The sequence below is a fragment of the Citrobacter sp. 172116965 genome (assembly GCF_013458095.1).
GTDB classification, from domain to species: domain Bacteria; phylum Pseudomonadota; class Gammaproteobacteria; order Enterobacterales; family Enterobacteriaceae; genus Citrobacter; species Citrobacter braakii.
On sequence record NZ_CP046673.1, the window covers coordinates 1,090,171 to 1,147,841 of the forward strand.

Here is a 57,671-nt window from a genome sequence, read left to right on the forward strand (position 1 = left end):
GTGCCGGGCCAAGTTTCCAGCAGGCCAGCAGCAGGGGAAAATTCCACGGCACGATGGCCGCAATGACGCCCACCGGCTCGCGCACAATCAGCGCCAGATCGCTCACCGAGGTGGTGGCCACTTCGCCATAGACTTTATCTATTGCTTCGGCGTACCAACGGATGGCGCGTGCCGCGCCTGGAATATCATCACGCAGGCTATGGCGAATCGGTTTACCGGTGTCGAGCGTTTCCAGTAGCGCCAGCTCCTCGTGATGCTGCTCCATTAAATCGGCGAACTTGTGCAGGACTGCCTTGCGCTCTGCGGGTGATGCTTGCGACCAGTCTCCGCGTTCAAACACGGTGCGGGCTGCGGTGACCGCGCGGTCTACATCCGCTTTTTTGCCGCGGGCGACTTTGGCGAGCGGACGTTGTCCTGCCGGATCCTGCGTAATAAAGGTTTCGTTATCGGCGGCTGCGCAATATTCGCCGTTAATAAATAAACGGGTCTCCGGCGAATAATGGCTGGCTTTTTCACGCCAATATTTAAGATTCTGAAAGTTCATAGCTACTCCTTTTATATCAATAAGATAAAGTTCGTTGCTGATCTTTTCAGGCAAAATCAGGCTGCACGATGCCCCAGGGATGTACCCTGTTAATGCGCGTTATTTAAGAAGGCCTGAGAAACTCAGGCCGCTACTTATTAGAAAGTGGTAGGAGTGTGGGCACTGATGATGCGGCAGATCCCTGCCGAGGTGTTGCTGAAGCTATGTGGTATACCGGTGTTAATGGCATAACTTTGTCCTGCAACAAGATGATACGTTTGACCGTTGATGGTCAGTATCACTTCACCTTCTAGTATTGTCCCAATCTCTTCACCCTGGTGTTTAATTCTCTCCCCGGTTGTCGTACCTGGCTGATAGGTTTCAAACATCATGGCCAGCGTACGATTCGGATTTCCGTTGTGTACCAGCTTCATGGATACTCCCTGACTCCCGATCTCAATCAAATCATCTTGATTGATAACCACCTGCGGTTCGTCAGGCTTTTCCGGTTCCGCGAAGAACTCGGAGAGCGACAGCCCATAAACTTTCAATAGCTTTTGCAGCGTACTGATGGCAGGACTGACTTTATCCTGCTCTATGGTGCTGATGGCGCTATGCGTTAACCCAGACAGTTCGGCGGCACGACGCTGTGAAAGACCCAATTGCTGGCGGATCTCTGACAAACGTTTACCCGGCGCCAGGCCGTCATCGCTCATAATTGCATTTCCTTAACTGTAGTGGTCAGAGTCGCTGTTTTTCAGCGAGGTGGTTCTGACAAGCGGTGATAAAACCTTCAAGTAACAAACGCGACAGGGCGTATTCGCTACTGTTCCATTCCGGGTGCCACTGCACACCAAGCGCGAAAGGATGGTCGTGAACGCTGGCTGCTTCCACTAATCCATCCTGCGAGCGTGCTTCCACGCGCAGTTGCGGGCCAAGGGTTTTTGCGCCCTGACCATGCAAGGAGTTAACCCAAAACGTGCTGCAACCTGGTATTAGCTGAGATAGCAATCCTCCCTGTTGAACCTGGACTTCATGAGATGGCGCATATTGCTGCTCCACCGGGAGTTCCGCATCTTCACGATGTTCCAGGAACTGTGAGTGATCGCACAGGCGACGATACAGAGTCCCGCCAGTGGCGACAACTAATTCCTGTAAGCCCCGGCAGATGGCGAAAATGGGAATGCGCCTTTCGAGCCCGGCGGTAATTAGCGCCATGCTCAGAAGATCACGCCCGGGATCGGCGTCAGACTCATCGCCATTTTCACCATAGAGGTGCGGCTGCACATTGCTTGGGCTTCCTGGCAGGAAGATACCATCCAGTTTCGGTAACAGCGCGTTCAGTAATTCGGGTTCCGCAAGCGCATGGGGAATCGCTATCGGTAATCCACCGGCGTTCAATACTGCATTCAGGTACTTTTCTTGCAGAGTCTGGGTCTCGTGACCCTTAAGCCTGTTCCTACACATCACTACACCAATAACTGGCTTGTCAAATATATTGCCCATGATCGACCTCACGTTTTGGAATAAATTATTGCCAAACGGTTCCTTGTTATGCCATTCCGTTCATTATTTTCTCAATCTAGCAGTGGAATAACCTTCTAGCAAACTTAATTTAACATTTGACAAACAATTTGTTTGCATCCAGAGTCGAAGAGTGGACATTATATTTAACAGTCAAATCACAGAACAGCTTACAGGCCAACGGCGGTGAATCATGGAAACCAATATCGTAGAAGTTGAGAATTTTGTTCAGCATTCTGAAGAGAGACGAAGTAGCGCGTTTGCGCGTGAAGTTAAGCAGTATCTGGAGCGCTATCCCAACACGCAGTTCGTGGATGTGCTGTTAACCGACCTGAATGGTTGCTTTCGTGGTAAACGCATTCCCGTTGCAGGGTTACACAAGTTAGAGAAAGGCTGCTATTTCCCGGCATCCGTTTTCGCGATGGATATTCTTGGCAATGTGGTCGAAGAGGCGGGATTAGGCCAGGAGCTTGGCGAACCGGATCGGACCTGTGTCCCGGTGCCTGGCACGTTAACACCTTCGGCCGCCGATCCGGAATGTATTGCGCAGATGATGCTGACGATGCTGGATGAAGATGGCGCTCCCTTTGACGTTGAGCCGCGGAACGTACTTAACCGACTCTGGCAGAAACTTCGCCAGCGCGGTCTGTTCCCCGTCGTAGCGGTAGAGCTGGAGTTCTATTTACTCGATCGTAAGCGCGATCCCGAAGGTTATCTGCAGCCGCCGTGCGCGCCGGGAACGGACGATCGGAATACGCAAAGTCAGGTTTACTCGGTTGATAACCTGAACCACTTTGCTGATGTGCTGAACGATATCGATGAACTGGCCCGTTTGCAGCTGATCCCGGCTGACGGCGCGGTGGCTGAAGCCTCCCCTGGGCAGTTTGAAATCAACCTCTACCATACCGATAACGTACTCGACGCCTGCGACGACGCGCTGGCGCTGAAACGCCTGGTACGGCTGGTGGCGGAGAAACATAAGATGCATGCCACGTTTATGGCAAAACCTTATGAGGAGCATGCCGGTAGCGGAATGCATATCCACATCAGCATTATGAATAATAAAGGCGAGAACGTGTTAGCCGATGCGAATGGCGATGATTCCGCGTTACTTAAACGTGCGCTTGCCGGGATGATTGATCTGATGCCTGCGTCAATGGCGCTGCTGGCGCCGAATGTGAACTCTTATCGCCGCTTCCAGCCGGGGATGTATGTTCCGACCCAGGCTTCCTGGGGGCACAACAACCGTACGGTGGCGCTGCGCATTCCCTGCGGCGATCGTGATAACCATCGGGTTGAATATCGCGTGGCGGGGGCTGACGCCAACCCGTATCTGGTGATGTCGACCATTCTGGCGGGGATCCTGCATGGTCTGGATAACGAGCTGCCGTTGCAGGAAGAGGTGGAAGGCAACGGCCTGGAGCAGGAAGGGCTACCGTTCCCGATCCGCCAGAGCGATGCGCTGTGGGAGTTCATGCAAAATGACAGTCTGCGTGAGTTGCTCGGGGAGCGTTTTAGCCATGTGTATCACGCCTGTAAACACGATGAACTGATCCAGTTTGAACGCCTGATTACCGACACTGAAATTGAGTGGATGCTGAAAAACGCCTGACAGGAAAGTGGCCCGGCGGCGGAATGTTTGTCGGGCCTGTCGCATTATTTAGTCATTGAAAAAAAGAAGTCGCATCATGCGGTCTGAGCGGAGCCAGCCCGTCAATATTGCAGGATCACCTGCCATTTCCCGGATGTCGCGTAATGGAGCGGCTTGCGACAACGGGTCTTCAGATAACCGACAGAGTTTGTGACGAGGAAATGTGATGATGCCAATGTTTAAAAACCCGCCCCGCGTGAGCATCCATGGCTCCCGCAGTAAGTACGGACCGCATCTGTGCCGTGCAACATTGACGCCTTTCTTTTGGCTTTCCACCCCGACACGACCCAGGTCTGCAGTACCCACGTTTCGAACGCAGATCTGGGCCCGTGGCGGGGAGGAAAGCTATGTCGACTAATTCTTCTGTAGATCTCGCGGCCCAGCCGGGCAAAGCACAGTTGCGTAAATCCCTCAAGCTGTGGCAGGTGGTGGTGATGGGGCTGGCCTATCTCACACCGATGACGGTATTTGACACCTTTGGTATTGTTTCGGGAATCAGCAATGGCCATGTTCCGGCCTCCTATCTGCTGGCCCTGGCGGGCGTGCTGTTTACCGCCATCAGTTACGGAAAGCTGGTACGCCAGTTCCCACAAGCCGGTTCGGCCTACACCTATGCGCAAAAAGCGATCAACCCGCATGTGGGGTTTATGGTCGGCTGGTCGTCACTGCTTGATTACCTGTTCCTGCCGATGATTAACGTCCTGCTGGCGAAAATTTACCTTTCCGCGCTGTTCCCGGGCGTTGCGCCATGGATTTGGGTAGTGATGTTTGTAGCGATCCTCACCGCGGCCAATTTGAAAAGCGTTAATTTGGTGGCGAACTTCAATGCGCTGTTTGTACTGGTGCAGGTCGCGATAATCGTGGTGTTCATTGTTCTCGTGGTGCAGGGGCTGCACAAAGGCGAAGGGGTTGGGACCGTCTGGTCGCTGCAACCGTTTATCAGCCAGAATGCGCATTTGATCCCGATTATCACCGGGGCGACCATCGTCTGCTTCTCGTTTCTCGGTTTTGATGCGGTAACCACGCTCTCTGAAGAGACACCGGATGCCGCGCGTACCATTCCAAAAGCAATTTTCCTTACCGCGCTTTACGGTGGACTGATCTTCATTGCTGCCTCGTTCTTTATGCAGCTGTTTTTTCCAGATATTAGCCGATTTAAAGACCCGGACGCGGCGCTGCCGGAGATTGCGCTGTACGTCGGCGGCAAACTGTTCCAGTCTATTTTCTTGTGTACGACCTTTGTGAATACGTTGGCGTCAGGTCTGGCGTCCCATGCCAGCGTTTCGCGTCTGCTGTACGTGATGGGCCGCGATAACGTCTTCCCAGAGAAGTACTTCGGCTATGTCCATCCGAAATGGCGTACACCCGCGCTGAACGTCATTATGGTCGGGATTGTGGCACTCTCGGCCCTGTTTTTTGACCTGGTAACCGCCACGGCGTTGATTAACTTTGGCGCGCTGGTGGCCTTTACGTTCGTTAATTTGTCCGTGTTTAACCACTTCTGGCGTCGTGAAGGACGTAAGCATACCTGGCAGGAAAAGTTGCACTACCTGGTATTGCCAATGGTCGGCGCCGCCACCGTTGCTGTACTGTGGGTGAACCTGGAGGTGACATCGCTGACGCTGGGACTGGTATGGGCTGGCGTGGGGTTGGTGTATCTCGCCTACCTGACCGGACGTTTCCGCAAGCCGCCGCCGCAGTTTGACGCCGCGAAATCTGAGCAGGCCTGGGAGTGATAGAAACTTCAGGTATTAACAACAGGGCGCGCCGTCAGGGGCAACCACCTTCAGACGTCCGGTGACGGTGTGTCCTGCGGTATTTATTAATGTCGTGAAATGCGTGGGCTATAGTAAAGATGGCCGTTATTTCTCATCATTAATAACCGTGAGCGGGGGATGTGAATGAAGAAGATACTGATGCTGGTCGGCGATTATGTCGAAGATTATGAAACGATGGTGCCTTTTCAGGCATTGCAGATGCTGGGCCATCGTGTTGATGCCGTCTGTCCGGATAAAAGTCAGGGGGACTACGTTCAAACCGCTATTCATGATTTTGATGGGGCGCAGACCTACAGTGAAAAACCGGGTCATCGTTTTACGCTGAATGCAAATTTTGCCGAGGCGCGGGCCACCGATTACGACGCGCTGCTGATCCCCGGCGGACGTGCTCCGGAATATCTCCGGCTGAATCCGGATGTTATTAAGCTGGTGCAAGATTTCAACGCTGCCGGTAAGCCTATCGCCGCGGTCTGTCATGGACCTCAGCTGTTAGCGGCGGCGGGGGTGTTAGAAAACCGGACCTGTAGCGCCTATCCGGCCTGTGCGCCGGAAGTTCGTCTGAGCGGCGGGCATTACGCAGATATCGGCATTGATCAAGCCCACGTGGATGGCAATCTGATTACCGCGCCTGCATGGCCCGCGCATCCGCAATGGCTGGCTAAATTTGTTGAAGTATTAATGAAGTAAGCGATGAAAAAAGTCGGTATATCCTGCCTGGTTATACCGACTGTAGATATTACCTCTGTATGAGTGCGAACACGCCCCAACCAATGTACTCCCGGGTGAAGGCTACGTGGCGTGCTGGTGAACTCCTCAGTTGCTCTCTGACTTCCGGGGCAAATTCATCGTCCGGATTTGCCTCCAGCCAACGGCGCATCGTCAGCCATTTTGCCGCCTCGTATCTGTCCCAACCCTCCTGGTCAGCCAGCACCATTTCAACCACGTCATAACCGAGCAGGTCGAAAGATGAAACGAGCTCTGGCAGAGAAAGAAAATCGGTCACCGAAGTCGCGCCGCAAGCCTGGGCGATGCTCTCCGTTGCAGGCGTCTGACGCCAGTACGGTTCGCCGATGAGCATAATTCCACCTGGTTTGAGACTTTGTTCCAGTTGTCTGACCGTTCCAGCGACGCCGCCGGCAATCCAGGTCGCACCAACGCAGGCGGCAATATCGAATTTTTCTTCGGCGATATAACCTGTTGCATCGGCATGAATAAAACGCACGTGCTCATTGACTCCCAACTCTTTGGCCCGCAGGGTGGCTTGCTCACTGAACAGCCGGCTCATATCGATACCAACGCCGGAAATACCGTGATCGCGTGCCCAGGTGCACAACATCTCACCCGAACCGCTGCCGAGGTCCAGAATGCGTGTTCCCGGTGCCATCCGTAAAACCTGGCCTAACGTGGCGTATTTCTGTGCGGTGAACGGATTATGAATGCGATGTGCGCTTTCGCTGATGGTAAAAATCTTCGGGATATCCATCTCTCTCTCCTTTAGCGATTATCAAGTTGGGCGCGAACGTTGTTCAGGCCGGTCGTATTAATACGGTAGGGCTGACCATTGACGGATTTGATCAGTTTCTTGGTTCTGAGCTTTTTGAACACCTCGAGCGTGCAGTCGCAGAGCAGCAACCCTTCACGGCTATAGCATTCGACGGAAGTGACGCGGCCAGAGGCATCGCGGACGTGAGCAATACGGCCACCTTTGGCGAGAACGTGTAAGGTACGTTGTTCCTGACGGGATAAATTCATACTGGAAAACCTGTTTAATCATCATGTGCAAAACGTGCAAACACACAGCGGTGTCCGCATTCGAATTCGGCGCATTGATAACCAGTCCGGCCTGAAAAGGTCGGGAAGCTGATTATCAGATGATTACATTCTCCAGCATCAAAGCCTCGGGTTGAGTTGAAAGGTATTTACATGCTGAATCATACCTGCAAGAAACAGTAGGGGAACCTCCTTGTAGTCGAAGTGTGATCTGTAACGAAAAATTGTATTTCTTTTATTTAATGACTTTTTAATTCTCGTTATGTAAATCGCATTTATTCATTAAATTAATTTAATGTTTCAGCGTCGTCAGAAACGCTATCGGTAGCCATACAGCATTGCTATTCTTTTTTTATCACCTCATTGATTAGTATGATTTACTCTTTTTGCTGGTAAATTTTGTTCTTTGATAAATGCTCCTTTATCATAATTGTGGTTTTAAATGAAATTTGCAATTTAATGTTTTTAAGAATTTTCTTAATGTGGCTAAGTGTGTATACTCGGTGCTGCAAGAAGCGCTTCTGTTATCATTAAAACTATAAGTATGTCCTTAACACCCGTATTACCTCTGCCCTGAATCTCTTCTCGGGGGAGAGGTTTTTTTTGCCTTCCTATTATTTGGTTTATCGTCATAAATAGAAATTTTAATATTATCGTTATTGATGTTAAACATTATTGTTTACGACGATTTAGCTCTACTGACCCCTACGGCAATATTGAAATAGTATCACCCTGAATCTATTTCATAGTGAATAGTATAATTCTGTCTATGTTTATGTGGGTATTATATAGCTTTCCTTATAACTACCTTTTTTTCAGCGCGATAGAAGTTTTTTGCTTTTGAGGTAATTGTGATTTTGTTCACGGATTTTAGTGCGCGAAGTGGCTATTTGTAGAGAGGTGCAAACGGTTGCATGTTGCTGATACAGTATTCGTTCATTAAAAAAATATCGCGATGGTATGTCTTATGCCAGTACAGAGTACAGGAATCTAAATGATTTCTATTATCTCATAGGTATAGGGATGCCGTTTATGACTTCTGTTAGCTTAACACCATGGGAAATAGCAGTAAAAACAGACAGGGAATATGATTTTATCAATCAGAAAGGAGTTTTTAATCGCAGGTATAATCACTGGCCTTTTTATCTTCCTTTATATAAATCGTTGTCGTAATGCCCATAAAATCAGCGTTCTGGGATGAGCGCTGATTTTATTTGGTTCTCAGATTATTTACTCCACGCTGCATGCAGAACACCTCTCGCAGTACCTCATAAATGATACATTAAAGGATCTCCTGGAATGGATATTGTTGAACGCTTTATTAACTACACGAAAATCAATACCACGACATCAAGGGAAAACGGCGCTAATGGGATAATGCCTTCTTCTCCTGGTCAAATGGAACTGGCAAAACTGCTTGCAGCAGAACTTGAAGCATTAGGAATGGAAAACATTGAGGTCAGGGATACCGCTATAGTGACGGCAACCTTACCTGCAAATACTGATGACACGATCCCGGTGGTCTCTTTTTTTGGTCATCTGGATACCAGTGCGGAACAGACGGCAGACACCAAAGCACAGCGCCTGCATTATCACGGCGGGGATTTATGCCTGAACAAAGAGCTGAATATTTACCTGCGCGAAAGTGAATTTCCGGAACTGAAAAATTATATCGGTGATGACCTGCTGGTGACCGACGGGACCAGTCTGTTGGGCGCTGATGATAAAGCAGCCATCGCCGCGATTATGAATGCTCTTGAGTATCTGGTCGCACACCCGGAAATAAAACATGGGCCGGTAAAAGTGGGTTTTGTCCCGGATGAGGAACAGGGCTTGCGTGGCGCAAAAGCGTTTGATGTTGCCGCGTTTGGTGCTGATTTTGGCTATACCCTGGATTGCTGCGGTATCGGTGAGTTTGTTTACGAGAACTGGAATGCGGGCGATGCGGAAATCATCTTTACCGGCCAGTCCGCACACCCGATGTCGGCCAAAGGTAAGTTAAAGAATTCGCTGCTGATGGCGCATAAGTTTATTGCCATGCTCCCAGGGGGAGAAGCGCCTGAATATACGGAAGGGCGCGAAGGGTATTACTGGGTAAAACAGCTACAGGGTAACAGCGCCCGCACGGTACTTAAGCTGGATATCCGCGATTTCAGTGAAGAAGGTTATAAGGCGCGTATGGCGTTTATTCGCCAGCTTGCCGTCAGCACCTGTGCCCTGTGGGGGGAAAACAGCGTGGTCTGTCATTTAGCCGATCGCTACGCGAATGTGTTGAACAGTTTGCAGGGGGACGCTCACTACCCGATTGATATTGCATTCCGCGCGTATCAGAAATGCGGCATAACGCCCGCACCTGTCGCCATGCGTGGCGGGTATGATGGCGCGGTACTGTCGCAGAAAGGATTGCCGTGCCCGAATATTTTTACCGGTGCTCATAACTTCCATTCAATTTATGAGTATCTGCCGGTGCGTTCTCTGCGGGCCGCCAGTGATGTGGTGGTGGCGGTGATTGAGGAAACTTATACTGAGTTCGCGCAGCGGAGAGCTCAGTCATGATTCAGGTGTTAATCGCACTTCTGGTGATCGTGGTGGTCGCGCGTCTGATTCTGAAAGGTTATCGCGCTGAACCGGTGCTCTTCATTGCGGGCTTAGTCTTGATGATTTGCACCGCGTTAACCGGATGGGGGTCCGTATTACCGAAGGGGGTTGCCAGTACGGGAATTTCCTTTCTCGATCCTTTCGAGGTAATGCGCGATCTCTTCAGCACGCGCGCCGCCGATCTCGGCCTGATGATCATGGCGTTAATGGGATTTGCGCATTACATGGATCATATCGGCGCAAATGAGGCGGTCGTGCGGGTAGTAACGAAACCCTTACGGGCGCTGCGTTCGCCCTATGTGCTCCTCTTTTTCTCCTACCTGCTCGCCAGCCTCCTGCAGTTGGCCATTCCTTCTGCAACCGGGCTTGCCGTGTTGCTGATGGGGACCATGTTCCCCATTATGCTGGGATTAGGGCTCTCAGCGGCCTCGGCTGCTGGGGTCATTGCTACTTCGCTTGGCGTGGCTTACACCCCGACGGCAATCGATGCTATCAGGGGCTCTAAAGCAGTGAATATGGATGTAGTGGAATATGTTGTTTACCACCAGGGACCCGCCGCGCTGGCAACGGTTCTGGTTGTCGGCGTGTGCCATTTTTTCTGGCAGCGGCATTGCGACCGTAAAGCAGGGACGTTACCGCGGGAAATCGGTAGCGCAGAAGTGACTGATTCAGGAAAATCCCCGGCTTTTTACGCGCTGCTCCCCATGCTTCCGATACTGATGGCAGTAGGATCATCCGAAATGTTCGTCAGGGGTATCAACCTGAATATTATAACCATTGTCCTCATTTCAATGACCATCTGTATGCTGATTGAATGGCTGCGGGTGCGTGATTTAAAGTCGGTCTGCGAAGGTTTCAGCCATTTCCTGAAAGGAATGGGCACTGCGTTTACCGGTGTGGTTGGACTGTTGGTTGCGGCAGGGGTTTTTGCTCACGGAATTAAAGTCATCGGTGCGATCGATCAGCTCATTCTGATGGCCGAACACGTGGGATTACCGCCGTTTGCCATGGCGGTAGTATTTGCGCTGGTGACGCTGGCCGCGGCGATCATTATGGGGTCGGGGAATGCGCCATTCCTCGCCTTCGTTGAGCTCATCCCGCAAATTGCCGCCAGTATGGGCGCTAACGCCGTTGCCATGATCCTGCCGATGCAGCAGGCATCGCATATGGGACGGGCCATTTCACCGGTATCCGGCGTCGTGATTGCCGTTTCCAGCGGAGCGAAAATAACCCCATTCGATGTGGTGAAGCGTACCGCCGTACCGCTGATTGTGGGGTTCGTTACTCACACCCTGATCATCGGTATTTTCTATTAACCGTACCAGCGACAAGCCAACTTCCGGTTCATTGAATCCGGAGGTTGGCTTTTTGAATTAGGCGAAATTTAAAAGCGTTAATATTACTGATACCTGTATAAAAAGCCTTGCCTGCTGCTGTGAGGCTGTCTGTCGCTCAGCGGAGGATAAAATGCGATTCCATTAGGATGTTTAATGGCTGTTTAGCGTTGAAATGGGTGTTTGTCTTGGGTGTCTGGTCAAAACTATCAGGATATTTCTTCTAATCAGCAATTTTTGAAGTTTTATGATGATCATATTTTTAACAGTAGGTGGAATTGATAACCTGTGAGTATTATTAGTTTTTATCTTTATCGTATAATTCTTATTATTTATCGCTGAGCCATCCGGGCATCAATGATTAATAAGAGTGATGTGTTAAGTTTGCAATTTTATTACATAGGGATTAATTAATCTGGATCATATTTTGATGTTTTTAGTTGTAGTATTTTTTAAAATGAAATAATGCAAGATTTACATGTAATAATGATTTATTTGGGCAGGTTTAAGTGGTAAGGGATTCAGGAAAAGTTAGTACGTTACGACACCATTATCAGGATGACCTGGAAGCGTTTACCTGGAGTGCATTGGTAGCAATTGGTATCGCAATACGGGACCGTAAGATTCATTCTAAAATGTCAGAGCATCTTTTTATTATGCAATGGCTGGCCATCGCTAAAAAAAGAAAGCTCTTCTCAAGGAATGTAATCAATGAACTTCAATGGCTAATAGATGAAGGGAAGAAAAAAAGCCTCAATGCACAACTTAAATTTAAAATAGAATATCTATACTCGACTTCGAGTGGCGATGTATCGATGCAAAACGACTATTTTAAGTTTACTCATACGATTGAGGTGTTGAGAAATAATGGCTGGGAAAGCTTTCTGCTTACGCCAGAGAAATGGCGAGATCTGCATGAAAAGATTAAGGTAAGAGAAGGTAATTTTATTTTTATGGATGACACTCGGCTGCAGGCGTGTTTTGGCGTGCAGGGTGAGATTGTCAAACCCTTCTGTATCCGGGTATATGGCGATGTTGAGTTTGCAAAGTTAACGTTCATTAAACATAACCTTCCGGCTGAATTTGTAAAACACGTTTCAAATGAGTTTTATCACTTCCATTTTCTTCTGGTAAGTAATGCTTAACTGACGATGTGAACAATGTGCTGTTAATGCAAAGAATAGATTGATCAACTTGTAAATTTATCGGATAGAAACCACGCGCCAAGGACAGCGAATGTTTACTCGAAAGTTAGTGATTGCCAACGAATGGATAAGGTTGTCTGATATTCCAGACAGTGTGTCCATTTCTTTTCGGGGCGTTCTCGAGATAACTGAAAGTACAGGTGTGCCAGACGCCAGCACGCCGTTGTTACGTTTAGAAAATGAAATGGCACCGATCACCGTCGATTCGTTGTCCTGGGTGCGGGTGCCTGTCGATAGTCAGAAAGACATTACCGTTTATATCCATAAATAATATTAATGTTGAATAGTTTTGGCCTTATTTTTGCCAATGTTAGAGGGCTGCTGTTTATCGCAGTATGTCCCCCTGAGTAATTAATTTATTACCTAAGAATGAATACGGAAACTTTCTAATAATTAACCATTTTACAGGTTAAGGTATTGCGTGATGTGTCGATAACAATTAAGTCGTAGGGGATTTTTATTGTTATGGAGATGTTTAAATGTTAAAGAATATGAGAATTAAAACCAGCCTGTTATTATTACTGTTGTTATTTACCTTCATGCAGTTCTTTTCCAATGGATTTGAGTTAGTTGATCTCAAAGGAAATCAAAAAAATACGTTATTACTACATAACATCATTAAGGAGCAGGATACCCTGCATAAGGTCGTTGAGGCTGTTTATAAAGTCAGAAGCGTTCGTGATAATATTCAACAACATAATGCGACCGATGCCCGACAGACAGTGAATCAAATGCAAGATCAGATGGCGTATGCCAGAAAACAGTTCGATATTTTCTGGGGTATTCCTGGATTGACGGCTGACGATCCGCAAATCGGTAAAGTCATCAGAACGGCTTTTGAGCAACAAATGAATGCTGAGCAAAAGTCTATTGATACATTAAATCAGACGCTTTCCAGCAACAGTATTATTAATGCACAAGAAAATGCTAATGCGGAATTGCTCGCGGCTCGCAAAAATTTCGATAACGAAGTGACGAATTATTACAAATCAACAATGCTGATTGGTGAGAAGATCGTTGCACAAACACACGTTCAGTTTAATACCTCGATCCTGAAAGTATCCGTGATCCTGGTCATTACGGTACTTATCTTCTTTATCTGTAATTTCTGGTTGAACCGGACCATCATTCAGCCTTTAAAAATCGTTTCTGAGCATTTTGCGCGGATTGGTAAAGGCGATCTCAGCCATCCTGTTAAGGTGTCGGGTAACAATGAAATCGGCGTACTGTGCTTAAATTTGCATAATATGCAAAAAGGCCTGCGGGAGACTGTCAGCACTATTCGCGATGGCGTTGAGTCTATTAATATCGGTATGCAGGAAATTGCTTCGGGTAATTCCGATTTATCAACCAGAACGGAACAGCAGGCTGCGGCAGTCGTTGAAACGGCGGCCAGTATGGAGCAGATTTCAGTCACAACAAAAAATAATACTGATAAGTCACATCAGGCATCCGTCATGACCAGCGAAAGCACGGAAATGGCATTGCGTGGCGAGCGTTTAATGAGTGATATGGTTGAGAAAATTCACCTGATCAGCCGTAATGCGCAAGGCGTGAACGAAATATCCAATGTTATTGATAGTATTGCTTTTCAAACCAATATCCTGGCATTAAACGCGGCGGTGGAAGCCGCACGCGCTGGTGAGTCCGGGCGTGGGTTTGCCGTTGTGGCGAGTGAAGTTCGAACGCTTGCTCAGCGCAGCGCCTCCTCGGCGAAAGAAATCAGTGAATTGGTTGCCAAAGCGGCAATTAGCGTTAAGGAAGGGGTAGAGATTGCCGAAAACAGTGGCGCCATGATGGCGGATATTGCGAAGGCAATACGCAACATTAATGTCTTAATGGAAGATATCTCCGGAGCCTCGGGGGAACAGAGTCGCGGCATCGAACAGATCCGGGTTGCGGTAACGCAAATGGAGCAAGTGACTCAGCAAAACGCCTCGCTGGTTGAGGAGATAGCCGCCACGACAGGCAGTGTGGAAGAGCAGTCGGCAATGCTATCCCAGGCTGTGGCGGTGTTCCAGGTGGAGGAAAACCAGCCTTCAGCATAATAAATAGAGTACAAACTCGGCGGGTATCGAGGTGCGTTTGACGTGCCCGTTTATGACAGTGAGAAAGGTTGAGCTGCACACGGCTCACAGACCGCAGTTCATCAGGTGTCAATGTTGCCTGATGAGCTGCGTGAGAAAAATATCGGGAATGACGTTCTCCAACGCGATTTGAAATCGCATACGTCATGTTGATAATAATTCTCATTATTATTGTTGTGTTGTACAGGTAATGGTAATGTTGCTTCAGTTATCAACCGTTAATCCCATTTCCTGTGCAGAAGACAGCATGAACAACACCACCGCCCTGAATACGTCCAGACGCGTAGCCCGCACCTTCTCCGTCAGCGAGTTTATGGATTTTGGTGAGCGTTACGGGATCGATTACCGCTTTCCCCTGCTGGCGCAAAAGCCGGATTTGTCGTCTTGCAGCCCCGTTCTGCAGGGGGAGGTTGAGGAGATGACGCTCCCCTGCGGGATGTGTGTCACGCACTCTGATGTGCAGGTGCTACAACCCTACGAAACCACCTCCCGCCACAGCAGTCCTCTGTATATGCTGGTGGTTCTGGAAGGCTGCGTCATCCTGACGCTCAACGGGCAGGAGCATGTGGTGCGTTCCGGGATGGCGTTTAGCTCACGCCTGAGCGAGCATCAGACGATGCGTGCCCGCCATCATGCTGACTGCAAACTGCGCACGTTATCGCTCGGTCTGTATCCCGACGGCGCGTGGCGCACGGGGTTGCTCGAATCGTTGATGCGTGAGTGGGAAAGATGCGAAACGCCGACGCTTATCTGGCAGGTGCCGGGGTTTTTACTCAGCGGCCTGCAGTATGCGCAGCGGAGCACGATCGGCCATGTTTCTCGCCAACTGATGCTGGAAGGGCTGATATTACAACTGTTCGGCCATGGCCTCAGCGTGTGTCAGGTTGAGAGTGGCAAGCGGCTTGCGGCAAGCGGTGAACAGCAGCGGCTGGAGGTCGTTCGTCGTCTTCTGGAGCAGAGTCCCGAGAATGACTACACCCTCAATGCCCTGGCCCAACGCGCGGCGATGAGCCCCAGCAGCCTGCGCAGCAAGTTCCGTGCGGCCTATGGCTGTTCCGTCTTTGACTACCTGCGTGATTGCCGTCTTGAACGCGCGCGCGGCTATTTACTGGAAGGATACAGCGTACAGCAGGCGGCCTGGATGTCGGGTTATCAACATGCTACCAACTTCTCTACCGCATTTCGGCGTCGTTACGGCTTTTCGCCTGGCGATGTGCTCAAACTTTGCTAATCCATTTTTACGTTTTTCGCACGTGCCTTCCCGACAATTTGGCACTGCGCATAGGCAACCTGGCATCCTGCATAGCTATCTCCGTTAGCAAAAAGGTAATAATTCTCACTTACAATTAGACATGCCTTTGGAGATATTCATGTTCGCGAAGACTCGGTTGGCGCTATTGGTGGGATGGGTGACCGGTAGCGTGGCTTTTCCACTGCTGGCGCAGGAAACAACAAAAAACGATACGGTGGTTGTCACCTCGCAAATGCAAAGCGGGGCCACGAAGCTCGCCACGCCGGATCTTGAAACGCCTCAGTCGGTATCGATCATTACCCGTGAACAGTTTGAAGAGCAGGGCGCAACCAGCGTGCGCCAGGCCGTAAGCTATACGCCGGGGGTGTACAGCAATCAGATTGGTGCCTCCAACCGCTTTGACTATATTGTGCTGCGTGGTTTCTCGGATGGTAGCCTGGACAACGTCTATCTCGATGGCCTGAAGATGATGGGGGACACCAACTCACACAGCTCGCTGGTGGTCGATCCGTGGTTCCTCGAAGATATCGAAGTGGTACGCGGCCCGGCTTCCGTACTGTATGGCCGTTCTTCTCCGGGCGGTATTGTCGCGCTGACATCACGTAAGCCGTCGTTTGATGCCGGCGGAGAAGTGAAACTGTTTGCTGGCAACAATAACCAGCGCGGCGCGGCGTTTGACGTCACTGGGGCGCTGGATGATAACGATCGCGTGGCGGCACGACTGAGTGGAATGACGCGTTACGCGGACTCGCAGTTTGGCCCATTGAAGGAAGAACGTTATGCGCTGATGCCCAGCCTGACCTGGCGCATCACCGACCAGACGCGTCTGGATCTGATGGCTTATCTGCACCGTGACCCGGAAGGCGGAAGCCACTCCGGTCTGCCGTATGACGGCACCGTGGTTCCACATTACGGGCAAAAGATCTCCAACACCTTTTACGAAGGCGAGGATGATTACGACAAATACGATCGCCGTGAAAACATGGTGGGCTACAACGTTGAGCACCTGTTTGATAACGGCTGGTCGGTGCGGCAAAAACTGCGCTACCTGCATACCGACGTTGAGCTGAATCAGGTGTATGCGGCGGGCTGGCTGAATGAAACCGAGCTTAACCGCGGCTACTCCGGCTCCGATGAAAAAATGTCAGCGATTACGCTGGATAACCAACTCGACGGCAGCTTTGATACCTGGCAGGTCAACCACCGTGTGCTGGTGGGGATCGACTATCAGGATCGCAGCAACAATACCACCGGTTACTACGGTGCATTCCCGCCGATTGACGCCTTTAACCCGGTATACGGCGCGCAGCCTGATTACATCAACATGTATGCGCGTGAGAAGCACAAGCTGCGCCAGACAGGCTACTATTTGCAGGATCAGATGTCATGGGATCGCTGGCGTATTACGCTCGGCGGTCGCTACGATCAGGTGAGCGTTTCTAACATTGATAAGATCAACGATACCCGCAGCGATCTGGACAAAAACAACTTCAGCACCCGTGCTGCGCTGCTCTATTTGTTCGATAACGGCTTTGCGCCATATGTGAGTTATTCCACCGCCTTTACGCCAACCAGCTTTGCCGATGAGAACGGCAATCTGCTGGATCCGATGAAAGGCAAGCAGTGGGAAGCCGGGCTGAAATATGAGCCGGAAGGACTCAACAGTCAGTTCAGCGCGTCGGTATTCCGTATCAATCAGACGAATATCGCCACCAAAGAAGAGCCGACCGATCCGTACCGCTCGATTGGGGAAATTGAGTCTGAAGGGGTAGAGCTGGAGGCCATTAGCCAATTGACGGAGAGCTTCCGTCTGCAGGCGGCGTATACCTATACCGACATTCGCTATAAGAAAAGCAGCCCGGAAGAGCAGGGTAAGCGTGCAGTGTACGCGCCGCGTAACCAGGCCAGTACCTGGCTGAGCTACGATGTGAAAAGCGGTCCGCTGGATGGCCTGACGCTGGGCTCAGGCGTGCGTTATGTCAACGGTATTGCCAGCGATCGCCTGAATACTCACACTCTGCCGTCCTACACGCTGGTGGATATGGCAATTGGCTACGACTTAACGAATATCGGTATTAAAGGGTTGAGCGCTCAGTTGAACGTCAACAACCTGACCGACAAGCGCTACGTTGCGGCTTGTAATTCGCTCTCATACTGCTACTTCGGCGCCGAGCGCAGCATTGTCGGCAGCGTTTCATGGAAGTTCTGAGTATCGTTTTTTAGCCGGATGGCGGCGCTGGCGTCTTATCAAGCCTACAGATGCGTGCAAATTGTAGGCCTGATAAGCGCAGCGCCATCAGGCTGGGGGATTGCGGTTATTGCGTAAAACCGTTTTGCATACAAATCTGCGCGCTGGTTCTCAGGGTAAAGGCGACTTTGTCTGGGTACTGGCTGTAATAGTTATGCTCTTCTTCCAACCCTTTCGCCTGCGCCAGACGTACCGTTTCCAGCGAGCAGGTACGGTAGATCAGGTCTTTATTCATATTGGTCTGCTTTTCACGCTGTTTATCTGCGGACAGCGCCAGCCAGCTCTCGGACAGCGAGTAATCGTAGACCACCCGATTTCCTTTCGCCTGCACATTTTCAATGGTAATGAATTCGTCGATTTTCAGTCTTGGCTGCCCACGCATTTTTTTCTTATCTTCTGCTGCGGCATATTGGGCCAGCGCATTAATATCCATGCCTGCTATTTTCTGTTTATAGATATCGACATAAGCGGCGGGCTGCTGATAACGCTGAGCGTAAGCGTTTCTTAATTCTCCATCGCTCACCGTACAACCCGCCAGAAACAGAGGTAAAAGCAGCGCCAGTTTTATTTTAGTCATGATGTTATCCCGTTCATTATTGTGGTCCCAGTCGCCCATAACATAATAAAAAAATGATTACGGGTGATATTTAAGGTTGTATAAACGGGGGCACGATGACACAAGTGCAATAGTCTTAAAATGGCGTTACAGGCAGGAAACCCTGCCAGAATTGGCAGGGGTTTTGAACATACTGGTAAAGAATTAATGGCCGATCATTTTTGCTTTCGGGATCAACTGGAAATACAGGTGATCCGGCACCGGCGTATCCCAGACGTTGGCATATACCGCATAACCAATGGTGGCAAACAGAATCCCCAGCACCAGTATTGTCATGGCAATACCCGACAGTGCCGTTTGTCGCCATAACGCTTTACCGCTGCCTTTTGCACCCGGCGGTGTCTGCAGGGAAAAGCTCAGCGTTGAAGCCACCGGACAGGATTCAACACAGGTCATGCAGCCAGTGCATTCCACAGTACGCACCTGAATCAGTCTGTCGACCGGGATTTTCGATGGGCAATTTTTCGCGCATTTCCCGCAATCAATGCAACTGTCGGCGTTGCGGCGGATTTTAAACGGCGAGAACAGCGAGAACAGACCAAGCAGTGCGCCGTAAGGACACAGATAACGACACCAGGCGTTGCGAATAAACAGGCTCAGGAGGCTGATAACCACCACGGAGATGAGCGTGGCGGAGCCAATATGGCGAAAGAAATCGAGCATCTTCACATCGATGATGATTCCATAGGCTGACGTCAGAAAGTACTGAATCCCCTGGGCGGGCATCGACAGGGCGATATACAAGAAAAACCCCAGCAGCAGATACTTCAGGCTGAGCAGCGGGATATCCAGCCAGCGCGGCAGCGTAAAGTTACGACCGAATAATTTTCTCCCCAGATTACCGAGCAGTTCGGAAAGCGTCCCCACCGGGCATAACCATGAACAGAAAGCTTTTTTTAACAACAGGCTAATCAGGATAAACGCAACGAACAGCAGCATAGAGGCGGCATGGATGGGCGGAAGAAAACCGGTCTCCAGCGTATAGCGGAAATTCATCAAACCCGCTATCGGCAGCCATCCCTCAATACCGCCGGGCCTTGGAATATAAACGCTGGTGCCGGCGGTTTCGAAATAGCGGACCCAATACCAGAACGCCACGCCAATATAAATATTGATAGCCAGCAGGAGAAACTGGGTGGCTTTTCGCCAGCTGCTGGCGTTGCGCCAGTCATTCCACGGCAGTTTGCCCCCGGTCGTGCCTGGGCGGCGCTGCCAGCGCGTTCTCATCTTCCCGTTCATGGTTTTATAGTATCCCTCATATTTCCCCTTCTGCATTCAGAAGGCGTCATCACCGGGATATGCTAGCGCTATTCAGATTTGGTGTATTTGATTTGCATCTTATTACGCGGCTGTTATTTTCTTCATGCCAATATGCCTGAAAAATAATAACAGCCCGATATTTATCACAGGTCAGATAAATACCCTGAACGGGGTATTTATTTCTCTGCTGGGCAACGATTATTCCTGATAAACCTCAACGCGGTCGCGGCCATTACTTTTCGCCAGATAAAGTGCGCGATCGGCTTTATCAACCAACTGTTTATAGTCGGGATGATAGTCATATTCGGCAATACCAATACTGACGGTAATAGAAAACGTTTCTGTCGCTGAGGCTGCCATGCGCATCTCGGCAATTTTCATACGCAGCGTTTCCAGAATAATACTGGCCTGTGTTTCATCTGACTCGACGAGCAGAATCATAAATTCTTCGCCACCGTAGCGGAATACGTAATCGCTGCTGCGGATATGATCGTAAATGACCGCCGCGACGTTTTTGAGCGTCAGATCGCCAGTATTATGCCCGAAGTTATCGTTAATTTGCTTGAAGTAGTCGATATCCAGCATCGCCAGGGTAAAAGGCTTACGCGTATGTAACGCCAGCGAGATCTCGCGCCGCATGATGGTCGGAATAAAGCGGCGATTAAGCAACTGGGTCAGCGAATCTTTACCATTTTCCTGCTTAACCAGCGCGTCGAACATTGAGGCGAGCAGGAAATGGATTTTTGCCGATAGCTGGCGTACATCCTGCAATAAGCTCATCCGCTCGGGTTCTGTCGGCTGATGCTGATGCGACAGGGTTGTCGTCAGACGACTGTCGATCTCTGCAATCAGTGATTCCATCTTATTCAGCAGATTGCTGTTGCCGAGGATATGTTTTCCCTTATGTGATAACCACATACCGAAGTCAAAATTCGCCAGAAACACCATCTCACCGAAAGGCATTCCGGTGGCGATGTTATAAATAAACTGGTTTTCCCAGTCGGTAAACGAACGGATTTGCCGCTCGCGCTCAACGTTAACGTCATCGTAAATAGTCTGTAGACGGTACTGCTCCTGCGTGTGCATAGAGTTTTGAAAACTGGGGGAATAGGAGACCGTCATGGCCTCCAGCGCAGTATCCATTGCCAGACTGCTGAAACAGATAGCATCGCTCAGCAAGGCGGGAGTGGAATCCGCCTTTGTTTTTAACACCCTGTACAGCTCATCTTTCAGCTTGCGCGCGCCGCGGTTGACCAGATCGATGGGCAGGCCGATACGGGCATGCACCACACCAATTTTGCGCTGTTTGGCCAGCAGTTGTGAGAGATCTTCGTGGGCGCTGCCAAGTACGCTGCGCAGCCAGTCAAACATGCTGCCGCTGAGGCGGGTACTGACCTGTTCTGTATTGAGGAACAATGCGCTCTCCGCATGGGAGAGCATATAGTCATAAAAAACGGTTACTAAATGGCGGATCTCTTCATCGCTTAACGATGTCAGGAGCGTGTGAACTTCAGGCGATGTTTGACGTAACAGCGCCTGCCATTCTGTAAGGAGTAATGTGTCGTTTACCGGTTCAACCTGTTCCATCTTACTGCCACTCAACGTGCGATTAAAAATTCAGGCGGTATTACGGACAATTACCTCACGATGGTCAAGTTAAACTCTCTTATCGATGGCTAATACCTTCATAAATAAGCCTGAGCGCGAAGACACCAATAATGGCGCCAATCACCCGGCTGGCAACCCGTTGGATTCGGCCATACGCACGGCGCACGGCGGGCAACGAAAACGCCTGGCTGAGAAAAATACGCCAGATAACGGAAGACAACACAATCCCGGCCCAGGCCATCAACCTGGCCCACGTTGGCGTGTCTGCGCTTAAGGTGACCGAGAAGATACTAATAAAAAACAGCACGGTTTGCGGATTAGATAAATCCGTTAATAACCCACGGCGGAAAAACACATACCAGGGGGCGGAAAGCGGCTGCTGTAGCGTTGGCATTTGCGGTGTCGCCTGATGCCGGATGCTGTTCCAGGCGAACCACAGCAGATAAGCGCCGCCGACAATCTTAATCAACGAAAAAATCTCTTCACACTGAGTGATAAGCGTCGCCATGCCAAAGAGCCCGAGGCCGGAGTAGAACGCATCGCCTAAGGCGACGCCCAGACCGGTCATTACGCCCGCGCGTCGCCCTGACGCCAGGCTGGTTTGCACCACCACAAACAGGTTCGCGCCGGGGTTAAAAAAAGTTAAAACAAACAGGCTGACGGTGAGTACGACGGCGTGCAGAGGTTCCATAGACAACAATTCCTCAGATTCTCATAAAGTTAACACTATAATTTCAGTGCGCTGCCTGTTCTGAGGATCAACTCACACTGGCTATTGAAACTTTGAACAGGTTGACGCGCTGCTACCCGGTGACCGGTTTTTTCTGCGCCGCAAAATCTCTATATATTCCTGCTGAATGTGGATTTTTTATCCAGGCTGGACTAGTTATTAATCATCCTTGAATCGCGTTATGTAATGTTCAGGGATCGATGATGGCGTAATAACAAAACCTGGAGCTGGTCTATGAAAACTGGAATTAAAGTACTTATTGGTGCATTAGCTTTTGTCGTGACCAACGCATATGCCGCGGAATTTATGACAAAACTTGAATTTGAAAAGGTTGAGTCGCAGTACACAAAAATCGGTGATATCTCAACGAGTAATGAAGTTTCTGTCTCAGACGCTAAAGAAGAGCTGCTGAAGAAAGCAGAAGAGAAAGGGGCCGATGTGGTGGTATTAACCTCCGGTCAAACGGATAATAAAATCCATGGCACAGCCAATATCTACAAGAAAAAATAATACGCTACTGTAAAAATCACGATACCCGCCGGTCATTGTATCGGCGGGTTTTCTTTTAATCTGCGCCAGAAGGTGGTTCGGCTTACCCCGAGATATCGTGCAGCCGCGGTTTTATCGCCATTGAATTGCGCCAGCACCTGCTGCGGCGTCAGCGATGAGGATACCTGCGGCGCGTCAGCAGCAACGGCCAGTTCCGGTAACAACTGCTGCAGGAATTGTACGTTCAGCTCCGGCTGCGGCTCGACGCTTAAAAACAGCGCCAGGCGCTCCATCATATTACGCAGTTCACGGATATTCCCAGGCCAGCCATAATTCAGTAACGTCGGTTGACTCAGACCCAGCCCCTTGCGCACAGGTTCAGAAAACGGCACCTCCAGTTCCGCCAGCGACTGTTTTAAAAAGCCTTCCGCCAGCGGCAGGATATCGGGCAATCGCTCGCGTAGCGGCGGTAGCGTGAGGCGCAAAATACTCAGGCGATAAAACAGATCGGTGCGAAATTCTCCCTGTTTTATCTCCTGCTCCAGATGACAGTGGGTGGCGCTAATCACCCGTACATCGACCGGAATCGGCTGATGTCCACCGACCCGGGTGACCTCTTTTTCTTCCAGCACGCGCAGCAGTCGGGTTTGTAACGGCAGCGGCATTTCGCCTATCTCATCAAGAAACAGCGTTCCGCCGTGGGCGATTTCAAACAGGCCCGCGCGTCCTCCCCGACGGGAGCCGGTAAAGGCGCCATCCTCATAGCCGAACAGCTCCGCCTCCAGTAATGATTCGGTGATTGCCCCGCAGTTGACGGCAACAAACGGCGGCGAAGGTTTACCGCGCCGGTTCTCCTGACGGGTGAAAAACTCACGATGAATTGCCTGCGCCGCCAGCTCTTTGCCCGTGCCGGTTTCGCCCTGAATCAGCACCGGCGCACGCGAACGGGCATAAAGCATAATAGTGTGCCGCACCTGTTCCATCTGTGCCGAGTGACCGCGCATATCCCCCAATGCATAGCGGGTGCGCAGCGTATCGCCGGAAACGTACGGACCGTTTCTGCGCAGCGTCAGACGAGTCATATCGAGCGCATCGACAAAGGCCTGGCGCACGGTGGCCGCCGAATAGATAAAGATGCCGGTCATGCCTGCTTCTTCAGCCAGGTCGGTAATCAACCCCGCGCCGACGACCGCCTGCGTGCCGCTGGCTTTCAGTTCGTTGATTTGCCCACGGGCATCTTCTTCCGTGATATAGCTGCGTTGTTCAAGCTGCAAATTGAAGGTTTTTTGAAAAGCGAGCAGCGCGGGGAGGGTTTCCTGATAGGTAATGACGCCAATCGACGAGGTGAGCTTTCCCGCTTTGGCCAGCGCCTGTAGCACGTCAAACCCGCTGGGTTTAATCAGGATCACCGGAATCGATAAACGGCTTTTCAGATACGCCCCGTTGGAACCCGCGGCAATGATGGCATCACAACGCTCGGTGGCTAACTTCTTGCGGATATACGTCACCGCTTTTTCAAAACCAAGCTGAATAGGGGTGATGGTTGCCAGGTGGTCGAACTCCAGGCTGATGTCGCGAAACAGTTCGAACAGGCGCGTGACCGAAACGGTCCAGATAACCGGTTTGTCGTCGTTCACCCGCGGCGGAAGATGCGTATCAGCCATAACCATCCTAAAAAATAAGGCACCGAGTATTAGGGTTTAGTTGTGTTTCATGAATGTTGCAATGAAACGTGAAGGAACGTTTCATGAAACGATAGCTGACACGCTTTTGTGCAACAAAGATACAAGGATTTAATTTAATATATTGTTTTTAAAGGTAAATATATAAAATAATTAAAAATTAAGGTCTTTGGCATACCCCTTGCTTTAAATAAATCAACGAACGATAACAAGTTGATAACAAAGGACGGGATATGTCTCTACACTCCCCAGGGCAGGCGTTTCGCGCCGCGCTCAGCAAAGAAAACCCATTACAAATCGTTGGCACCATTAACGCCAACCACGCTCTGCTGGCCCAACGCGCCGGATATCAGGCGATTTATCTCTCCGGCGGCGGCGTCGCGGCTGGGTCTCTGGGTCTGCCGGATCTTGGTATTTCTACCCTTGATGATGTGCTAACCGATATTCGCCGTATTACTGATGTTTGCCCGCTGCCATTGCTGGTGGATGCGGATATCGGTTTTGGATCGTCAGCCTTCAACGTGGCGCGGACCGTGAAGTCGATTTCCAAAGCCGGTGCCGCCGCGCTGCATATTGAAGATCAGATCGGCGCCAAACGCTGCGGTCATCGCCCGAACAAGGCGATCGTCTCGAAAGAAGAGATGGTCGACAGGATCCGCGCCGCCGTGGATGCGCGTACCGATCCCAACTTTGTGATCATGGCGCGGACCGATGCCTTGGCGGTGGAAGGGTTAGAGGCCGCCATCGAACGTGCCCAGGCGTACGTCGAAGCAGGCGCGGATATGTTGTTCCCGGAAGCCATTACCGAGCTTGCCATGTACCGTCAGTTTGCCGATGCGGTACAGGTGCCGATCCTCGCCAACATTACCGAATTTGGCGCTACGCCACTGTTCACCACCGATGAACTGCGCAGCGCGAACGTCGCGATGGCGCTGTATCCACTGTCGGCCTTCCGCGCCATGAACCGCGCTGCGGAAAAGGTTTACAACGTGCTGCGCCAGGAAGGAACGCAAAAGAGCGTTATCGACATTATGCAGACGCGCAACGAGCTGTACGAAAGCATCAATTACTACCAGTTCGAAGAGAAACTCGACGCGTTGTATACCAAGAAGTAACCGTCGTAGGCCGGATAAGGCGTAGCTGCCATCCGGCAATAAATTTGTACCCTACATATTATAAAAATGACGAGGACAACATGAGCGACACAACGATCCTGCAAAATAGTACCCATGTCATTAAACCTAAAAAATCGGTTGCGCTGTCAGGCGTCGCCGCCGGAAATACCGCGCTGTGTACCGTAGGCAAAAGCGGTAACGACCTGCACTATCGCGGCTACGATATTCTCGACCTGGCGCAGCAGTGCGAATTTGAAGAAGTCGCGCACCTGCTGATCCACGGGAAATTGCCCACCCGTGATGAGCTCACCGCCTATAAAATCAAATTAAAAGCGCTGCGCGGACTGCCCGCAAACGTGCGTACCGTTCTGGAAGCGCTGCCTGCTGCCTCGCACCCGATGGACGTGATGCGCACCGGCGTCTCCGCGCTGGGCTGTACGTTGCCGGAAAAAGAAGGGCATACCGTCTCCGGCGCACGCGATATTGCCGACAAGCTGCTGGCATCGCTCAGTTCTATTCTCCTGTACTGGTATCACTACAGCCATAACGGCGAGCGTATTCAGCCTGAAACTGACGATGATTCCATTGGCGGCCACTTCCTGCATCTGCTGCATGGCGAAAAGCCGTCGCGAAGCTGGGAAAAAGCGATGCATATTTCGCTGGTGCTGTACGCCGAACACGAATTCAACGCCTCCACCTTCACCAGCCGCGTGATTGCAGGGACCGGATCCGATATGTATTCCGCGATTATTGGCGCGATTGGCGCACTGCGTGGTCCGAAACACGGCGGGGCGAATGAAGTATCGCTGGAGATCCAACAGCGCTACGAAACGCCAGACGAAGCGGAAGCGGATATCCGTAAACGCGTTGAAAACAAAGAAGTGGTGATTGGCTTTGGTCATCCGGTTTACACCATCGCCGACCCGCGCCATCAGGTGATAAAGCGCGTGGCGAAACAGCTTTCTCAGGAAGGCGGTTCGCTGAAAATGTACAACATCGCCGACCGTCTGGAAGACGTGATGTGGGAAACGAAAAAGATGTTCCCCAACCTCGACTGGTTCTCGGCAGTCTCCTACAACATGATGGGCGTCCCGACTGAAATGTTCACACCGCTGTTTGTCATCGCCCGCGTCACCGGCTGGGCGGCGCACATCATTGAACAGCGCCAGGACAACAAAATTATCCGTCCTTCCGCCAATTACACCGGCCCGGAAGATCGTGTCTTTGTCGCGATAGATCAGCGTTGCTAATGCAAAACCTCTAAATATAAAAAACAGGAACCCTTGTTATGTCTGCACATATTTCGAACGTCCGCCCGGAATTTGACCGTGAAATCGTTGATATCGTTGATTACGTCATGAATTACGAGATCACTTCGACGGTAGCGTATGACACCGCGCATTATTGCCTGCTTGATACCTTAGGCTGCGGGCTGGAAGCGCTGGAATATCCGGCCTGTAAAAAACTGCTGGGGCCGGTAGTCCCAGGGACTGTGGTGCCGAACGGCGTGCGCGTTCCGGGCACCCAGTTCCAGCTCGACCCGGTGCAGGCGGCGTTTAACATCGGCGCGATGATCCGCTGGCTGGACTTTAACGACACCTGGCTGGCCGCGGAATGGGGTCATCCTTCCGATAACCTCGGCGGCATTCTGGCCACGGCTGACTGGCTGTCACGCAATGCGGTAGCGGTGGGGAAAGCGCCGTTAACCATGAAAAAAGTGCTCACCGGAATGATTAAAGCCCATGAAATTCAGGGCTGCATCGCGCTGGAAAACTCTTTTAACCGCGTCGGTCTCGATCACGTCCTGCTGGTCAAAGTGGCCTCCACGGCGGTGGTCGCCGAGATGCTTGGCCTGAACCGGGATGAAATCCTCAACGCCGTGTCGCTGGCGTGGGTTGACGGGCAGTCGCTGCGTACCTATCGCCATGCGCCAAATACCGGCACGCGTAAATCCTGGGCGGCTGGCGATGCAACTTCGCGCGCGGTACGTCTGGCACTGATGGCGAAAACCGGTGAGATGGGGTATCCGTCTGCGCTGACGGCGAAAACCTGGGGCTTTTATGACGTCTCTTTCAAAGGCGAATCGTTCCGCTTCCAGCGCCCGTACGGCTCTTATGTGATGGAAAACGTGCTGTTTAAAATCTCCTTCCCGGCCGAGTTCCACTCGCAGACTGCGGTAGAGGCGGCGATGACGCTGTACGAGCAGCTACAGGCTGCAGGGAAAACGGCGGCGGATATCGAAAAAGTGACCATTCGTACGCACGAAGCCTGTATCCGCATCATCGATAAAAAAGGCCCGCTGAATAACCCGGCGGATCGCGATCACTGCATCCAGTATATGGTCGCCATTCCGCTGCTGTTCGGGCGTTTAACCGCGGCAGATTATGAAGACGGCGTGGCGCAGGACAAACGCATTGATGCCCTGCGCGAGAAGATCAACTGCTTTGAAGATCCGGCCTTTACAGCCGATTACCACGATCCTGAAAAACGCGCCATCGCGAATGCCATCACCCTGGAATTCACCGACGGCTCACGTTTTGAAGAAGTGGTGGTGGAGTACCCAATCGGCCATGCGCGCCGTCGTAACGACGGGATGCCGAAGCTGGTCGAGAAGTTCAAAATCAACCTGGCGCGTCAGTTCCCGACCCGTCAGCAGCAGCGCATTCTGGATGTCTCCCTGGACAGAACTCGCCTGGAGCAGATGCCGGTCAATGAGTATATGGATTTGTTTGTTATCTGAAACCCGACTCATCAGGCGTAAGTTCAACAGGAGAGCATTATGTCTTATAGCGAGTTTTATCAACGTTCTATTACGCAGCCGGAGTCGTTCTGGGCCGAGCAGGCCCAGCGTATTGACTGGCAGCAGCCGTATACGCAGGTACTGGACCACAGCAATCCGCCGTTTGCCCGCTGGTTTTGCGGCGGGACGACCAATCTGTGCCATAACGCCATCGACCGCTGGCTGGAGAAACAGCCCGAGGCGCTGGCGCTGATTGCTGTGTCATCAGAAACCGAAGAAGAACGCACGTTTACCTTTCGTCAGTTGTATGACGAAGTGAATGTTGTGGCAGCGATGCTGTTGTCGCTCGGCGTACAGCGCGGGGATCGGGTACTGGTTTATATGCCGATGATCGCCGAAGCGCACATTACGCTGCTGGCCTGCGCGCGCATTGGGGCGATCCATTCGGTGGTGTTCGGTGGTTTTGCTTCGCACAGCGTGGCGGCGCGCATCGACGACGCCCGACCAGTGGTTATCGTTTCGGCGGATGCCGGGGCGCGCGGCGGCAAGATCCTGCCCTATAAAAAGCTACTCGATGATGCGATCGATCAGGCTCAGCATCAGCCGCGTCATGTGGTGCTGGTCGACCGCGGTCTGGCGAAAATGGCGCGGGTGGAGGGGCGTGACCTCGACTTTGCCGCGCTACGCCAACAGCATCTCGGCGCACGGGTGCCGGTTGTCTGGCTGGAGTCGAACGAAACGTCCTGCATTCTCTACACCTCCGGGACAACCGGTAAACCGAAAGGCGTCCAGCGCGACGTTGGTGGTTACGCGGTCGCGCTGGCGACCTCGATGGACACCATTTTCGGCGGCAAAGCGGGCGGCGTGTTCTTCTGCGCGTCGGATATCGGCTGGGTGGTTGGGCATTCCTATATCGTGTATGCCCCGCTGCTGGCGGGGATGGCGACGGTGGTTTACGAAGGGCTGCCAACGTATCCGGACTGCGGCGTATGGTGGAAAATTGTTGAGAAGTATCAGGTCAGCCGGATGTTCTCGGCCCCGACCGCCATCCGCGTGCTGAAAAAATTCCCAACCGCGCAAATCCACAATCACGATCTCTCCTCGCTGGAGGTGCTGTATCTGGCGGGTGAGCCGCTGGACGAACCGACCGCCAGTTGGGTAACGGAAACGCTGGGCGTCCCGGTTATCGACAACTATTGGCAGACTGAATCCGGCTGGCCGATTATGGCTATCGCCCGCGGGCTGGACGACCGACCGTCGCGGCTGGGCAGTCCTGGCGTGCCGATGTACGGCTATAACGTGCAGTTGCTCAATGAGGTGACCGGTGAACCTTGTGCGGCGAACGAGAAGGGGATGCTGGTGATTGAAGGGCCGCTGCCGCCGGGCTGTATTCAGACTATCTGGGGGGATGACGCGCGGTTTGTGAATACCTACTGGTCGCTGTTTTCCCGCCAGGTGTACGCCACCTTTGACTGGGGCATTCGCGATTCCGATGGCTATTACTTCATTCTTGGCCGTACGGATGACGTGATCAACGTGGCCGGACACCGGCTGGGGACGCGCGAGATAGAGGAGAGTATTTCCAGCTATCCAAACGTCGCCGAAGTGGCGGTGGTCGGTGTGAAGGATGCGCTGAAAGGTCAGGTGGCGGTCGCGTTTGTTATTCCAAAACAGAGCGACAGTCTGGAAGACAGCGACATTGCCCATTCGGAAGAGAAGGCGATTATGGCGCTGGTGGACAGTCAAATTGGTAATTTTGGTCGTCCGGCGCACGTCTGGTTTGTGTCGCAGCTGCCGAAAACACGCTCCGGCAAAATGCTCAGACGGACGATTCAGGCGATCTGCGAAGGCCGCGATCCTGGCGATCTGACGACCATTGACGATCCCGCATCGTTGCAGCAAATCCGTCAGGCGATCGAGGAGTAACGTCGTGTGATGCCCGGTGGCGCAATGCTTACCGGGCCTACGTTCTAATCAACTTTCTTATACGGCCCGTGATAGTAATCAAACGGCGCATAAACCGTATCGGCCACGAACGATAACGGCACATCAACAAATAACAGCGCTAAATCGAAATAGTTATAATCGTAAGCGCCCGGGTTTTTTAGTTTATCAATATCATGGCGCATTCCCACGTAATACGTATCTGAATCCTCGCCTTCCGTGCGCGCATCAATGCTGCCACATCCTGTAAGTAATACGCTGATAAAGAGCGTTGTTACCGCAACCGTCTTTTTGCTCATGCTATGACCTGGCTTCTCGCCCCGTTTTACCATAACGATAAAAAAGCGGCGTGTTGTCCTCGGAACTTAAACCACCAGGTCAGGACTCATCGTGTGAGGATGGCACATCGAAGGCCGGATAAACCACGTGAGTGGTGTATCCGGCAAAGAGGCTTTTACAGCGTGACGCTTTCGCGACGACGCAGCAGAGAAAACGGCCCCGGTCCACTTAGGGTAAATACGGAAATCAACGTGAAGCTCAGCGCAATTATCCCAAGCACCAGATACGCCCCCTGGAAACCAATACTCTCATACATTTTTCCGGCCAGAACTGACATGAAAATCATTGCTAACTGTTTGAAGAAACAGAAGCACACCAGGTAAATTGTGGCCGAGAAGCGCACTTCAAACTGACTGGTGATGTATTTGAAGCAACCGACGATCAGGAACGGTATTTCAAACATATGCAGCGTTTTGAGAATGACGACCTCCAGCGCAGAGGTGGCGAAGGAGGAGCCGATGATCCGCACCGACATTATCGTACCGGCCAGCAGTAAGGCGTTCTTTCCGCCAATGCGGTTCACAATCAGCGGCGCAAAGAACATGATAGAGGCATTAAGTAATTCCCCCATGGTCGTGACGTAGCCAAACACACGGGTACCCTGTTCGCCGGTGGCAAAGAACGAGGTAAAGAAGTTGGCGAACTGCTGGTCAAACACATCATACGTACAGGAAACGCCGACCACGTACAGGGAGAGGAACCAGAGTTTCGGTTGTTTAAATAACTCCAGCGCTAGCTTCAGACTGAATGCTGAGTTGTTGGCGCCTACCGCATCCGCAACTTTTGCAGAAGAGGGGACATCTGTTTTTGAAAAGAGCAGCAGCAATGCCAGAATGACCGCACAGCCGGAACCTAACCAGAAGACAAACTGGTTATTGATGGTGAACATAATCCCGGCAATTGAGGCGCACAGCGCCCAGCCCACGCAGCCAAACATGCGCGCGCGACCAAATTCAAAATTGCTTCGGCGGCTGGCTTTTTCAATATAGGCTTCAATCGCCGGGGCGCCGGCATTGTAGATAAAGCCAAGGTAAATCCCGCCGACAATCGAACCCAGTAAAATATTAACCTGTAATAACGGGCCAAAGACGTAAATAAAGAACGGGGCAAACATTACCAGCATTCCGGTAATTACCCACAGCAGGTGTTTACGCAGGCCAAGCTTATCGGAAAGCAGTCCGAAAACAGGCTGGAATAATAACGAAAATAGTGAAATACAGGCGAAAATGATCCCGGTGTCACCTTTACTGATATGGTTTACATCGTGTAACCAGATAGGGAAGAAGGGGAAATAGGCACCCATAATGAAAAAGTAAAAGAAAAAGAAGAAGCCGAACATCCAAAAGTTAGTGTTTTTCAAATAATACATAATGGACTTCCTTACGATGAATGCGGGCAGGGGGGAACCTGCCCGATTATTATTATTTTTGACCCCAGACCAGCTGGTAGTGGTAGCGTCCGGCACTCAGCAGGAACTCTGGTGAAACGGAAGGACTCCAGGAGTCGTCACCGCCCACGCCCATATGGAAGCCATCAATATTGACCCAGGTACCAGCCTCCGGTTGCAGCAGATGGCGGTGGCTGGTTTCCATCAGTTGCTTCTGGCTAAAGCGGCTGATGTTGAACAGGAAGTCCCCTCGCCATTGATGCGCGCCGTAGCGTAGCTCACGCGTGTTGCAGCGTAGACCGTTTTCGCCAGGGAAAACATACGGGGTGTACATCTCATCAAGCGACAAATCCCAACGATCAAAACAGGCGGCGCTCAGGCGATCCGGGTAGTTCTCATGTGGGCCGAGACCTAACCAGTTCACGCGCTCAGCGACCTGCGCCAGCTGGCAGCTCAGGCCGATGCGGGCCGGATGTGGCGTGCCGCTGGCGACGTCGACATCCACCGTTATCTGCATCTCACCATTGCCGTCAATGCGATAGCTTTTTCGGCTGACGAACAGCGTTTCGCCCTGATACTGCCACGCATGTTCGGTGGCGATCAGTACCGCATTGCTCAGCGTGTCGGCAGCACAGTGCAGTAACGTTGCTTCGACCAGATAATGACCGGCGGCTTTCCAGCGTTCGACCCAGGCGTTAGGGTCGATGCGGGTTGACTCGCTCACGCCGATGTCGTTGTCCAGCGGCGCGCGGGTGAACTGGTCAGTAAGCGGGGTTAACAGCTGGGCTGCGTCGCCAATCCAGTACTGTGTCAGCAGGCCAGACTGACGGTCGAATTGCCAGTGCTTGTCGTTGCTCTCAACAGTAAAGGTGTTTTCGCTCACGTTCAGCTGTGGTGCGGTACGGGCAGTTGGCCGTGGCGCCAGGCTGAGTTTCTCTTCCAGCTTCCATTGCTGCCAGGCGCTAATGTGCCCGGCGTCTGACCATGCGGTGGCCTGAGGTTGCTCTACGCGTACCGTTAGCCATAGCTGGCCGGCGGTTTCCGGCATCGGGACATCTGGTAAGGTAATCACCTGGCGACTCTGTGGGGCGATATCCAACACGATTTCTCCGGCGGCCAGCGGGTTGCCATCCTGGGCAATCGACCAGTGCAGAACCTCGTTATCGCTGTGGCGGAACAGATATTCGCTGGTTACTTCAATCTGGCGTTTGGGTCCCGGCAGCAGCGTAAACTGGAAAAACTGCTGCACATGTTTGGCCTCGTATAATGCCGGATGCGGGGTGCGATCGGCGAACACCAGGCCGTTCATGCAAAACTGACGATCGTTAGGCGTGTCGCCAAAATCACCACCGTAGGCAGACCATGCCTTGCCGTTCTCATCATATTTAATCAGCGACTGATCTACCCAGTCCCAGACAAACCCGCCCTGTAGGCGCGGAAATTGACGGAACGCTTGCCAGTATTTGGCGAAGCCGCCAAAACTGTTGCCCATGGCGTGGGCGTATTCGCAGAGGATGAGCGGACGCTGCTCGCCGGGCATCGACAGCCACTTTTTAATCGACCATTTGGGTACCGCGGGGAAGGGCTGATCCTGATCGACGCGGGCGTACATTGGGCAAATAATGTCGGTCGCCGTGGTATTTGCGCCGCCGCCTTCATACTGTACCGGGCGGGACGGATCTTCTGATTTTATCCAGCGGTAGAGCGCGTCATGGTTGGCGCCATGCCCGGATTCATTGCCCAGTGACCAGATGATGATGCTCGGATGGTTGCGATCGCGTTGCACCATGCGCGTGACGCGCTGGCTCATGGCTGGCAGCCATGCGGGATCGTCGGTGAGGCGATTCATCGGCACCATGCCGTGGGTTTCAATGTTGGCTTCGTCGACCACATACAGGCCGTAGCGATCGCACAGGGTGTACCACAATGGATGGTTCGGGTAATGGGAGCAGCGCACGGCGTTAAAGTTATTCTGCTTCATCAGCAGAATATCCTGCACCATCGTCGCCTCGTCCATCACCTGACCGTTGACCGGATGGTGCTCATGACGGTTGGTGCCGCGAATCAACAGCGGCTTACCGTTGAGTAACAGCAGGCCGTTTTCAATACGAACCTGACGAAAGCCGACATCACAGGCTTCCGCTTCAATCAGCACTCCGTCAGCGGTATATAACTGGACCACAGCGCGGTACAGATTAGGCGTTTCGGCACTCCACAGCGCCGGGTTTTCGACGTTCAGACGCAGGGTAACCCGATCATGATAAGCGCCGCGTTCATCAATAATTTCGCTGCCGAGCGGGGAAGTCGTTTCGTGAGTGAGCGTTTCACCGTCCCACAATTGCAGAGTGACGCGTAAATCTTCGCACTCGTTGCCCGCCACACTGATTTCTGTTTCCAGCGTGGCGCGGCTGAAATCGTCGTTAAAACGGGTGTTAATGCGCAGGTCGCGGATTTGCGTAGCGGGCTTATGCAGCAAAGATACATCGCGAAAGATCCCGCTCATGCGCCACATGTCCTGGTCTTCCAGATAACTGCCGTCGCTCCAGCGCAGCACCATCACAGCCAGGCGGTTTTCGCCGTGCAGCAGATAATCGCTAAGATCGAATTCAGACGGCAGGCGGCTGTCCTGACCGTAGCCAACCCAGCGACCATTGCACCACAAATGAAACGCGGAATTCACCCCGTCAAAAATAATGCGCGTCTGACCTTCATCTAACCACGCGTCTTCGATACTGAATGTGAGCGAGTAACATCCTGTCGGATTCTGCGCTGGAACGTACGGGGGGTTAACCGGGATCGGGTAGGTGACGTTGGTATAAATTGGCGCGTCGTAACCGTCCATCTGCCAGTTAGAGGGGACGTTGATAGTATCAACCTGTGGCAGATCGCTCGTCAGCCAGCTTTCCGGCACGGCCTCAGGCGCGGAAAACCAGGCGAACTGCCACTTGCCATTCAGCGAGCGTAACTGAGTTGATCGCTGATTGGTGCGCGCATCATCCGCTGAGCGCCAGCTACAGAACGGCGGGTGCGCCTCCAGGCGGTTGAGCTGCGTGACGCCGGGATTTTCCCAGTCACGGCGGGCCAGTACAGCGGAGAGTGAATCTGTGTTCAGGTTCATAACGGTATCCTGTTTGAATTTGTTATTCGCTCACAATTTCAATCAAAATACGAATAAGCGATCCCCACTGTAAAGGATGGGGCGCTCAATGAGTGAACTGACTCACACAATTGTTATGCGTTCACAATTTGGGTGTGAGCTGCGAAACTTGCCGCGCTAGCTGGATCAGTGAGTCGGCCAGCACCTGGGGTGAGAGGGTTTGCGTATCGGGAGGCAGAACCGTATTGCGCTTAACCAGGGTTACGGGCAGCAGTTGGTTGCCCACGCTTGAGGTCCCACGGGGAAGTTGCAGCAGTCTGTCGACGCTGGTTTCACCCAGTAACGGAAAATCCTGCCTGATGGTGGTCAGTGGTGGGATGTAGCAGGCGCTGTCTTCGGTGTCATCGTAGCCGATCACCGAGATATCAACCGCCACCCGCAGACCGAACTCGCTGATTGCCCGCATCGCGCCCAGCGCCATTTGATCGTTAGCGACCAGCATGGCAGTGGGGAGATTACCACCATTAAGCATATGCAGCGTTTGCTGAAAACCTGACATCGCGCTCCAGTCGCCTTCCAGCTCCGCGGTGGGTTGCAGCTGGTAGTGCGCCAGATATTTATGCCACCCCGCATGGCGAAGCCTTGCCGAAACCGAAGTGTGTGGCCCGCTCAGCAGGGCGATACGCTGATGCCCATGCTGCACCAGATGTTCAACGCCGAGACGTGCGCCGTCGTCATGGGAGAAAATCACGCTGTTAATTGGCGTTTGATCTGAGACATCGAGAAACAGTACCGGCACCGTACCGCAGGCGGCAGCCACGGCAATGGCGTCTTCTTCATCCAGCGGGTAGTTGATGATAAGCCCGGTTACGCGTTGAGAAAGCAGGTTGTGGACTGCGGCTTTACATGCCTCAACGCCGCTACGTTCGACCATGGCGATCACCACGCTGGCCCCGGACTGGTCGGCGCGGGATTTTATGGCGGCAACGATTTGCGAGGGGGCGTGCAGGGCAAGGTTCGCCGTCACGACGCCAATCAGCGGCGTCTGTTTGCCCGCCAGCTGCTGTGCGACACGGTTGGGGATGTAATTGAGCTCCGCCATCGCGGCCTCAACTTTCTGTCGGGTTTTTGCGGAAACGTGGCTGGCCTGATTCACGACGCGCGAGACGGTCTGGTAAGAGACTCCTGCATGGTCTGCCACATCGTATAGCGTTACCGGTTTCACGTTTATCACCCCTGTCATGACGTTATCTGCGCGCTATGATGCCACAGCGGGACGGTTTTGGGGTATTTGCGCATTGGTTCTGCGAGGCGCATTCCAGGGTTGCGGATCGTGTGCTGGAGGATTTATCGTCGTGATGCTTAACAGCATAAAAAAGTGAGGACATCGTGAGCGACTCTGCGGCAAACAACATTCTGTCCATCTACCAACGTCATGCGGAGGCCTTTGCCAGCCAGCGTTCACGCGCACTGTTCGAGAAAAGCTGGCTGGATAAGTTCATCACCGTGATGGGCGGGCAGGGCAGCATTGTGGATATTGGCTGCGGCAACGGTCAGCCGATTGCTGGTTATTTTATTCAGCAAGGCTTTCAGCTTACGGGAATTGATGGTTCTGCGGCGATGCTGGCGCGGGCCCGGCACTCTTTTCCCGCACAGCGCTGGCTGGAGCAGGATATGCGCGAGCTGGGACTTAACGAGACTTTCGATGGTCTGATCGCCTGGGACAGCTTTTTCCATTTAACTCAGCAGGATCAGCAAAAGATGTTCCCGATTTTTGACCGACTCAGCCGTCCCGGCAGCGCGCTGATGTTTACCAGCGGGACGGAAAACGGTATCGCGATGGGGCAATTTGAGGGCGAACCGCTGTTTCACGCCAGCCTCGCGCCGGATGAATACCGCGCATTGCTGTCAGCGCACGGTTTTGTGGTGGTAGAGATGGTGATGGAAGATCCGCACTGCGCCGGGCATACCATCTGGCTGGCGCAAAAACGTGGCTAAACTCTCAACGTTAAGCGTTCCCTTCTCTTCCTTCCCTTCTGCTTTGGTGAGCCCTATTAAAACAAAAGGCATAATTGTCAAATGAGTGAGTTGGTTGCTAAAAAATACTGATATGGGCTGTATTCGTCGGAACGAAATTTACACAGGGTATAAATCGACAAGAATAAACCCAGGGTTGCAATAAAACCATTGAGCATTGCCAGAATAAGGAAGAAAAGAACGATCGCGGAAGGTTTAATTATGCTGGTATTCATTTCTAATTATTCCATGTTTTTTAACGCTATTACTTTACGACAATTAAGTTAAGCGATAATAGTACAATTTCCAGGTATTGCGGATTCCGCTTATTTAGTGCCGGGGAGGTGTGTCTGTTAGCACGATGCGAGTGGCGTCATCGTAGCGTATTGTCCAGAGCGTTAATGTGGGTAAATGGGCGATTTGCGATGGGATTAGGTCAACAGAGTAAGAATAATTTAACTTAAGAGCATAAGAAATCCTAAAATGCAATTGGAATGAAGTGAAATAGCACTTAATGTCTTTACTTTTGTTTACATTTTGTGCTTTTTTACAAGGATCGGCTGTGCTTTACAGTCAAGTTCGCTTTCGTACTTTTATGGGGGGTGGGGTGAAGTTCAGGGATGAAAGAAAGTTGGCAATATTAATTGGGATGTTAATTTTGCCGTTCACAACTGTTTCTGCGACGCCACTCTCTCCTGCGGATCGGAATACCATTCAGCAGCAACAGCAGCAGCGACTTAATGAAAACCAGCGCCAGCGTGAAGAGCTGGAGCGTAGCGTTACGCTACCCGAAACCGTAACGCCGAAAACGCCAGCCCAGACTGAAGGGCCGTGTTTTATGATTTCGCGTATTGATATTGACGGCGCAACGAAGTTGTCCGCCGCTGCCTCGGCAAAGCTTACCGCGCCATGGGTGAATCAATGCCTGAATATTCCCCGCCTTACGGAACTGACAAATGCAATTTCCGACTGGTATATCAGTCGAGGCTACATCACCAGTCGTGCTTTTTTAACCGAACAGGATCTCTCATCCGGGGTGCTGCACATTGCGGTGCTTGAGGGTAAATTGCAGCAAATACGTCTGGAAGGCGTCCCATCGCGCACTCTGCTGATGACCTTTCCCGGAATGGAAGGAAAAATTCTCAATCTGCGTGACATTGAACAGGGGATGGAGCAGTTGAACCGGGTTCGCCAGACGCCGGTGGAAATTGAAATTTTGCCGGGCAGTCAGCAGGGGTTCTCAATAGTTAACCTCACCGCCACGCCTGAATTTCCACTCAATGGCTCAGTTAGTTTTGATAACAGTGGACAAAAGAGCACCGGAACCGGACAGCTCAGTGGTGCGCTATTTTTCAATAATATGCTCGGCCTGGCGGATAAATGGTTTATTAGCGGCGGACGCAGTAGCGATTTTTCCAGCAGCAAAGATGCGCAGAACTTTGCGGCCGGCGTGAGTATTCCTTACGGCTACGGACTGCTTGATTACAACTACAGCTGGAGTAACTACCTCAGCACGATTGATAACAATGGTTATGCCTGGCGTTCCACCGGAGATAGCGAAACCCATCGTCTGAACGGATCCTGGGTTTTGTTTCGCAATGGTGATGTCAAAACCGCTGCATCGCTGGGTTTGACGCATCGAATTAACCGTAACAAATTGAATGATATCCTGCTGGAAACCAGTAGTCGCAAGCTTTCCAGCGTTTCGCTGGGCATCAACCATACGCAAAAAATTGCTTCCGGCGTTGCGACGTTTAACCCTTCATTCACCCAGGGCGTGCCATGGTTTGGCGCAGAGGATGACAACGATAAACAGGGTGATGTGCCAAGGGCGGAGTTTCGCAAATGGAGCGTCAGCGGTAGTTTCCAGCGCCCGTTGGCAGAGAAACTGTGGTGGCTAAGCAGCGTGTATTTTCAATGGTCTCCAGACCGACTCTATGGAAGTGAACGCCTGACGCTGGGCGGAGAAACCTCCGTTCGCGGTTTTAAAGAACAGTACATTTCTGGAGATAACGGCGGCTACTGGCGCAATGAAGTGAATTATTCGCTATTTACGCTGCCGGTGCTGGGACAGATTGGCGCGATAGCGGCATTCGACGGCGGCTGGCTGAAACAGGATAACGTTGATAGCTATGCCTCCGGCACGTTGTGGGGGGCTGCGCTGGGATTAACCAGTTCAGGGCGCTGGTTTTCCAGTCAGTTTACCGTAGGAACGCCAGTTAACTATCCGGACTGGCTGGCGCCGGATCATCTCAATGTGTATTACCGCGTTGCGGTGGCATTTTAAGGAATAAGGGTGATGAAAAAGGATCAGGTTCGTTTTTCCCAGCGTTTGCTAAGTGGCATGTTGAGTTTCCTGTTGGCTACCCAACCACTGCTCCCAGCGATGGCCGCCGCCATCACGCCTGAAGGCAATACGCAGATGGATAAAGCCGCCAATGGTGTTCCGGTGGTGAATATTGCCACGCCGAACCAGTCCGGGATTTCACACAATAAATATAACGACTACAACGTGGGAAAAGAGGGGCTGATCCTCAACAACGCGACCGGGCAATTTACCCAGACCCAGCTCGGCGGCATCATCCAGAATAACCCGAACCTGCAACCGGGAAAGGAAGCTTCAGGGATCATCAACGAAGTTACCGGCGCTAACCGTTCGCAGCTTCAGGGCTATACCGAAGTCGCGGGGAAAGCTGCCAACGTCATGGTTGCCAACCCCTATGGCATTACCTGTAATGGTTGTGGATTTATCAACACGCCTAACGCCACGCTGACCACCGGTAAACCCGTGTTGGATGCCAACGGCAACCTACAGTCGCTGGATGTAAGCAAGGGCAGCATTACCATAGAAGGTAAGGGGCTGGATGGTAGTCAGAGCGATGCGGTGTCGATTATTGCCCGTGCCACGGAAATTAATGCTGCGCTGCACGCCAAGGATCTGACGGTTATCGCCGGCGCGAATCGCGTGGCGGCGAATGGCCAGGTGAGCCCGCTGAATGGCGAAGGGGAAGCACCGAAAATTGCGGTAGACACCGGTGCGTTAGGCGGCATGTATGCTAATCGAATTCATCTGGTCTCCAGCGAGAAAGGGCTGGGGGTCAACCTCGGGAATCTGAATGCCCGTCAGGGTGATATCACCCTCAATGCTAACGGGAAATTAACGATCGGCAACAGTCTGGCAAATGGTGGTCTATCCGCCAGTGGCGAAGGCGTCACGTTGACCGGCAGTCATAAGACCGGAAGCGGGATGGTCATCAACAGCACCGGGGCGTTAGCGTTACAGAATGCAAATCTCTCCAGCGGCGCAGGCGTGCAACTGGGCAGCGATGGCAAGGTGACGATCGAGGGGGGCGGGGTTGCTGCAGCTGGCGAGTTGCAGGTGGCTGCTAAACAGGATGTAGCCATTGCGGCAACCACTTTGGTTAGCCAGAAAAACACCTCACTGCGCAGTGACGGTTCGCTGAAAATCACCGACGGCAGCCTGACCAGTAAAGAAAAAATGCATGTTACGGGTACTAATGGGCTGGCGCTGACCCGTTCCACACTGGGGAGTGATACTGATGTCAGCCTTAACAGTCAAGGCGAACTGTCGGCGCAGGGGGGATTGCTCTCAGCAGGTAACGGATTAACGCTGAAGGCACAGCGCATAGCTCTGAATAACGCCAGTCGTGCCGATGCGAAGGGCGCATTAAGCCTGACCGGTAGCGACATGAACAACCAGGGACAGGTCAATGCGGGAGGCGCGTTGTCCCTTTCTGGTGGGCACCTCGTTAATGGTGGTCAACTGGCTGCAAATGGCAGTCTTGATGTTTCTGTCAGCAGCCTTAACAACGCAGGTCTGATGCAGGGTAACAGCGTATCGGTCAACAGCGGGGCGCTGGATAATATGGGTACGCTGGCGAGCGGCGGCCAGCTTTCAGTACAAACGGTAGCGCTGAACCAGCAGGGGATCCTGAGCGCGAAAAACGATGCGGATATCCGGGCTGATGCCACGCTAAGTAATGGTGGAAAGTTGCTCTCTGATGGCACATTAACGGTGCAGGCCGCGACAGTTGAACAACATGGCGTCCTCTCTGGCAACCAGGGAGTAACGGTCAATGCTGAAAACCTCACCGCCGCGAAAGATTCGCTGATCGCCGGGCAACAGGACATACAGTTAAACGTTACGCAAAACCTTAACCTGAACGGTCAGGTTAATGCCGCTGGTGCGCTTAATGTCGGCGCAAAGCAGTTGACTACTGGCAAAGACGGTCATTTGCAGAGCGGTCTGGACCTTGCGATTACGGGCAACAACGTGACGCTGAACGGCGTACAGGCGGCAAAAGGTTCGTTGGATGTGACGGCTGACAGGCTCAGTCATGGCGGGAAATCCACTGGGGAACGCGTCGGTTTCAGCGCGCAGCAGTCAGTTGATAACCATGGAGAGCTGCTGGCCGATACTCTGGCGCTCAGTGGGACAACGCTGACCCATAGCGGTAGCGCCAGCGCCGAACGCATCTCGATTATTGCATCTGATGGACTCGCCAGCAGCGGCTCTCTGATCGCCGACACGTTAACTCTCCAGAGTCAGCATGTCGTGAACAGCGGTCTGATGCAGGGCAACACCGCGCTGAACCTGTATACCGACAGACTGGAAAACCTCAGCGGCGGCTCACTCTACAGCAAAGCATCTCTAGCGCTGGATATACCGTATCTGGCTAACCATGGGTTGATTACAACCGACGGTTCATTGCACCTCAACGGTCGCCAGTTGGTTAACGGCGGAGAAATTAACGGCGTTAATCTGCAAAGTGAATATGCGACGATAAAAAACGAAGCCGCGGGACGCCTGCTGGCTGACACGTCATTATCTGTTCACGGACAGCAGACAGATAACCTCGGACTCATGGCCGCCGATACGCTCGCACTGAACAGTCAGGACGTGAATAACGAAGGTAATGTGTTGTCGGTGGGTGAATTAAGTCTTAAGAATCAGACTCTCCACAACACTGGCTTGCTGCAGGGCGGTACGCTGAATCTGGAAGCAAATACGTGGCAAAATAGCGGTAATGCGTTGGGAGAAACGGGGGTAACGGCAACAGTACACGACGCGTTCACTAACCAGGGAAAAGTACTCAGTCAACAAGGTATGACCGTGCATGCCGCCAGCGTGAATAACAGCGGAATGCTGGCAGCGAAGGTGCTGGCATTATACGGCGATCTCAGCAACAGTGGGATCCTGCAGGGGAATCAGGCGCTCGCCTGGGATGGGAATCGCTTTACAAACCTTGCTGGTGGCAGGTGACCAGCGGTGAAGATCTACAGCTCAGCGGAAAGCGTTTTGAAAATGATGGCCAACTAGAGGGCCGTACCGCGGCGATTAGACTGGATAACCTGCGCAATAGCGGCAGCGTTCAGGCACTGGACAGTCTGAAGATTAAGGCTAACGGGCGACTGGATAATCAGGGATCGCTGCGCAGTCTCAACCTGTTTGAGTTGGCTGCGGCACAGTTGTTTAACGACGAAATGATTGCTGCAAAATCCCTGAGCATTTCCGCACCGGAGCTGGTGAATAACGGCATTGTGCAGGGTAATTCGGCGCTACAACTCACCACCCGCAATATGTTCAATGGTCAGCAGGGACAACTGGTTAGCGGCGCGGGGTTGGATTTAGGCCTAGACACGCTGGAAAACCACGGTCTGCTGCTGACAAATACCGACTTCACACTGCGCGGCAGCAAATTAATTAACGCAGGTGATATTCAGGCCGATTCCCTGAACCTGACGCTGGCGAACTCGGTTGAAAACCAGGGGAGTATGGTGGCGAAACAGGGGGCGTCGATGAATACTGCATCCCTGGATAACCGCGGTACGCTGGCGGCGAAAAGTGTCACTCTGGATGGAAAATCAATCCGTAACAGCGGTCTGGTACAGAGCAACGACAATACCTCGGTTTCTGCGAATACCTTCATCACGGATACCGCAGGTAAATGGCTGGCCGGTAATGCGCTGCTGGTGCATTCCGGTGCGATGGAAAACGCCGGCGTACTGCAAGGCGATACCCTGACATTCACTGCCGACTCGCTGAATAACAGCGGCGTGTTTAACGGTTTGCATGGCCTGGAAGGCAAGCTGTCCGGGCGACTTACCAACCCCGGACACATTCAAAGTGGCGGCGCACTGACGCTTACGGCTGATGATATCAACAGCGCCGGGCGTATTACCGGTGACAGGCTGACACTTGCAGCCTCGACGTTAAACAATACAGGCCTGTGGCAGGGGACGAATGGGCTTACGCTGGCTGGCGATGTGCTCACGACGGGCATTACGTCCCGTACGCTGAGCGGCGGCGCGTTGAGCGTCAATGCCGGCACTATCACGACGCAGGGAACGCTGCAGGGGCAGCAACTTACGCTGACCGCAGATGACTGGCTGCACAAAGGATCGCTGATAAGCCTGGGTAATCTGACGGCTGATGTAAACAACGGCCTTACTACATCAGGCGAAGTGATGAGTCATGGCGGAATGTCACTGACCGCGCAGCAGCTTGATAACAGCGGCAAGCTGCTCAGCGAAAGCGACGTAACGCTAGACGGCGTGCAGCTTAATAACAGTGGCACGGTACAGGGAAATACCCTGACCCTGCAGCAAAACCGGATCCACAATCAGGGTACGCTGACCGGTCTGCAAAGCCTGACGCTAGAGGCGCGTCAGCGTCTGATGGCGCGCATGGCGATGGCTTCACCGCAACAGGAATTGATTAACGCAGCAGGTGGTTCACTGCTGACGCAGGGGACGCTGAAACTCTCTTCTGGTGAGGTGACGAATAACGGCGTGTGGCAAGGGCAGTCTGTTCTGCTCAATGCGCAAACGCTGACAAACAACGGGGCAATACAAAGCGCCGACGCTCTGCAGCTTACGCTCGCAAATAACCTGACGTCTGCGGCGGGCAGCAAAATTACTGCCCTTGGTAACGCGACTCTACAGGCGCTTTCTCTGGCTAACGCCGGGCAATGGACGGCGAAAAATCTTACGCTGAAGGGGACAACCCTTGATAACAGTGCGGCGATTAGCGGCGTAAATGCGTTTACGCTTGCCATGAACGGCGCGGTCAGGCAGCAGAAAGCGGGCAGTATGCTGAGCGGGGGCGCGTTGGATCTGACTGCGGCGTCAGTCACCAATGAGGGCAAAATTCAGGGGGCGACGCTGGGCATGACGACCGGCGCATTGACCAACAGCGGACGACTGCAAGGGGATAATGGCGCAACGCTGTCGCTGAGCGGTGATTTGATAAACCAGGCTTCCGGGGAGATTGTCAGCCGCCAGGGGCTGACGCTTTCTACGCCAGTGCTGTCCAACTACGGTTTAATGCAGGGCGGTGGAGAGACCCATCTTAACGCCACAACTCGCGCACTCAATGACGGCAAACTGCTTTCTGGCGCGGGAATGAAGCTGACCACGCCGCAGTATTCCGGCGCAGGCTGGTTACAGGCGGCAAACCTCATTCTGAATGCAGCAACGGCCACCAATAGCGGGAACTGGCTGGCTGACAGCGCCACGCTTGCAGGGACCAGTTTTACCAACCTGGGAACCGCGCAGGCCGGTCAACTGGCGGTGAAATACACGCAACTGACAAATAACGGTACGCTGTTGGGCACCTCGCAACTGAGTGTTAATGCCAGCCAGATTAATCAGAATGCGGCAGGGAAACTGTTCAGCGGCGGCGATCTGTCCGTTGAGAGTCACGGGCTGGGTACGTTGGGGCAGGTGGTTGCGTTGGGTAATCTGACGCTGAAACTGGTGAATGACTTTACTGTGCAAAGCGCTTTTGCCGCGGGTAAAACGCTGACCATTACCAGCGATGGCGCTATCGACAACCGTAGCGTGCTTCAGGGGCAATCGCTCAACCTGACGGCGGGCGGACAGCTCAGCAATAATGGACAAATCACCACTGGCAACGGCGCCAGTTATCTCAGCGGCGACAGCGTAGCGCTCAATACCGCCGGAACGTTACAGGGCGGCGGTGATATTACGCTGGCCAGTCGCGGTAATATTTCAGTCTCTGGTTTCACCGGAACGCGTGGCTCTCTGACGCTCAATGCACCGGGTGCCATCGTCAATACGGCGCTGTTGTACGCGGCAAATAATCTGGCGCTATATGCTAACACCATTACCAACCAGCGCGGCGATATCCTCGCGGGAAACAATCTGTGGATACAGCGAGATGCGGCGGGAAATGCCAACAGCGAAGTGGTCAACACCTCCGGTAATATCGAAACCCAGAACGGTGATATCACCATCAAAACCGGGCATCTGCTGAATCAGCGGGATGGGCTGGTGTTAAGTAACGGCAAAATTGAAGATCTAACACAACAGTATGCCTGGCTGAATGAGAGTTTTGCAGATATTCCTCTTTCTGAGCTAAAACTGGGAACTGACTATGGTTACATTGTTAACCGATCCTGCAGCGGTGGAGGGAGTCCGGGGCACGGCGCGAGTCCTGATTGTTACGACATAGCTGTTCCTAAGGCGATGAAAAACAGTCCGACGAAGGAGATTGCAGTCTCACGCGCAACCCTTTCTGTCTCTGCCAGCGGTGGGGCCGGGCGCATCAGTTCATCTCGTGGAATGGTCCTTCAGGCGGGACATCTGGAAAATAATGCCAGTACGTTGCTGGCTGGCGGGGACATGCACCTTTCGGGTACAACCCTGCAAAATCAGTCTTGGACAGACGGTACAGTTACCCGATATCGGACGTATGCTGCTGACCAGCAAGGTAATAAATGGGAAACGCCTGCTGCGTCAGTAAAAGCTGATAGCTATAGAAAGACTCCAATTCATTACATCGCACAAGGGAAGGACCGAGAAGAAGCTTCGGGTGCAACGATTTATCGCTCAGTAATCCAGTCGGGCGGAAAAATTCAGGCAGTTTTTTCACAAGATATTAGCAATACCAGTACCACTCCTAATACGGGGGGAGTGATAAATACCATCGTTACCCCTACCCTCAACACCCTCAGCAACCAAACCATCAATAATGGGGTGCAAAAGCAGGCGCTGGCAAGCAATGACACGGTAAGTGTCAGCTCTCCACAGTGGAACGATCGACTGCATGACGTATTGCAGAAGATTAACGGCGGCGGCGCGCTGGAAAGCAGCGGCGTATCAGACGCTACGCTCAACCCTGTTTCTACCACGCAGAAAGGTAACGCCAGCCTCGGCCAACTCAATGGCCTGATTAACCCAGGCGAGAAGGGCGTGAATGCCGCCGGGATAAATCAGGGCAAAACGGTGGATACCAGCGCTTATCCGTTGCCTTCCGGAAAGAACGGGTATTTCGTCGTCTCTGACGATCCGAAAAGCCCGTATCTGATCAACGTTAACCCGAAACTGAATGGTCTTGGTCAGCTCGATCCCAGCCTGTTTGGTGATTTGAATGCAATGCTGGGTATCAAACCTGGCGAAGCGCCGCGTGAAACCAATATTGCGTATACCGATCAAAACCAGTTCCTGGGATCGGCCTATATGCTCGATCGTCTCAAACTGAACCCTGAATATGACTACCGTTTCCTCGGTGATGCGGCGTTCGATACCCGCTATGTTAGTAACGCCGTGCTGAATAAGACGGGAAGTCGATACATCAACGGCATTGGTTCTGACCTTGACCAGATGCGTTATCTGATGGATAGCGCTGCAAGCACTCAGCAGTCGCTGGGACTGAAATTTGGGGTGGCGCTGACGGCAGATCAGATAGCGTCCCTTGAGCACAGCATGCTGTGGTGGGAAGCCGCCACCGTCAACGGTGAGACGGTAATGATACCGAAGCTGTATCTCTCGCCGAAAGATATCACCGTGAACAACGGTAGCGTCATTGCCGGGAATAATGTTCAGCTTACCAGCGGGAATATCACCAACTCCGGCAGTACGCTGTTGGCGAGAAACGACCTCACTCTCGACAGCCAAAACAGTATTAACAACCTTAACAATGGTCTGATGCAGGCCGGGGGCAACCTCGACCTGAGCGCGATTGGTGATATCAATAACGTCAGCTCCGCCATCAGCGGAAAAACGGTAGCGCTGGAAAGCCTGGGCGGCAACATCAATAATCTGACGCTGGCGGAACAGATTGATGTGAGTGCCAGGGACAAATACCGCAATGTGAGCTTTAAAGATACTCTGCTGGGGTCTACGGCATCGATAACCGCGCAGGACGGATTGTCGCTCTCGGCAGGCAAAGATATCACTGTTACTGGCGCGAATCTCTCTGCAGGCGGCTCATTGCTGATGGATGCGTGGGGGGATATTGCGGTAAATGCCAACCAGATTAACGATGCCCGGAGTCGCTCCGGACGCTGGATAACTGAGACTGGTCGGTCGTCAGTGGACTGGCAGGGTAGCGCCATCAGCGCGGGCGGTAACCTCGGTATCAATGCCGGGAATAACCTCAATATCACCGCCAGCGATGTTAAAGCGGGAGGGAATGCTCAGCTAACAGCGGGTAACGATCTCAATCTGAATGCGGCTACCACTCAGCAAAGTAGCCGTAACGGGGGCAGTGAATCGCACAGCACCGGGCTTTCCCGTACTACCGTTTCAGCGGGTGACAATCTGGTGTTGAAAGCGGGTCAGGATATTAATTCCCATGCGGCTGGGCTGGCTGCGGAGAATGATGTCGGTCTGCTGGCCGGGCGAGATGTCAACCTGCTGGCTGAAGCAACGACCGACGGCGACAGCTATCGTGCGAAGAAGAAAACCGTAGTCAATGACGCCGTACGCCAGCAGGGAACGGAAATTGCCAGCGGCGGCGACGCCGTCATTATTGCCGGGCGTGATGTAAACGCACAGGCAGCAGATGTTACGGCACAGGCCGATATCGGCGTAACGGCAGGCCGGGATGTGAATCTCACGACCGCCACAGAGAGCGATTATCACTACCAGGAAACCACGAAAACCAAAAAAGGATTCCTCAGTAAAAAGACTACCCATACGATTGAAGAAGACAGCGCTACGCGGGAAAAAGGCGCGCTGCTGAGTGGGAACAATGTGACTGTCACCGCCGGGAATAACATTTTGGTACAGGGCTCAGCCGTTGCCGGTGACGGCAATGTGGCGCTGGGGGCTGGCAACAATGTGGATATTGTTGCCGCCACCAATACCGATACCTCATGGCGCTTTAAAGAGACTAAAAAGAGCGGCCTGATGGGGTCAGGCGGGATCGGCTTCACCATCGGTAGCAGCAAAACCACGCACGATCTGCGCGAAAAAGGCACCACCCAAAGCGAGAGCTTCAGTACTGTCGGCTCAACGGCGGGCAACGTCAGTATCACCGCAGGCCAGCAGGCACATATCGGCGGCGCGGATATCATCGCCCAGAAAGATATTGCTGTTCGCGGCGACAGCGTACTTATTGAACCGGGTCATGACAAACGCACACGTGATGAGAAGTTTGAGCAGAAAACCAGCGGACTGACGGTGGCGCTGTCGGGGGCTGCGGGCAGTGCGGTGAACAGCGCGGTTTCAGCAGCACAGGGAGCAAAACAAAGCAGCGATTCCCGACTAGCGGCACTGCAGGGTACGCAGGCAGTTCTCTCCGGAGTACAGGCCGGGCAGGCTGTGGCTCTGGATCAGGCGAAAGGGACCGCTAAAGACAATACCAATACGATAGGTGTCAGTGCTTCTCTGGGCTCACAGTCCTCAAAATCGACCTCCCACAGTGAGCAGGATTCAACGACGGGAAGTACTCTGAACGCAGGCAACAGCGTCAATATCACGTCCACAGGAAGCGATATTACTATTGCAGGCAGTGAAGTGAAGGCCGGTAAGGATGTGGTGCTGGATGCCACACGTGACGTGAATCTTATCGCTTCGCAGGATACGCAACTGACGACCGGTAAAAACAGCAGCAGCGGTGGCAGTATTGGCGTGGGTATCGGTGTGGGTTCCGGTGGCGCGGGGATCAGCGTCTCGGCGAACGCCAACAGCAGTAAAGGGCGTGAGAAAGGCAACGGCACCTGGCAGAATGAAACCACGGTGGATGCGGGTAATCAGGTCACGATAAACAGCGGGCGGGACACTACGCTTGCTGGTGCGCAGGTCAACGGCAATCAAGTGACGGCAGATGTAGGCCGCGATCTGACGATTACCAGTACGCAGGACAGCGACCACTACGATAGCAAACAGAACAGCGTGAGCGGAGGAGTGGGATATACCTTCGGCGCGGGGACGGCTTCTGCGAGTATCAATGCCAGCCGCGACAGGATGAAGAGCGACTATGACTCGGTGCAGGAGCAGAGCGGGATATTCGCGGGAGACGGTGGCTTTGATATCACCGTGGGCAAGCACACCCAACTGGATGGCGCGGTCATTGCTTCTACCGGTTCAGTGGATAAAAACAGTCTGGATACGGGCACGCTGGGCTTTGGCGATATCCGCAATCAGGCAGATTACAAAGTGGAGCACCAGGGGGGAGGGATCAGTACGGGAGGCAGTATTGGTCAACAGTTCGCGGGTAATCTGGCGAACGCCCTGATTGCCGGAGGTGGCAGCAGCGGGCATGCGGAAGGAACAACGCAGGCGGCGGTGAGTGAGGGGACGTTAACTGTTCGCGACACGGAAAACCAGAAGCAGGATGTCGCCGGTCTGAGCCGGGATGCGGAGCATGCAAACGGCAGCATCAGTCCTATTTTTGACAAGGAAAAAGAGCAGAGACGTCTGCAAGAAGTGCAACTGATAGCCCAGATAGGTAACCAGGCGGCGGATATCGCGCGGACGCAAGGTGAGATAAATGGCCTGAACGCGGGTAAAAAAGCACTGGCAAAGGAAGGCATTCCTGAGCCGGATGTGAACGCCAGTGATGAAGAAAAAGCAAGATACCAGACGCAACTACGGAACTCCGCGGCATATAAAACCGAGCAGACGAAATACGGTACGGGCAGTGACGTGCAGCGGGGTATTCAGGCTGCAGTAGGCGCTCTGCAAGGGCTGGCTGGCGGTAATATTGGCGCGGCGCTGGCGGGGGCATCGGCACCGGAGCTTGCCAATATCATAGGCCATAAGGCGGGCCTCAGCGAGGATGATATCGCGGCTAAAGCTATCGCGCATGCGATACTGGGTGGTGCTGCGGCGGCTATGCAGGGGAACAATGTAGCAGCCGGAGCGGCTGGCGCAGCGGCAGGAGAGCTTGCTGCAAATGCGATACTGAAAACGATGTATCCGGGCAAGCACGTCAGTGAGCTGGATGAAAGTGACAGGCAGTTAGTCAGCAATCTTGCGACTATTGCATCCGGGCTGGCAGGTAATCTGGCCGGGGGGGATTCGAAAAGCACGACAACAGGGGCGCAGTCTGGTAAAAATTCAGTTGAGAATAATCTGCTCGGCGGTACTGAAAGCGGCCAGGAGAAGTTTGTTCAGGAGCATGGCAAGAATATCGCATCTTGCAGCACTGACCCAAGCTCAGCGTCCTGCCAGAAAGGGCTGGCGATGAATGATGCCCTGATGGTGGCCCTTCCGGCGGGTCTTGGTGGTGGTTTACTGGCTGCGGCCACACCTGAAATCGCAGCGGCTGCTAAAGTAGCGATACAAGCGTGTGCAGGTAATGTAGTGCTGTGCCTGAATAATGCTGGTATCCAGATGTCAGAAGCGATAGTGCCAGGTGGTGTTGGAGCTGGCGGTGCTGTAGGTATCGGAAAAACTGCGGCAGAGGCGACTGCGGCTAAAGCTGAGACAGTGGCGGCTAATGCAGTGAGGAGTCTTCCGTCTGGTTCGGGGCCAAAAATTAATACAGGCAAATTTGGTCAACTTGATTTAGATGCAATTTCACAAACCGGTGCTAAAACAGATTCGGCCGTTAAAGCGGGAAATTTCACTGTTGCTGGTAGAGCATTGCAAAAACATGGCAGTCGTGAAGGGAGCGCTTTTCCTGTTGCCAAGGGCACACCGGCTCAGATGAATGAACAAGGGCAAAAAATATTGGATGGCATTGTTAAAACTCCAGGCGCGACGGTCAAAGAAGGTAACCGCTTTGGTGGTTTTGATGTTATAGCGCCTGACGGACGGGGAGCTCGCTTTGACCCTCAGGGTAATTTCCGTGGATTTTTGGAGCCTTAAGAATGACTCAGAAACATCAATTAAAAATTATTGTGGCTAGTGATGTTGATTATGAAAAATTAATAGCTGAAATCTACTGTGATGAAGAGTTTATCGCGCTTTTACAGCAAGAAGACGGTGAGAATAACATCAAAGTTGAGTTTTCACCGAATATTAGGGTGGTAGATTTTGATTGGCTTCAACAAGCATTGTTGGAAGCCAGAAGAGCCTTACTGAAAAAGTAATTGCACAGCCCTGGTCGCTTCGGGAGCGTGTTTCTACAACCTAAAACCTCGCTCTTCACTCCGCTACTGTGCGGCGTTGGGAGGATTACGTAATGGGCTGAAAAAAGCGCGTCGGGGCAAAAAGTAACGGCCAGCGAAACGCCTCATCAAAAAACGGATGTAACTGACGGAAAGGACAGGGAAAAAGCGTGTTCGCCGTCAGACTGTACACCGGAGCGAGTTGTTGTTGAGAATAATTTCCTGAGCAGTACCTCCTCGGAAAAACGTGATGCTTTGGCAGAGAAAGTCTTAAAAGGCGATAAATCCCTGCAAACCGCGAAAGAGTTTTTACAACTTGAGAATGCCGATAAACGTAGCGATGCACTGGTTGCTAAGTTCAATAAAGAACCAGCGGAGTTGAGCACGGCAGAGCGAACCGAGTTGGTAAGTTATTTGAAAATATATGCATCTGACATGCAGGCTAAATATGGTGAGGCAGTAACTAAAGAGCTGATCGCAGGAATGCTGACTGGGCAGGATTATATGAAGTCAGCGCCACAGACAGAGGCGCAGCAGAAAGCACAAACCATCATGAATACATGGGGTTATCATAAATCCAATGCCAGTATTGGAGACCCGGTATTGTTATTTGGCAGCAGTGTCCTTGGCACCACAATAAAAGAAGGTATGGCGGTTAATGCGGCAATCGGTGTGGGCGTGAATACGGGCGTACAACTTAGCGGGAATGATCCTTTCAGCTATGTTGATGCAATTCTCGCCGGTGTGACAGCTGCCGCGACTACAGGTAAAAGTTGGCAGGCATCAGCAGCGATCAATATGGGAGGTGCTGCGATTGGCAGTGCGATTAAAGGGGAAGATCCGACTAACTCTGTGATAAGTACTGGCTTTGGTAGTGCGGCTGGTAGTTTAGGGGGAAAAGTTATTGATTCATTGTCTCCGGTAACTGATCAAGTGACAAAGGATGTTATTGGTGCAGTTACAGGTTCTACTGCTTCTGAACTTACAGGAAAAGCTGTAAAAGATGAATTAGACAAGCGGGAGAAGAAGCAATGAATCTCTTCAGCAAGGTTGGTACCCTTTGGCTTCTTTTCTTGGTTGTGTACTGTACTGCCTTAATCTCTGTTGTTCTTTTCATATGCCAACTAGGAGTGTCAACAATTTTCTACTTCAAGGATGGGGCATTCCTTTTTTCATGGGAAGAGGCATTATATATCGCATTGAAAAAAGGGAGCATCGCAGGAGTAGTATTAGGTGCTGGAGTATGGTTGAAAAATAAATTGCATGAGCGTCATAGGAAATAATAGTTGTTGAGAATAACTCGCTCAGTGGTGACCGGGCCCGTGAAGCGGCGAAACAGGCCGCTGAATCGCTGAAAAATCAAGTCAGGGAAAAGCTGGGTGACGGTACAACCTCTTCCATCGCGAACGGTATTATCAATGCCCTCGCTGATACCGGTGATGCAGCACTAGGCTCAGCGGATTATGTTGCTGATGCGGCCATGGCGCTGGCAGCCTGTGCTGCGGGTGATAGTTACTGCAGCAAGGCCATGAGTGACCTGGCCGGGAAGAATCAGGTGGTGGCGGATACGGTTACTGCGCTGATGAAGAGTGAAACCTGGTCGGCGATAGCGGACACAGTTAAAGACGCTTCATCAGGGAACCAGGTTGCGCTTGAAGCGCCAGGTGGTTTGCTGGCTTGCATTATATTGCCAGGTTAGATAGTACCTGGCTCAGTAACTCGAATTGAAACAATATTAAAGTCTGAGAAAAACTGGGAAAGTGCTCGAAATAAGGCGCTAAATATTGTAGGTAATTTAGGTGCTGACTCTACACCTGTAATTGGGTGGTTAGAAGCAAGCGTAGGGAATGGAAAAATAATTGGACGCCAATCGAAGGGATGGACTCGCGGTCTGGCCGCCATCCTGGAGGGGGAGTGGCGGCGAGGATAAATGCTCGATGGCGCTTCGCTTAGCAGGCTAGCAGGGGAATCATTATTTTTTGCTGTTTAATCACCGGAATATCCCCTAAATCATTTAATGCTCCGGGAAAAGACTTTAACTACTTTCCTTCGTTACTACACTATTTAACCTGTGGCTGTTATACCGAGCTGAATAAAAACACAGTCATTTAAATAAGGGCTGATTTATTAAATACGAAGCGGCTCCAGAAAATAGTGTTGATATATGCAACGTATTGCAGCCAATAAAACAGATCGCGAACCATGAAATAAGAATGCTATCATTCACACCAGACGCGGCAGGCAACTGCTGGCACACGCATTTACCCCGGAGCACCCGATGAACAACGACATTCCGCTAAAATTTTATGATATCGCCGACGAATACGCGACTGAAGCGGCAAAGCCGGTGAGCGATACAGAACGCGACGTACTGGCACACTACTTCCAGCAGTTGATCACTCGTTTGATGAACAATGAAGAGATCAGCGAAGAAGCGCAGCAGGAGATGGCAACCGAGGCTGGAGTCGACGCACAGCGTATCGATGATATCGCGGAGTTCCTCAATCGTTGGGGTAACGAGTAGCCAAAGACATGGCCTGTGTTTTACACTGCGCGCAAATTGAGTAGGTATACTCTACAAGTAATAGGTTTAATCAGGCGGAAACAGCAATGAACGGAACAATCACAACGTGGTTTAAAGATAAAGGCTTTGGATTTATCAAAGATGAAAACGGCGACAACCGCTATTTTCATGTGATTAAGGTTGCTAATCCTGAGCTGATCAAGAAAGACGCGGCGGTGACCTTTGAGCCCACCACTAACAACAAAGGCTTATCTGCCTACGCGGTAAAAGTCATACCCGACAGCAAATACATCTATATCGCGGGTGAGCGTCTGAAGCTCACGGCGATCAAGTCTTACCTGGTCTACAGCGAAGAAGTCCCTGCTGAGACTCGTATCGACAAAGAAAATGCGGTGCTGTCCGTTGGTGTGCTGATGAACAGCATCCGACCGAAATCAGACGTGAAGCCTGGTGAAATGCGCACGCTGAAAAAGCTGGCCATCACCACCTTCCAGGGCACGACGCTGATCTTCTCGGAAGATGAAATCGACATCGACGAGACGGTGAAACTGCTTAAGGTCTGAAGCCCTTCAGAGTGAATGAAAACCGAAATCCAGCTCTTTTCAGAAGCGGGGTTTCGGTTTTTTTATGCGTATTTTTGTCAGAAGGGAATATCCATTTGAGCCAAATAGCAAATTCCATTCTGTTTTTTTATTTTGACGAGGCACCTGGATTTACCACGTCATCCATCAGTATGTAACGTGCTTCCTGGCGCGTGTATTGATCGATTAATGGCACAAGTCGCCGGAAATGCTCACTGGCACAATGTTCATCGAGAGCCGCGTGATTTGGCCATTCTTCGATAAAAATAAAATGCCCCGGATCTTTTTCATCAATATAGAGGTCATAAGCAATGCATTGCGGTTCTTTCTTCGTCGCCGATATTAGCTCACGGTACCAAGGGAGAACGGTTTCAATATACTCAGGTTTGATGAAATCTTCGGCAATGACCTTTAACATGCAGCCTCCTGGCAGAAAACGAATGCACACTATGTGATGAAGATATATTTAGGGCAAGACGCCACTGTGTTATATCGGTCGGGGAGTGAGTTATCTCAGCTATTAATCCGATGATCCGCTTAACTGTGATCCATCTCACCTCCCGGCAACCAAAATCTCCTGCGACTCAACGCCGTCCTCTATCTGTTTCGCCACCTTTTGTAAGGCCGGAAGATGTTTTTCCGCGGCCTGGTCGATGGTCATGGCGCTGGCCATATACACCAGATTCAGGCAGCCGATCACCCGCTGTTCACTGCGAATGGGGACGGCGATGGAGGCGATTTTCTCCTCCTGATCCCAACCGCGAAAGTTCTGGCCAAAACCGTCTTTTCGCGCACGGCTCAAAATGGCGTCGAGCTTCAGCGGTTCGCGCGCCAACTGGAACTCATCTCCCGGTCGTGAAGCCAGCATTTCAATCAGTTCCTGACGTTCATTCTCCGGGCTAAATGCCAGCCAGGTCAGGCCGGATGCGGTTTTCAGCAGCGGCAAACGACGCCCGACCATCGCCCGATGAAACGACAGGCGGCTGAAGCGATGGGTGGTTTCACGCACCACCATCGCGTCCACATCCAGCGTGGAAACGTCGGTCGGCCAGATGACCTCGCGCAGCAAATCCCCCAACAGCGGGGCGGCGAGCGCAGAAATCCACTGCTCGTCACGAAATCCCTCACTGAGCTGACGGACCTTAATGGTTAAGCGAAAGCTGTCATCGGACAGACTGCGCCGGACGTAACCCTCATCCTGCAGGGTTTCCAGTAGTCGCCTGACCGTGGTGCGGTGCAGGCCGCTCAGCTCTGCCAGCAGGCCAACGCTGGCCCCGCCGTCGAGACGATTTAACATATTTAATAACATTAGTCCGCGCGTTAACCCGCGCACGGTTTTGTATTCGGTACCGTCGTCACTTTTCATATTTATTGACAAATCTACAGTTAAAACAACGTTGTGCACTTAGTGCACATCCAGGCATGTTTTGATTGTAGCGCAAAAACTCACTTCTATACTGACCGCACAATAAAAAATTATTCACATTCTTTTAACAAAAAACAATTGCGCCTCACCAGGGTCTGCAATTGCATTTTGTCCGAGTAGTGAGGTTCTGAAATGACAACAATAAATCCAGATATCCAACCCGCTGTGCAGCACACCGTGCAGGTAGCGATTGCCGGAGCCGGTCCGGTAGGGCTGATGATGGCGAACTATCTTGGCCAGATGGGCATTGAGGTGTTGGTGGTGGAGAAGCTCGATACCCTTATCGACTATCCTCGCGCCATCGGCATTGACGATGAAGCGCTGCGCACCATGCAGTCCGTCGGTCTGGTCGAAAATGTTCTGCCGCACACCACGCCGTGGCATGCGATGCGCTTTCTCACCCCGAAAGGGCGCTGTTTTGCTGATATCCAGCCGATGACTGACGAATTTGGCTGGTCGCGCCGCAACGCGTTTATTCAGCCGCAGGTAGACGCGGTGATGCTGGAAGGGCTGTCGCGTTTTCCCAACGTGCGCTGCCTGTTCTCCCGCGAACTGGAAGCCTTCAGCCAGCAAAATGGTGAAGTGACGTTGAACCTGAAAGCGCCGGATGGCCAGCGTGAAACGGTGAAAGCTCAGTGGCTGGTGGCCTGCGACGGTGGGGCCAGCAACGTCAGACGTTCGCTGAATGTGCCATTTGAAGGCAAAACCGCGCCGAATCAGTGGATTGTGGTGGATATCGCTAACGATCCGCTCAGCACGCCGCATGTGTATCTGTGCTGCGATCCGGTGCGCCCGTATGTCTCCGCCGCGCTGCCGCACGCGGTGCGCCGCTTTGAATTTATGGTAATGCCAGGGGAAACCGAAGCGCAGCTCAGCGAACCGCAGAATATGCGCCAGCTTTTGAGCAAAGTGCTGCCGAACCCGGACAACGTCGAGCTGATCCGCCAGCGCGTATATACCCATAACGCACGTCTGGCCGAACGTTTTCGCATTGACCGCGTGCTGCTGGCGGGCGATGCGGCGCACATTATGCCGGTCTGGCAGGGGCAGGGGTACAACAGTGGCATGCGCGATGCCTTCAATCTGGCGTGGAAACTGGCGCTGGTGATTGAGGGTAAAGCCGGTGATGCGCTGTTGGATACCTACCAGCAGGAACGCCGCGACCACGCCAAAGCGATGATCGATCTCTCGGTGACCGCAGGCAACGTACTTGCGCCGCCGAAACGCTGGCACGGCGCGGTGCGCGACGGGGTTTCCTGGCTGCTGAACTACATTCCGCCGGTCAAACGCTACTTCCTTGAAATGCGCTTTAAGCCGATGCCGCAGTACCACGCTGGGGCGCTGGTGCGTGAAGGCGACGCGAAAACCTCTCCCGTTGGCAAGATGTTTATCCAGCCGAAGGTAACGCTGGAATCAGGTGAAGTGACGCTGCTCGACAACGTCATCGGGCCGAATTTCGCGGTGATCGGTTGGGGCTGTAACCCGCTGTGGGGCATGAGCGAGGCGCAGATCCAACAGTGGCAGGCGCTGGGGACGCAGTTTATCCAGGTGGTGCCGGATACACAGATACAAACCGATCAGGATAACCACGACGGCGTTACCCGCATTGGCGATACGCAAAACCGCCTGCGCGCGTGGTTTGCCCAGCACAACGCCGCGCTGGTGGTGATACGCCCGGACCGCTTTGTGGCCGCCATCGCCATTCCGCAAACCTTGGGCAGTACCCTGAATAAACTGGCGTCGGTGATGACGCTCACCCGCGTTCATGCCCACATTTCCGCTGAAAAGGTGGCCTGATATGCACGCTTATCTTCACTGTC

40 protein-coding genes and 2 pseudogenes (2 of these 42 only partly in view) are annotated in these 57,671 nt (G+C 52.4%); 26 read left to right on the forward strand and 16 right to left on the reverse strand.

Going from position 1 to position 57,671, the window contains the following annotated elements:
* The 3 genes from puuC to puuD all read right to left on the reverse strand — a co-directional run.
* Positions 1-544: the start of an aldehyde dehydrogenase PuuC gene (puuC, locus tag GPJ68_RS05250; RefSeq protein WP_046276298.1), read on the reverse strand. It extends 944 nt beyond the left edge of the window; the window shows 544 of its 1,488 coding nt (coding positions 1-544); it begins with the start codon at positions 542-544; the stop codon falls past the left edge of the window.
* A 137-nt stretch (positions 545-681) separates the two neighbouring features.
* The gene (gene puuR, locus GPJ68_RS05255) at positions 682-1,239 is read right to left on the reverse strand and encodes an HTH-type transcriptional regulator PuuR (protein ID WP_016151913.1); all 558 of its coding nucleotides are present in this window, start codon (positions 1,237-1,239) and stop codon (positions 682-684) included.
* A gap of 25 nt (positions 1,240-1,264) precedes the next feature.
* Positions 1,265-2,029 (reverse strand): gamma-glutamyl-gamma-aminobutyrate hydrolase, encoded by a 765-nt coding sequence (gene puuD / locus GPJ68_RS05260; RefSeq protein WP_016151914.1) that lies wholly within the window; start codon positions 2,027-2,029, stop codon positions 1,265-1,267.
* Positions 2,030-2,240: 211 nt separating this feature from the next.
* Here puuD and GPJ68_RS05265 point away from each other — a divergent pair, with 211 nt between their 5' ends.
* The 3 genes from GPJ68_RS05265 (at position 2,241) to GPJ68_RS05275 (ending at position 6,163) form a co-directional block, all read left to right on the forward strand.
* Positions 2,241-3,659 (forward strand): glutamine synthetase family protein, encoded by a 1,419-nt coding sequence (locus GPJ68_RS05265; RefSeq protein WP_046276299.1) that lies wholly within the window; start codon positions 2,241-2,243, stop codon positions 3,657-3,659.
* Between the two features lie 386 nt (positions 3,660-4,045).
* Positions 4,046-5,434, forward strand: a complete 1,389-nt coding sequence (locus GPJ68_RS05270; RefSeq protein WP_016151916.1) for an APC family permease — start codon at positions 4,046-4,048, stop codon at positions 5,432-5,434.
* A gap of 165 nt (positions 5,435-5,599) precedes the next feature.
* On the forward strand, positions 5,600-6,163 hold the full coding sequence (locus tag GPJ68_RS05275) for a DJ-1/PfpI family protein (RefSeq protein WP_016151930.1): 564 nt from the start codon (positions 5,600-5,602) through the stop codon (positions 6,161-6,163).
* 49 nt (positions 6,164-6,212) lie between these two features.
* Here GPJ68_RS05275 and GPJ68_RS05280 read toward each other — a convergent pair whose 3' ends face one another.
* Together GPJ68_RS05280 and GPJ68_RS05285 are read right to left on the reverse strand one after the other, a co-directional pair.
* Positions 6,213-6,959 carry a cyclopropane-fatty-acyl-phospholipid synthase family protein gene (locus GPJ68_RS05280; protein ID WP_109017856.1) on the reverse strand — a complete coding sequence of 249 codons (747 nt, stop codon included), beginning with the start codon at positions 6,957-6,959 and terminating at the stop codon, positions 6,213-6,215.
* 11 nt (positions 6,960-6,970) lie between these two features.
* Positions 6,971-7,228 carry a YjhX family toxin gene (locus GPJ68_RS05285; RefSeq protein ID WP_016151932.1) on the reverse strand — a complete coding sequence of 86 codons (258 nt, stop codon included), beginning with the start codon at positions 7,226-7,228 and terminating at the stop codon, positions 6,971-6,973.
* Positions 7,229-8,545: 1,317 nt separating this feature from the next.
* Here GPJ68_RS05285 and pepT point away from each other — a divergent pair.
* The 7 genes from pepT (at position 8,546) to foxA (ending at position 17,931) form a co-directional block, all read left to right on the forward strand.
* Positions 8,546-9,802: a peptidase T gene (gene pepT / locus GPJ68_RS05290; RefSeq protein WP_016155790.1), complete on the forward strand. Its 1,257-nt coding sequence runs from the start codon at positions 8,546-8,548 to the stop codon at positions 9,800-9,802.
* Entirely contained in the window at positions 9,799-11,160 is a 1,362-nt protein-coding gene (gene dcuC / locus GPJ68_RS05295; RefSeq protein WP_016151934.1) for a C4-dicarboxylate transporter DcuC, read from the forward strand. Before pepT ends, dcuC begins: the two co-directional genes overlap by 4 nt.
* 527 nt (positions 11,161-11,687) lie before the next feature.
* Positions 11,688-12,323, forward strand: coding sequence for a DUF2913 family protein (locus GPJ68_RS05300; protein ID WP_016151935.1), 636 nt, complete (start codon positions 11,688-11,690; stop codon positions 12,321-12,323).
* A 91-nt stretch (positions 12,324-12,414) separates the two neighbouring features.
* On the forward strand, positions 12,415-12,654 hold the full coding sequence (locus GPJ68_RS05305; protein ID WP_016151936.1) for a hypothetical protein: 240 nt from the start codon (positions 12,415-12,417) through the stop codon (positions 12,652-12,654).
* 208 nt (positions 12,655-12,862) lie between these two features.
* Entirely contained in the window at positions 12,863-14,431 is a 1,569-nt protein-coding gene (locus GPJ68_RS05310) for a methyl-accepting chemotaxis protein (RefSeq protein WP_049270910.1), read from the forward strand.
* Positions 14,432-14,717: 286 nt separating this feature from the next.
* A complete protein-coding gene (locus tag GPJ68_RS05315; protein ID WP_032931274.1) occupies positions 14,718-15,701 on the forward strand; it encodes a helix-turn-helix transcriptional regulator in 984 nt (327 codons plus the stop codon).
* A 121-nt stretch (positions 15,702-15,822) separates the two neighbouring features.
* Positions 15,823-17,931, forward strand: a complete 2,109-nt coding sequence (gene foxA, locus GPJ68_RS05320; protein WP_088583119.1) for a ferrioxamine B receptor FoxA — start codon at positions 15,823-15,825, stop codon at positions 17,929-17,931.
* 106 nt (positions 17,932-18,037) lie between these two features.
* Here foxA and GPJ68_RS05325 read toward each other — a convergent pair whose 3' ends face one another.
* The 4 genes from GPJ68_RS05325 to GPJ68_RS05340 all read right to left on the reverse strand — a co-directional run bounded on the left by GPJ68_RS05325 (position 18,038) and on the right by GPJ68_RS05340 (position 22,145).
* On the reverse strand, positions 18,038-18,547 hold the full coding sequence (locus GPJ68_RS05325) for a hypothetical protein (RefSeq protein WP_223307927.1): 510 nt from the start codon (positions 18,545-18,547) through the stop codon (positions 18,038-18,040).
* A gap of 183 nt (positions 18,548-18,730) precedes the next feature.
* Positions 18,731-19,825, reverse strand: coding sequence for a 4Fe-4S binding protein (locus GPJ68_RS05330; protein ID WP_104651284.1), 1,095 nt, complete (start codon positions 19,823-19,825; stop codon positions 18,731-18,733).
* A gap of 219 nt (positions 19,826-20,044) precedes the next feature.
* Entirely contained in the window at positions 20,045-21,433 is a 1,389-nt protein-coding gene (locus GPJ68_RS05335; protein WP_180837162.1) for a diguanylate cyclase, read from the reverse strand.
* A gap of 79 nt (positions 21,434-21,512) precedes the next feature.
* Positions 21,513-22,145: a LysE family transporter gene (locus tag GPJ68_RS05340; protein ID WP_003830900.1), complete on the reverse strand. Its 633-nt coding sequence runs from the start codon at positions 22,143-22,145 to the stop codon at positions 21,513-21,515.
* Positions 22,146-22,418: 273 nt separating this feature from the next.
* On the opposite strand from GPJ68_RS05340, the gene yahO reads away from it, so the two are divergent.
* Positions 22,419-22,694, forward strand: coding sequence for a DUF1471 family periplasmic protein YahO (gene yahO / locus GPJ68_RS05345; protein WP_016151944.1), 276 nt, complete (start codon positions 22,419-22,421; stop codon positions 22,692-22,694).
* A 32-nt stretch (positions 22,695-22,726) separates the two neighbouring features.
* Here yahO and prpR read toward each other — a convergent pair whose 3' ends face one another.
* On the reverse strand, positions 22,727-24,337 hold the full coding sequence (gene prpR, locus GPJ68_RS05350; protein ID WP_046275626.1) for a propionate catabolism operon regulatory protein PrpR: 1,611 nt from the start codon (positions 24,335-24,337) through the stop codon (positions 22,727-22,729).
* A gap of 251 nt (positions 24,338-24,588) precedes the next feature.
* Here prpR and prpB point away from each other — a divergent pair, with 251 nt between their 5' ends.
* The 4 genes from prpB (at position 24,589) to prpE (ending at position 30,136) form a co-directional block, all read left to right on the forward strand.
* Positions 24,589-25,470: a methylisocitrate lyase gene (prpB, locus tag GPJ68_RS05355; RefSeq protein WP_016155797.1), complete on the forward strand. Its 882-nt coding sequence runs from the start codon at positions 24,589-24,591 to the stop codon at positions 25,468-25,470.
* An 80-nt stretch (positions 25,471-25,550) separates the two neighbouring features.
* Complete coding sequence (gene prpC / locus GPJ68_RS05360) at positions 25,551-26,720, forward strand: 2-methylcitrate synthase (protein ID WP_047497899.1); 1,170 nt, start codon at positions 25,551-25,553, stop codon at positions 26,718-26,720.
* Positions 26,721-26,758: 38 nt separating this feature from the next.
* Positions 26,759-28,210, forward strand: coding sequence for a bifunctional 2-methylcitrate dehydratase/aconitate hydratase (locus tag GPJ68_RS05365; protein WP_016155798.1), 1,452 nt, complete (start codon positions 26,759-26,761; stop codon positions 28,208-28,210).
* Positions 28,211-28,249: 39 nt separating this feature from the next.
* Positions 28,250-30,136 (forward strand): propionate--CoA ligase, encoded by a 1,887-nt coding sequence (gene prpE, locus GPJ68_RS05370; protein ID WP_104651285.1) that lies wholly within the window; start codon positions 28,250-28,252, stop codon positions 30,134-30,136.
* A gap of 44 nt (positions 30,137-30,180) precedes the next feature.
* Here prpE and GPJ68_RS05375 read toward each other — a convergent pair whose 3' ends face one another.
* From GPJ68_RS05375 to GPJ68_RS05390, 4 genes are all read right to left on the reverse strand, one after another.
* Positions 30,181-30,453 carry a YceK/YidQ family lipoprotein gene (locus GPJ68_RS05375; protein WP_104651286.1) on the reverse strand — a complete coding sequence of 91 codons (273 nt, stop codon included), beginning with the start codon at positions 30,451-30,453 and terminating at the stop codon, positions 30,181-30,183.
* 155 nt (positions 30,454-30,608) lie between these two features.
* A complete protein-coding gene (locus GPJ68_RS05380) occupies positions 30,609-31,862 on the reverse strand; it encodes an MFS transporter (RefSeq protein WP_046275623.1) in 1,254 nt (417 codons plus the stop codon).
* Positions 31,863-31,914: 52 nt separating this feature from the next.
* Positions 31,915-34,998 (reverse strand): beta-galactosidase, encoded by a 3,084-nt coding sequence (locus tag GPJ68_RS05385; protein WP_180837164.1) that lies wholly within the window; start codon positions 34,996-34,998, stop codon positions 31,915-31,917.
* Between the two features lie 121 nt (positions 34,999-35,119).
* The gene (locus GPJ68_RS05390) at positions 35,120-36,202 is read right to left on the reverse strand and encodes a LacI family DNA-binding transcriptional regulator (protein WP_047497888.1); all 1,083 of its coding nucleotides are present in this window, start codon (positions 36,200-36,202) and stop codon (positions 35,120-35,122) included.
* 164 nt (positions 36,203-36,366) lie between these two features.
* Here GPJ68_RS05390 and GPJ68_RS05395 point away from each other — a divergent pair, with 164 nt between their 5' ends.
* From GPJ68_RS05395 to GPJ68_RS05430, 9 genes and pseudogenes are all read left to right on the forward strand, one after another.
* Complete coding sequence (locus GPJ68_RS05395; RefSeq protein ID WP_046275621.1) at positions 36,367-36,975, forward strand: class I SAM-dependent methyltransferase; 609 nt, start codon at positions 36,367-36,369, stop codon at positions 36,973-36,975.
* A gap of 667 nt (positions 36,976-37,642) precedes the next feature.
* Entirely contained in the window at positions 37,643-39,280 is a 1,638-nt protein-coding gene (locus GPJ68_RS05400; RefSeq protein WP_242444887.1) for a ShlB/FhaC/HecB family hemolysin secretion/activation protein, read from the forward strand.
* Positions 39,281-39,292: 12 nt separating this feature from the next.
* Positions 39,293-40,229 (forward strand): annotated as a pseudogene (locus GPJ68_RS25330) (filamentous hemagglutinin N-terminal domain-containing protein); the annotation flags it as partial.
* Between the two features lie 2,584 nt (positions 40,230-42,813).
* Entirely contained in the window at positions 42,814-51,078 is an 8,265-nt protein-coding gene (locus tag GPJ68_RS05405; RefSeq protein ID WP_370461221.1) for a hemagglutinin repeat-containing protein, read from the forward strand.
* Positions 51,079-51,080: 2 nt separating this feature from the next.
* A complete protein-coding gene (locus GPJ68_RS05410) occupies positions 51,081-51,302 on the forward strand; it encodes a hypothetical protein (RefSeq protein ID WP_047416988.1) in 222 nt (73 codons plus the stop codon).
* 273 nt (positions 51,303-51,575) lie between these two features.
* On the forward strand, positions 51,576-52,355 hold the full coding sequence (locus GPJ68_RS05415) for a hypothetical protein (RefSeq protein WP_104651288.1): 780 nt from the start codon (positions 51,576-51,578) through the stop codon (positions 52,353-52,355).
* A 256-nt stretch (positions 52,356-52,611) separates the two neighbouring features.
* Positions 52,612-53,202 (forward strand): annotated as a pseudogene (locus GPJ68_RS25335) (hypothetical protein); the annotation flags it as partial.
* 396 nt (positions 53,203-53,598) lie between these two features.
* Positions 53,599-53,844, forward strand: a complete 246-nt coding sequence (locus GPJ68_RS05425; protein ID WP_016155809.1) for a YmjA family protein — start codon at positions 53,599-53,601, stop codon at positions 53,842-53,844.
* 86 nt (positions 53,845-53,930) lie between these two features.
* Complete coding sequence (locus GPJ68_RS05430; protein WP_016151966.1) at positions 53,931-54,407, forward strand: cold-shock protein; 477 nt, start codon at positions 53,931-53,933, stop codon at positions 54,405-54,407.
* Between the two features lie 127 nt (positions 54,408-54,534).
* Here GPJ68_RS05430 and GPJ68_RS05435 read toward each other — a convergent pair whose 3' ends face one another.
* Together GPJ68_RS05435 and GPJ68_RS05440 are read right to left on the reverse strand one after the other, a co-directional pair.
* Entirely contained in the window at positions 54,535-54,843 is a 309-nt protein-coding gene (locus GPJ68_RS05435) for a putative quinol monooxygenase (RefSeq protein ID WP_016155810.1), read from the reverse strand.
* A gap of 135 nt (positions 54,844-54,978) precedes the next feature.
* Entirely contained in the window at positions 54,979-55,791 is an 813-nt protein-coding gene (locus tag GPJ68_RS05440; protein ID WP_049042330.1) for a DNA-binding transcriptional regulator, read from the reverse strand.
* A 192-nt stretch (positions 55,792-55,983) separates the two neighbouring features.
* Between GPJ68_RS05440 and GPJ68_RS05445 the strand changes: the two genes are divergently transcribed.
* On the forward strand, positions 55,984-57,648 hold the full coding sequence (locus GPJ68_RS05445; RefSeq protein WP_104651289.1) for a bifunctional 3-(3-hydroxy-phenyl)propionate/3-hydroxycinnamic acid hydroxylase: 1,665 nt from the start codon (positions 55,984-55,986) through the stop codon (positions 57,646-57,648).
* Position 57,649: 1 nt separating this feature from the next.
* Positions 57,650-57,671 carry the start of a 2,3-dihydroxyphenylpropionate/2,3-dihydroxicinnamic acid 1,2-dioxygenase gene (gene mhpB, locus GPJ68_RS05450; RefSeq protein ID WP_046275617.1) on the forward strand. 923 nt of this gene lie beyond the right edge of the window, so only the first 22 of its 945 coding nucleotides appear in the window; its start codon is at positions 57,650-57,652; its stop codon lies off the right edge, out of view.

Bases quoted from the DNA above. Each gene is read 5' to 3' on its own strand.
- puuR (WP_016151913.1), bottom strand. From the start codon at position 1,239: ATGAGCGATGACGGCCTGGCGCCGGGTAAACGTTTGTCAGAGATCCGC.
- puuD (WP_016151914.1), bottom strand. From the start codon at position 2,029: ATGGGCAATATATTTGACAAGCCAGTTATTGGTGTAGTGATGTGTAGG.
- GPJ68_RS05265 (WP_046276299.1), top strand. From the start codon at position 2,241: ATGGAAACCAATATCGTAGAAGTTGAGAATTTTGTTCAGCATTCTGAA.
- GPJ68_RS05270 (WP_016151916.1), top strand. From the start codon at position 4,046: ATGTCGACTAATTCTTCTGTAGATCTCGCGGCCCAGCCGGGCAAAGCA.
- GPJ68_RS05275 (WP_016151930.1), top strand. From the start codon at position 5,600: ATGAAGAAGATACTGATGCTGGTCGGCGATTATGTCGAAGATTATGAA.
- GPJ68_RS05280 (WP_109017856.1), bottom strand. From the start codon at position 6,959: ATGGATATCCCGAAGATTTTTACCATCAGCGAAAGCGCACATCGCATT.
- GPJ68_RS05285 (WP_016151932.1), bottom strand. From the start codon at position 7,228: ATGAATTTATCCCGTCAGGAACAACGTACCTTACACGTTCTCGCCAAA.
- pepT (WP_016155790.1), top strand. From the start codon at position 8,546: ATGGATATTGTTGAACGCTTTATTAACTACACGAAAATCAATACCACG.
- dcuC (WP_016151934.1), top strand. From the start codon at position 9,799: ATGATTCAGGTGTTAATCGCACTTCTGGTGATCGTGGTGGTCGCGCGT.
- GPJ68_RS05305 (WP_016151936.1), top strand. From the start codon at position 12,415: ATGTTTACTCGAAAGTTAGTGATTGCCAACGAATGGATAAGGTTGTCT.
- GPJ68_RS05310 (WP_049270910.1), top strand. From the start codon at position 12,863: ATGTTAAAGAATATGAGAATTAAAACCAGCCTGTTATTATTACTGTTG.
- GPJ68_RS05315 (WP_032931274.1), top strand. From the start codon at position 14,718: ATGAACAACACCACCGCCCTGAATACGTCCAGACGCGTAGCCCGCACC.
- foxA (WP_088583119.1), top strand. From the start codon at position 15,823: ATGCCTTTGGAGATATTCATGTTCGCGAAGACTCGGTTGGCGCTATTG.
- GPJ68_RS05325 (WP_223307927.1), bottom strand. From the start codon at position 18,547: ATGACTAAAATAAAACTGGCGCTGCTTTTACCTCTGTTTCTGGCGGGT.
- GPJ68_RS05330 (WP_104651284.1), bottom strand. From the start codon at position 19,825: ATGAACGGGAAGATGAGAACGCGCTGGCAGCGCCGCCCAGGCACGACC.
- GPJ68_RS05335 (WP_180837162.1), bottom strand. From the start codon at position 21,433: ATGGAACAGGTTGAACCGGTAAACGACACATTACTCCTTACAGAATGG.
- GPJ68_RS05340 (WP_003830900.1), bottom strand. From the start codon at position 22,145: ATGGAACCTCTGCACGCCGTCGTACTCACCGTCAGCCTGTTTGTTTTA.
- yahO (WP_016151944.1), top strand. From the start codon at position 22,419: ATGAAAACTGGAATTAAAGTACTTATTGGTGCATTAGCTTTTGTCGTG.
- prpR (WP_046275626.1), bottom strand. From the start codon at position 24,337: ATGGCTGATACGCATCTTCCGCCGCGGGTGAACGACGACAAACCGGTT.
- prpB (WP_016155797.1), top strand. From the start codon at position 24,589: ATGTCTCTACACTCCCCAGGGCAGGCGTTTCGCGCCGCGCTCAGCAAA.
- prpC (WP_047497899.1), top strand. From the start codon at position 25,551: ATGAGCGACACAACGATCCTGCAAAATAGTACCCATGTCATTAAACCT.
- GPJ68_RS05365 (WP_016155798.1), top strand. From the start codon at position 26,759: ATGTCTGCACATATTTCGAACGTCCGCCCGGAATTTGACCGTGAAATC.
- prpE (WP_104651285.1), top strand. From the start codon at position 28,250: ATGTCTTATAGCGAGTTTTATCAACGTTCTATTACGCAGCCGGAGTCG.
- GPJ68_RS05375 (WP_104651286.1), bottom strand. From the start codon at position 30,453: ATGAGCAAAAAGACGGTTGCGGTAACAACGCTCTTTATCAGCGTATTA.
- GPJ68_RS05380 (WP_046275623.1), bottom strand. From the start codon at position 31,862: ATGTATTATTTGAAAAACACTAACTTTTGGATGTTCGGCTTCTTCTTT.
- GPJ68_RS05385 (WP_180837164.1), bottom strand. From the start codon at position 34,998: ATGAACCTGAACACAGATTCACTCTCCGCTGTACTGGCCCGCCGTGAC.
- GPJ68_RS05400 (WP_242444887.1), top strand. From the start codon at position 37,643: ATGTTAATTTTGCCGTTCACAACTGTTTCTGCGACGCCACTCTCTCCT.
- GPJ68_RS05405 (WP_370461221.1), top strand. From the start codon at position 42,814: ATGAATACTGCATCCCTGGATAACCGCGGTACGCTGGCGGCGAAAAGT.
- GPJ68_RS05410 (WP_047416988.1), top strand. From the start codon at position 51,081: ATGACTCAGAAACATCAATTAAAAATTATTGTGGCTAGTGATGTTGAT.
- GPJ68_RS05425 (WP_016155809.1), top strand. From the start codon at position 53,599: ATGAACAACGACATTCCGCTAAAATTTTATGATATCGCCGACGAATAC.
- GPJ68_RS05430 (WP_016151966.1), top strand. From the start codon at position 53,931: ATGAACGGAACAATCACAACGTGGTTTAAAGATAAAGGCTTTGGATTT.
- GPJ68_RS05435 (WP_016155810.1), bottom strand. From the start codon at position 54,843: ATGTTAAAGGTCATTGCCGAAGATTTCATCAAACCTGAGTATATTGAA.
- GPJ68_RS05440 (WP_049042330.1), bottom strand. From the start codon at position 55,791: ATGAAAAGTGACGACGGTACCGAATACAAAACCGTGCGCGGGTTAACG.
- GPJ68_RS05445 (WP_104651289.1), top strand. From the start codon at position 55,984: ATGACAACAATAAATCCAGATATCCAACCCGCTGTGCAGCACACCGTG.